The sequence below is a fragment of the Bacillus sp. FSL M7-1345 genome (assembly GCF_038006985.1).
Lineage (GTDB): Bacteria > Bacillota > Bacilli > Bacillales > Bacillaceae_G > Bacillus_A > Bacillus_A cereus_U.
The window spans coordinates 1,689,288-1,746,958 of the sequence record NZ_JBBOWG010000001.1; the positions used below are offsets into that span (position 1 = coordinate 1,689,288).

Consider the following 57,671-nt stretch of genomic DNA (forward strand, 5'->3'; position numbering starts at 1 on the left):
AGAAGGATGGAAGAGAGAATGTAAGGGCTTGGCTAAGAAAAAATGAAGCAGGAGAATCTATTTTTGTAGCTCTTTACTCAAAACATACCCATGAGGATGAGAAATACATGAATATCGGATTACCTTTACCATATTCGAATATGACGGGGATTTTGAAATTATGTAATAAGAATAAAGATTTAATCATTACTAGTAAGTTGAGAAGAAATGGTAAGGGAGATGAGGGGATTTATTTACATACTCGTTTCTTTACAATACGTTTACCATTAGCAGAGACTTTTATTATTAAAGAGAGCACGGATCAAATATTAGAAGCTAATCATAGAATGTGGATATTTGGAGTTAAGTTTTTAGAAATTGATTATGAGATTAAGAAAATAGAGGAGAAGTAAGAAAAGCTTGGAGAGATTCCAAGCTTTTTTACGTATGCGTAATTGTCATCGCAACTTGTTTATCCAAGTCTCGGTCCCAAACACGTTGAATTTCAAACGTACCTTTTTCAAAAAATAATGGGAATCTCTCTTTAAACCAATCTTGCATAGGAAGATTTAGTGCTTCATCAATGGGTACCCATAATAATTCGCCTTCAGGAGGATTCAAAAGGAGTTCACCTTCAAATGAATCTGTCCAATAGTTAAATACCATATATCGAACATTTTCCTTAGGATTTACATATTCGTCTAATCCCTTGAAAATTAAATTAGAAACGTGGAGTCCGGTCTCCTCTTTCGATTCTCGTATAGCAGCTTGTAATATGCTTTCTGGGAAATCTACTTTTCCACCAGGAGCTATGTAGCCAGGAAAACCTCGATGGTCGGGGCGTTTTATAAGTAAAGCGTCATTATTTCGCTGGATCATACACATTGTATAGATGCGGTGCTCGATGTTATGAGAATTTTGAGGCATAATAATGTATTCTCCTTTATCTTTTCTTGATAATTTTACCATAACGTAATAGTTTCTTATATAATTAAAAATAGAATATTATTAATTTTCAGTTATTAATTATAAAGTCTATAATCATTTGAAAAGAGGAGAGAGATATGCAAGGAGAAATACCAACAGAGAAAAATTTAAGTTATGTCGGTAAATTGTTATTGCCAGTTAAAGCGTCACCACATTTTAAATTTTTATGGATTGGGTATGGCTGCTTCTGGTGCTGGAGCTGTAATTGCAGCGCTAATTTTTGGTGGGAGGCAGCAGTGGCATAAGAGAGGATTACTTGCGTATGGCGGTGTGTTAATAAGTGGAATGGCACTATTAATTATGCCTTTCGTTTCTTGGGCACCTGCCTTAATTGGATTAATGGTAATTGAAGGATTCGGTATTATGATATTTGGGCTCATTTGGGAAACAAGTTTACAAGAGCTTGTACCAGAAGAAGCATTTGGAAGAGTGGCAAGCCTTGATATGTTAGGTTCATTTGCTTTATTGCCATTAGGATATGTGGTTGTAGGCTGGTTAGCTACTGTAATAGGTGGAAAGATAACAATTATAACGCTAGCTATTTTAGTACTCATAACAATTGGAATGGCATTGTCTGTACCAAGTATTCGGTGGTTCGATTGATCATGTAGGCTAAAAGGGGATATGGTATATGACTATAGAAAACCTAAACGATTTAGTAGTAGCAGAGTTGGGATGTAAATACGTTTTGGAAGAAAAGGTATTTGAAGCAAAGAATTTTACGGTGTATATTGCGACTTCTATAGAAAATAAAATGACATATAATCGATTCATCTTAATTAAGCATTTATCTAATGAAGTGCCTTCCGTACATGTTTGGGACAAAAAAATTTGTGTAGACGATACAAAAATAGATATTGCAACAGAAGTGACAGAAGCAATTCAATCTGGTTTTGTAAATAAAGAGTAAGCCCTAATCAAATTAGGACTTACTCTTCATTAAACACAAATGTTTGTTTCATTTGTTTACTCTCATGTACTGGATGGCCGTTGTAAGAGAAATTCTTTTCTTCCCAAGTAATGACGATTTTAAAATTATGGCTATTAAAGTCTAATGGGAATACCATGTAGTCAAAGCTTGTATGACTTTTTGAAACGTTGTTATTTGATGTAGTAGGATTAAAGGTAGTTTTAGATGTAGGTGTGTTATCAAGTATTTCTACGGATACATTTGATACATCATTACCAATATTTTTTAAGAGTAAACTATACGTATCATATACACCTTGTTTTGGCTGCACCGCTAGCTTGTTTGAGTTATGAGATTTGTCAATTTCGATATACCACTGTTTAGACTTTGACGCAATTGGTAGTGATTGAAATGTGTATGCGCTAGCTTGTATTGGTAGTGCTAAGCATATAAGGACGAAAAGAGATATTATTTTTCGGTTCATTTTGAAAAACCCCCATTCTTTAACAAAGTTATTTGTTATTATTCGCTCTGTTTGAGAAAACATACCATATAATGTAAGGGGATAGGGGTATGAGTCTCGGCTTAGGAATCATTATAGTATTTGCTACGGTTATACTTGGCACGTCTGCTTAATAGCTGGTATATACGCGATCCATATGTTGATACACATCAAATCTAGTCAGAGTGAATTGTAAGGGAGAACATTATATTGAAAGTACTAGTAAGCACGGGGAGTAGTATTTTTCTACAATTATTATTTTTGTATATATTTATTTCGGGTGTTTTATTGGAAGTTAATCCTTGGTATGCGGTATTTGTATATATATAATTGTAGCAATATTAAGTCTTTTCTTTGGGATATATTCGATTGTTCGTTCTGTAAGAAAAGGTTCGAATGCTATTTTTCTAACAATATCGGTTGGAGTTGTAACGTCGTTATTTGCAATATTAATTATCGGCTTTACAGTGTTTGCTTATTTTTTACCGGAAGCAGGTATTCCGCTGGTAATTAGTTTGTAGTATAAGTGGATGTGTCAAAAGATAAATGCTATTAAAGTGATATATTAAGGGGAATTAGATAAGGAAGCTGTGTAGAGATTTTTCTACACAGCATTTTTTGTGTCTAGCGTTCAATTACATATGTTTGTTGGTACGTATATATCGCCTTTGTATCAATTTATTAAACTGAAGATGGAGAGTCCCACGTATGAATCAAAAGAATAATAATATGAAAAAATTACCAATAAATATGTTAAAATAACATTGTCATATAACAAGGGGGATTCGTTTGATGGAAAAAGAGCATCTTGCTAAAGTAGATTTAACGAAAAGAATTGAATCAAAATCTAAGTACAATAAGAAACTCGAAAAATATCAAATGCGCTTATTAGCACTACAGCAAATTTTAAAAGAAGAGAAAATAGCTGTTATGCTCGTTATGGAGGGTTGGGATGCAGCAGGTAAAGGCGGAGCGATTAAGCGAGTGACTGAACATCTTGATCCACGTGGATTCCAAGTAAATCCAATTGGCGCGCCTGCTCCTCATGAAAAACGGTATCATTATTTGCAACGTTTTTGGCGGAAACTTCCTCAGTACGGGCAAATTACTATATTCGACCGTTCATGGTATGGGCGTGTATTAGTTGAACGTGTTGAAGGCTTTGCTACAAACGAAGAGTGGACGAGAGCGTATGATGAAATTAATGATTTCGAAAAACTATTAACAGATGATCATTACATAATAGGAAAGTTTTTCTATCATATTAGTAAAGATGAACAGTTAAAGAGGTTTACAGAAAGAGAGAACAACCCTCTTAAAAGATGGAAAATTACAGACGAAGACTGGCGAAATCGTGAAAAGTGGGATGAGTATGTTGAAGCAACGGAAGAGATGTTTGAAAAAACAGATAAGCCGAATGCGAAATGGCATATTATTGCGAGTAATGATAAACTATACGCCCGTTTGAAAACATTAAAAGTGATTATTTCATTAATTGAGGAGTATTTCTTAGAACATAATATAGAATTACCTTCTTATTATTATGAAATAAAAGAAGGTAAGAAAAAGGAAATTGAATCCGTGCAAGAAGTAAAGGTTAAAAAGTAAAGTTTGTATAGGGACTACCTGGTAATTTGTGTTAATCAAATTACCAGGTAGTTTTTATTTAGAAACATTTTACAATTTTTGAGAAAAGGTATATAATCAACAATCATATTAACATTGTTAATATGATTGTTGATTATATACTATACGGGGGTCTTAATTTGAAGGGAAGAGATGTTGTTTTAGGCTTATTAATGCAAAAAGAATTATCTGGTTATGATATTAAAATCGTTTTTGAAGACGTATTTACTCATTTTTTTGATGGAAGCTTTGGAATGATTTACCCAACGTTACGTCAGTTGGAAAAAGAGGGGAAAATAAAAAAAGAGGTTATCATGCAAGAAGGGAAACCAAATAAGAAAATGTACTTTATTACAGATGAAGGGCGTGAAGAGTTTTATCAATACATGCAAACGGATGTAGAGAAAGATGTTTTACGTTCAGATTTTTTAATGAGGATGTATTTTGGTAATTATAGTGATGGTGAGACAATAAAAAAATGGATTGAAGACGAAATTGAAAGGAAAGAAGCGTACATTGTGGACCTTCGCTTGAAATATGAAAAATGGAGAGAAGGTATTACGTTTGTTGAAGAAATTTCGCTTGATGTAGGTATTGCAACATATAGTGCACAAGTAGAAACGCTGAAGAGAAAGTTAGAGCAGTTAGAAGCGAAAGAAAATAATAAAACAGAAGAATGAAAAATGTGTTCAAAATAAATAAAGGGGTAGATGAACATGGAGCAACCAAGGGGACTAAAAATCGTCTTTTTAATGTGCTTAGGTATTTTTCTTTGTATGATTGATACGACAATTATGAATATAGCTTTACCGGCAATACAATCAAGTGTAAATACTTCGTTAGAAAAGATGTCTTGGGTATTAAATGTATATACAATGACTATTGCAGTACTCGCAATTCCGCTAGGACGGATAGCTGATATTTTTGGAAAAGCAAAGATGTATATTCTTGGTTTGGTAATTTTCGGTGGTGGGTCAGTACTTTGTGCTTTTGCTAATACAGGTGACTTCCTTATTTTTTCTCGTTTTATACAAAGTGTTGGAGCAGCAATTTTATTTCCGACAAGTATGGTAATTGGTGTATCAGCTATGCCGTTAGCAAAGAGGCATGTTGCACTTGCTATTTTAGGAGTAACGCAAGGATTGTCAGCTGCACTTGGTCCGGTAATAGGCGGAATTATTACGCAAAATGTAGGATGGAGATGGGTGTTCTTCGTCAATGTTCCGATTTGTATTCTGGGAATCATTTTATGCTGTATTATGTTACAAGTAAAAAATGAAGAACGTATTATTTCAAAAATTGATTGGATTGGACTTATATTAAGTAGTTTAGCGATTTTTTCTTTTACTCTCGTATTAGTGAAAGGCAATACGTGGGGATGGCAAAGTAATATCGCTTGGTCTTGTTATGCCATTAGCACTATTTCTCTTATTCTATTTGTTTTAGTGGAACGAAAGATTCATAATCCGATGGTGAATTTAAAATTATTTAAAGATCGAATGTTTGTAGGAGCGTCTATCGTTGTTGTATTAAGTAATTTATTTTTAATCGGAGTAACTGTGTTGCTTCCAACATTCTTGACAAAAATACAATACCGAACGGAAATTGAAGCTGCTTTTTTAGTGACACCTATTTCAGCGATGATATTTTTTGTCTCACCGGTTGCAGCAACTTTAATTAAAAAATTTGGAAAAGTAACTATTATTTTGTCAGGGTTTCTTGTTATGGGTCTATCCTACTATTGGTTGCAAATGATTGGCGTCAATTCAACAAATATAGAAATTATTACTCCGTGTATGATATTAGGTGTTGGATATGGTTTAGTAGTGGGACCAATTACAGTTTTAAGTGCATCTTCGTTTGAAGGGGAATTATTAACTGCTTCTCAAAGTGTTGTATCGATGTTACGGCAAGTTGGAATTGTATTAGCGGTTGCAATATTTGTATCTAATTTAACTCACAATCTAACAGTAAATAAAGAGAGTGTCTATCGTTATGCGGAAGAAAAAGTGCGGAATATTCATGTGAATAATGCCGAGAAAGCTGAGATTTTACAAATGACTAAAGAGAAAATAGAGAATCAAAGTTTAGAGTCGAATATAAATCAGGAACAAAATGAAATTACGATGGGATTAAGTAAAGAGAAAAAGGAAGAATTGATTCATAAAAAGACGGATGAAATATTAAGCGGGATTCCAGTAGAATATAGAGATATAAAAAGAGAAGAAACTACGAATCAAGTAACAAAAGAGGTCGAAAAACAAGAAGAGAAAATAAAGAAAGAAATACTCGTATTTTCAAATGATGTGAGTCAGTATGCTCAAAATAAGATGGCTATGAGTTTTACTGATTTATATAAAGCGAGTGTTCCAATCATTTTAGTTTGTGCTGTAGTAAGTCTGTTATTTTTGGAAAGGAAAACTTTAAGTAAGAAAAGAGAGGAAAGAATAGTAGGGGAATTGTAAGGAAAATAGGCTAAATATGAATTGCATTCTAAGTATGGAACGTTAGCAGTCAAAAAATTTTCTAGAGTTATTTTGGGAACTCCTCGGTAATGGGCGAAACGTAAACCGTGGGGTTCTTTACATGGATAAATAAATTTTAGTGTTTTAAATTTGGGGGTTTTATTGTTCTATAGTACATTAACAAGAGGTATTAGTTTTATAGAGAGGGTGAGGAAATGATAGATACAGCAGATGCTTCAATAAGTAATCATATGTATACACGAGAAGATCAACAAAAATTATATAAACGAACGTTAATAATCGTAAGTATTTCACAAATGTTTGGCGGAGCGGGATTAGCTGCTGGAATTACAGTAGGTGCACTTCTTGCGCAGCAAATGCTTGGAACAGATGCATATGCAGGATTACCGGCTGCTATGTTTACATTGGGATCTGCGGTAGCAGCTTTCATAGTAGGAAAGCTTTCACAACGATATGGACGCCGGGTAGGACTTGCAACAGGTTTTATGGTAGGGGGACTTGGGGCTATTGGTGTTGTAATGGCAGCTTTAACAAATAGTATTATTCTCTTACTTGTTTCTTTACTCATTTATGGTGCGGGTACAGCTACGAATCTACAAGCTCGTTATGCGGGTACAGATTTAGCGAATGAGAAGCAACGAGCAACTGCTGTTAGTATTACGATGGTTATGACGACTTTCGGTGCAGTAGCGGGGCCAAATTTAGTAGGTGTAATGGGGGATTTTGCTCATTCGATTGGAATTCCTGAACTAGCTGGTCCGTTCATATTATCGGCAGCGGCATTTATACTTGCGGGTCTTGTCCTTTTCGTTATGCTTCGTCCGGATCCGTTAATTATTGCTAACATAATAGAAAGATATAAACAGGAACATACATATAAAGGACAATCGGTAACTAATGAAACGTTAGAAAATAAAAGGGGCATTACCGTCGGAGCAATCGTTATGATACTTACTCAAGTAGTGATGGTTGCGATTATGACTATGACTCCAGTACATATGGGACACCATGGTCATGGACTAAGTGAAGTAGGGCTAGTCATTGGATTCCACGTAGGGGCAATGTACCTTCCATCACTTGTTACAGGAATTCTTATTGATAAAGTTGGTAGAACAGCGATGAGTATTGCTGGAGGGGTGATTTTACTCGCAGCTGGTGTCATAGCTGCGATAGCACCGAGTGATTCTTTAATACTATTAATCGTTGCTCTTTCTTTACTCGGATTAGGATGGAATCTCGGATTGATTAGTGGTACAGCACAAATCGTTGACTCCACAACTCCTTCTACACGTGCTAAAACACAAGGGAAAATAGATGTTTTTATTGCGTTAGCCGGAGCTTCAGGTGGAGCGATGTCAGGAATGGTAGTAGCTAATTCCAGTTATGCGGCATTATCATTAGCGGGAGGCTTGTTAGCATTATTGCTAATTCCTGTTGTGATGTGGTCTCGGTTAGGTAAAAAAAATTCATGAAATTAAAAAGAGGTTCTAGTTATTTCCTAGAACCTCTTTTTAATTCGTTTAACTTAAATCCCACTCCACAATAAGCCCTAAATGCGTAAGTCCACCACCAAATCCGTACAGCAAAAGTGTGTCTCCGTTATTTAATCTTCCTTCTTTTCTAGCTAAATCTAAAGCGAGTGGAATAGAGACGGAAGATGTATTCCCCATATCTTCCACACTCGTTAATGTTTTTTGAATAGATATTTTTGATTTTTCGCAAATAGATTCAATCATTCTTAAGTTAGCACTATGTGGTATGAACCAGTCTATATCATTTATTTGCAAATTTGCAGTATGTAATAGTTCTTTTATGCCGTATGGTACTGTTCGTACAGCCCATTTATATACTTCTCTTCCATTTTGAACGATTTTTTCACTTGTTTGTAGTGGTGTGCCATTCATAGTAGTAGATAAGTTTGTTCTGTATAGTTGAATGCCACCGTCACCGTTTGTTCCCATGTGAGCAGCGATAAAGCTTGGTTTGTTTTCATCTCTTTCTAATAAAATAGCTCCAGCGCCATCACCGAACAAAATACAGGTCGTTCTATCGGTGTAATCAGTAACTTTAGATAATGTCTCTGTCGCTATGACGAGTACTTTTTGATGTAATCCAGAAGTGATTAAGCTATTACCGACATGCAGTCCGTATGTGAAACCAGCGCAAGTTGCATTTAAATCAAAAGCTAGTGTATGAGGTATGTTGAAGTATTGTTGTATTTGGCAAGCAACACTAGGAAAAACATAATCAGCAGTAGTTGTAGCGACGATGATACAGTCAATATCTTCTAAGTTTTTCTTATATGTTGTAAATAAATTTTCGATGGCTTTAATGGCTAAGTGTGAGGAGTATTCGTCTTCGTTAGCAATTCTTCTTTCTTTCATGCCTGTTCTTTGTACAATCCATTCATCATTCGTATGGACCATCTTTTCTAAATCGTTATTAGACAATACTTGATCTGGAACATAAGTACCAATTGCGGTAATACGAGATTTAGAATTCATAGGGACATCTCCTAATTTTTATTTTTATAACCTGATACTAATATCAGGTTATAAAAATGTCAATAAAGACTTTTATTGTATGGAAACGATAATGTTTAATTTACTCTGGAGGAATTTGGCGAGTAGCTTAAAAATAATATACGAGAAGCTTTTGAAATTGATAATGAAGGGAGTGGGGCTCCTTGAAAAGAATTTTGCGCATGTTGCCTGTTGTCATTATTTGTAGCTTTATTCTTATTGTTTTTCCAGATAAATCTTATGCTTGTGACTGTATTAAAAAATCTCCAGAGGATGCATTTCAAAAAAATGATGTGGTGTTTGAGGGGATAGTAATTGAGGTTGGAAGGAAAGAAGGGATTGGAACTGAAATTTTATTTGAAGTGAAGAATATTTGGAAAGGGACAAGTTCTTCGCAAATTATTGTATATACAAATGGTGGTGATTGTGTGTTTCACTTTGTAGAGGGAGGAGAGTACTTAGTATATTCTTCTCAAAGAGGATCAGAAAAACAATTACACACACATAGTTGTAGTAGAACGAAGAGATTAGATGAGGCAGGGGCGGACAAAGTGGCTTTAAGTCAATTTGCAAAAGAGTCTCTTCCAACGAAGAAAGTGGATTTAAAAGGGGAGATGGTGAGCGGTTTCAGTTGGTGGCGAGTTGCTATCATTTCCATGGGTCTATTATTGATAATTACTTTTGTTATTTTTATTGTGAGAAGAACTCGCGAAAAATGACGATTAAAGTAAAAATACAAAGATTTTCTTTCTGTGTCTATAGGTGGTTTCATCTTGTGAAAGCGAATTACTTATGCTACACTTTATGTAACTTAAAATGAACGGAGGGGCTTCCTTTGATCTTAATCAGATTACGTCTCAATACTTTGTGCCGATAATTGAATAGCGCTCAAAGGCTCTGTCTGTGTACAGAGTGAACGGGATTGGTCTGCCTATTTTAAAGGAACCCTTTATTAAGCTTATATGTGAAAAAGAGGGAGGGACGAATACGCCCTCTTTTTGTTTTGCCTTTATAAATAGAATGGGATAGTATAGGTGAACACTTGTTGGATACGTATACTATCTTGGGGCTTTTTGACCATGTATAGGACGAAAGCACTGCTTTCTTCTATTTCTTTGGTGAACCCTTATCCGTTTACGAAAACACAGGCAGTGACCTGTGTTTTTTATTTTGCGTAATCGAAATGGAGGAATAAATATATGGAAGAATTATTACAAAGAGCAATATTAGTTGGAGTGAATTTAGGTAAGGAAGCTGATTTTGCATATTCGATGGAAGAGTTAGCAAATCTTACGGAAGCTTGTGATGTGGAAGTAATCGGTCAAGTGACGCAAAATTTACAACGAGTAAATCCGTCGCATTATATTGGAAAAGGGAAGATTGAAGAAGTAGCAGCGTATGTGAAAGAAGCAGATGCAAATATGGTCATCTTTAATGACGAATTATCTCCTTCACAAATTCGGAATTTAGAAGAAGATTTAGATTGTAAAGTAATTGATCGTACCATTTTAATTTTAGATATTTTTGCGCAACGTGCGAAAACGAAAGAAGCACAGTTGCAAGTAGAGGTGGCCCATCTTCAGTACATGATGCCTCGTTTAATCGGTCTTCGTGAATCTTTAGGAAGACAAAGCGGGGGAGTTGGCACGAAAAATAAAGGTGTCGGTGAGAAGAAGTTGGAATTAGATCGTCGTAAAATTGAAGAACAAATTGCGGCTCTAAATAAAGAATTAGAAGCACTTGTTGCGCAGCGCCAAACGCAGCGTAAACAACGTAAGAAAAATGAAATTCCAGTTGTGTCATTAGTAGGATATACGAATGCAGGTAAATCAACGATAATGAATACGATGCTTGAAATTTTTAATGGTACTGTAGAGAAACAAGTATTTGAAAAAGATATGTTATTTGCGACGTTAGAGACATCTGTACGAAATATTGATTTGCCAGATAATAAATCATTTTTATTAACGGATACAGTTGGATTTGTAAGTAAATTACCGCATCATCTTGTGAAAGCATTCCGTTCAACGCTAGAGGAAGTGGCGGAAGCAGATTTACTCATTCACGTCGTAGATTACTCAAATCCCAATTATGAGCAATTAATTGATATTACAAATGAAACGTTAAAGAAAATTGGCGTGAAAAATATCCCGACGATTTATGCATATAACAAATCAGATTTGATAGATGTTGAAATTCCAAAAGTGCAAGAAGATCGCGTTTATCTATCTGCGAAGAAACATGTTGGAATTGAAGAACTTGTAGAAATGGTTCACTCACACATTTATAAAGAGTATACGAAGTGTGAAATGTTAATTCCATATGATCAAGGGCAGGTAGTTTCATATTTCAACAATCATGCACACGTTTTATCTACGAGTTATGAAAACGAAGGTACGAAAATGGCACTAGAATGTAAGACGAGTGATTACGAGAAGTATAAGCGTTTTTCTATTTAATAAAAAAGGCGATCCTAATATGCTTTAGGGTCGTCTATTTTTTCATAGTTGCAAGCCTTCCTTTCGTCCTGCCTTAGTATAAAAGAAAATACAGAGAGTTCATATAAATAAATCCGACAAAGCATATAGAAAAAATATATTTTTTTACAAGTTGAATTTCTGGAAATAGAAACGAAACCAGTATAGAATAGAAATGTTTCAAAACTCAGAATTTATTACACTTACTGTAATAAATATATATTTTGTACAGGAAGGAGAGGTTCGTATATGCAGGCAGTTTCACAAAAAAATACAGTAGAAACACCGACAATATATCGAATATTATTTGCGATTAGTTTCGGGCATTTTTTAAATGATTCGATGCAAGCGGTTGTGCCGGCGTTGTTTCCTATTTTGGAAAAAACGATGAATTTATCCTACATGCAAGTAGGGTGGATAGCGTTCGCGTTAAATATGACGTCATCGATTATGCAGCCGGTTTTTGGTATGTATTCAGATAAGAAGCCGTCACCATTTTTATTACCACTGGGTATGTTTTCGAGCATGCTTGGGATGATTGGGCTCGCGTTTGCCCCGAATTTTATTATTGTTATTATTTCTGTTTTATTTATTGGATTAGGTTCCGCAGTCTTTCATCCAGAAGGTGCCCGGGTTGCTTATATGGCAGCAGGTGCCAAACGTGGTTTAGCACAAGCGATTTATCAAGTGGGAGGAAATACAGGGAATTCGCTAGCACCTATTTTTACAGCGCTTATTTTCGTTCCACTAGGTCAAATTGGTTCTCTAGGTTTTACTGCTTTCGCAGCGGTAGGGATTGTATTGTTACTTTTTGTTTCAAATTGGTATAAAAATGAATTAGCGACTGGTGCTGTAAGAAGGAAAAAGAGGGCTGCACTTGAGGCTGAAAATGCGATTGTAAGTACGCACATTAAATTTGTTATTATACTTCTTGTTTTTCTAACATTCGTACGTTCTTGGTACGGTGCTGGTATCGGGAATTTCTATCAATTTTATTTAATAGAGCATTACGGTTTATCGATAAAAAATGCACAGTATTTCGTCTTTGCTTTTATGATTGCTGGTGTATTAGGTACTTTCTTTGGTGGTCCGCTAGCGGATCGATTCGGTAAGAAAAAGATCATTGTCTTTTCGATGCTCGGTTCAGCACCGCTTGCACTATTGTTACCGCACGTTTCTCTTATGTGGGTTGTACCGTTGTTTTTATGCATCGGATTTATTAGTTCTAGTAGTTTTAGTGTAATCGTTGTATATGCACAAGAACTTGTTCCAGGTAAAGTTGGAATGGTATCTGGATTAATTGTCGGCCTTGCGTTTGGCCTTGGAGCATTAGGTGCTGTAGTTCTTGGGAAATTGGCTGATATGTATAGTCTTCAGTTTATTATGCTATTATGTAGTTGTTTACCATTAATTGGACTAACTTCATGGTTACTGCCAAATGATAAGAAAACGATAGAATAGGAGATGCGCTATGAAAGTATGTGAAAACGTTACAGAATTAATAGGAGATACACCTGTCGTTCGATTATCTAAATTTATTCCAGAAGACGCGGCGGATGTGTATGTAAAACTGGAAATGTTTAATCCGTCACGCAGTGTGAAAGATCGTGCTGCTTATAATTTAATTCATATTGCTGAGGAACACGGTCTCATTAAGCCGGGGGATACAATTATTGAACCGACGAGCGGAAATACAGGAATTGGCTTAGCGATGAATGCGGCTGCTAAAGGGTATAAAGCTATTTTAATTATGCCAGATAATATGTCCAAAGAGCGTATTAATTTATTGAAGGCATACGGAGCAGAGGTAGTTTTAACACCGGCAGAACAAAGAATGCCAGGAGCAATTGCGAAGGCGGTAGAGTTACAAAAAGAAATTCCAAATAGTTTTATTCCGCAGCAATTTGAAAACCCAGCAAATCCGGATGTTCATCGTTATACGACTGCACTTGAAATTTATGAACAAATGGATGGAGAGCTTGATGCATTTGTAGCAACCGCAGGAACAGGTGGAACAATTACAGGGACCGGTGAAACATTAAAAGAGAAACTACCAAACTTATATATTGCAGTAGTAGAACCGAAAGGATCACCAGTGTTATCTGGTGGTGTTCCAGGCCCTCATAAACTAGTCGGAACAAGTCCTGGTTTTATTCCAAAAAACTTAAATACAGAAGTGTATAACGAAATTATTCAAATTGCGGATGAAGAAGCGTTAACTACAATGAGAAACTTAGCAAGACAAGAAGGCTTATTAGTAGGGCCATCTTCAGGAGCTTCTGTTTACGCAGCAATTATGATAGCGAAGCGTCTAGGTGCTGGCAAAAAGGTTTTATGTATTGCACCTGATACAGGGGAACGTTATTTAAGTATGGGGCTATTTGAATAAAAATGATGAAAACACCTTAATAGTAAGGATGAAAATCCTCTATTAAGGTGTTTCTTTTAGAAAAATAGAGAATGGATGAGTGGGGAGAATGACAATGAAACTATTAAAACTGACATACGAATATCGCGAACAAATTATGGAGTATAGGCAGGCATTTTTAAATTCAGGAGAACAACCACACGGTAGTAGTTCTTTACAAAATTTTGCTTCTCTGGATGAATGGTTTGAAAAAGTGAGTATACAAGAAGTAGGAGAAAACTTACCATCTAATCGAGTACCATCTAGTCAATTTTTAAGTTTTGAAAAAGGAGAACTTATAGGTTTTGTGAATATTAGACATCGATTAAATCCAGAATTATTGCTGGAAAGCGGTCATATCGGTTATAGTGTGCATCCTAATAAACGTCGCCAAGGATATGCTACTAAACAACTTCAACTTTCATTGGCTGAAGCGCAAAAATTAGGATTGAAGAAAGTGTTAATAACTTGTGATAAATCTAATATTGGTTCTGCTAAAACGATTCAAAAGGTTGGCGGTGTGTTAGAAAATGAAGTAGTTTCTACTCATACTGGCGAAATTGTTCAGCGTTATTGGATAGAAATATAATTTAGTAGGAATTTGAAAAGGTAATGTAATGCGGAATATTGAAATAGATAAATGAAAAGTAAGGGGAGTACTGCAGTTTTAGGGGGAAATGAAATGGGATTAAAAGAGAAAGCGATAAAAATGTCGGAGATTTATAGGCAAAACCCGAAAGTCGAAGCTATTATTTTAGCAGGATCTGTAGCTAGAAAGTTAGAAGATGAACATTCAGATATTGAATTACATATTTTATGGTCAGCACCGCCAGAGGATGAGGATCGTCAAGGACCTATTAACAATATTGGTGGAACGATTTTGTCATATCATCCTTACGAGGAAGAAGAATGGTCGGAAACATATTTGACGAAAGAAGGAATTAAACTAGAGATTAGTAATTTTTTAACAGTGACAGTAGAAAAGGTTATTTCAGAAGTTATAGAGCAGCATGATATAAATTATGAGAAACAATGTATTGTATCATCGGTTCATGATGGTGTGAGTTTGTATGGAGAAGTGAAAGTACATGCTCTAAAAGATAGAGTTGAAGCATATCCAGAAGAACTGGCGAAAAGGATGATTTCAGAAAACCTTTGGTTAAGCAATCGTTGGCATAATCGAGAGGCTCTTTTGAAACGAAAAGATTGGCTTATGCTTTATGATGTTATTTGTGAAGTACAAAGAAATATATTTGGGGTCTTGTTTGGAATGAACCGAATGTACGTGCATCATCCTGCATTTAAATGGATGCCAGATAATGTGGAACGAATGAGTATTAAACCTGAAAATCTATATGAGCGTATGGCAAATACGCTGATAGGGGAACCGGAGTATAGTGTACAGGAGTTAGAAGTGTTAATCGAAGAGGTATTACATTTAGTAGAACAATATGCTCCAAAATTAAATATTGCTGAACAACAAAAGCATATTCAATATGCGAAGTAAAAAGAAGAGATGTAACAACAAGTTACATCTCTTCTTTTTTATTTAACTAATTTCCCTAGTACAGGTAAACGTTGAATACGATCACCGAGAATATGTGAAGCAAGTCCACTCGTTAGTACGAATAAAAGATAAGCAAATCCTCCTGCTGAGGCGCATATAAACACAATAATCAGTGATTCTACATAAGATTGACCAGGGATAATCCAGCTTATAAATGTTCTTAATGCGATTACAACAGCAGACATTGCCGCGGAGTAAACCGTAATAAGAAATACTGTTTTTGCTGTTTCGCCAATGTTAAATTTCGCAAATTTAACGATGCAGTACAACATAATAATATTTGAAACGAGGTATCCAAGAATTGTTCCAAGCACAGCGCCATGTCCACCGAATAAGTGTAAAAGTGGTGTGTTCAACAGAATTTTAACGAGAATACCGACTGAGAATGCAATCATTGTTTTTCTTTGATAATCAATTCCTTGTAATATAGCTGCTGAAACGGTGAAAATCGCACTTAATATAGCAGACGGTGCAAATGAAATTAAATATTGTGATCCATCAAGTGCAATTTCAGGATTTACATAAACCATGCGGAATGCATCGTAAGCGATACTAGCTAGACCGAATGCTGCTGGGATAGTGAAGAATAATAATACTTGAAATATCTTTGCAATTTGTCCTTGTAATTCATCTAGTTTCCCGCTTGTAAATGATTTCGTAATAGCTGGAATTATCGTTAATGAGAATCCGGTTGCAAGTGAAGCTGGAATCATAATTAACTTTTGGGCATAGTTCGTTATATAAGCGAAAACTGCATTAGCGGTTTCTAAAGGCTCACCCATTGCTCTAAGGACATCAGCAACGGTATATTGATCTACTAACGTATAGAGAGGGATTGCAATGCCTACAAATACAATTGGAATTGCATAACGCAGTAATTCCATATAAATACTTCTTAACGGAATGTTTGATGATCTTGTTTTTAGCTCACCTTCAGGAGGTTTTAATCCATTATATTTTTTCCAGTACATCATTAAAATAGAGACGCTTGCAAGTGCCCCGATAACAGCACCAAACGTAGCAACTGCAACAGAAGAAGCTACTGAACCTCCTAATATTTTGGAGACGATGAAGCTACCAACTAAAATGAAAACAACGCGCGCAATTTGTTCCACAACTTGAGAAACAGCACTTGGTTTCATATGTTGAAAGCCTTGGAAATAACCACGTGTAACACTCATAGCTGGTACGATAATAAGCGCGAAACTTAATGCTCGCATTGTAAGTGTTACGTCGGCGATAAATTGTGGATCTGGTGTTTTCGAGCGAATAATAAATTGTGATATGTACGGTGCTCCAATAAATAAAGTTAAAAATCCTAAAAAGCCCATAAACAACATCAATTTTACGCTCGAGTTATACAATTTTTTACTTGTACTATAATCACCAAGCGCATTATGTTTTGCAACAAATTTTGAGACGGCAATTGGAATACCAGCTGTTGAAAAGCTTAATAAAATACCGTACCAAGAGTATGCATATCCGTATAAAGCGACCCCTTGCGTTCCAACTAATAATTGGAAGGGGAAAAAGTATATAAAACCTAAAATTCGTGAAATCATTGTTGCACCACTTAATAAAGCAGTACCTTTTAAAACTTTTGAAGTAGACAAAATTCTTTCCTCCTACTCGTGCTGCCTTGCATTTATCGTATACTACTATAAACCTGTTAGAGAAGTTAATACAGTATAAACCATAAATGTTCTAATACTATTCATTTAAAAGTCATATTTTGAATTTTAAAATAGAATGTAGTACATAAAATTTCAAAATATAAGTTGACACTATTTTTAATGTATGATAAAAATGATAGTAATCAATTCGGAAAATAATATTTGAGCAATGAAAGGGTATAGTAGTGAAAATCTCCCTATTTCAGAGAGCTGATGGTTGGTGTGAATCAGTATATAGATTATTCATGAAGTTCGTCCTGGAGCATCTTTCATAAATCTCACATTGTGAGGAAATGAAAGACGGTAGTGCATACCGTTATCAAATAAAGTGGTGAAGATTTTTTTCACAACTAGGGTGGTACCGCGATATATATCGTCCCTACGTATTTACGTAGGGACGTTTTTTATTTAGGTCTTAACTTTGTTGTGTCTTCATAACTAGGGTGGTACCGCGATATTTTATCGTCCCTACGTATTTGCGTAGGGGCGTTTTTATTTAGGTCTTACTTTTGTTGTATCTTCATAACTAGGGTGGTACCGCGATATTTTTTGTCGTCCCTACGTATTTACGTAGGGGCGTTTTTTATTAGGGAGGAAGTGAGTGTATTAGAAAAGAGTATTGATAGAACAATATAAATACTGAATTGTAAAATAGAAATAGAAAAAGAGAGGAGATAAAAAGATGAATTCACAGCAATGGACATCGAAATTAGGTTTCGTATTAGCTGCAGCAGGTTCAGCAATTGGTCTTGGGGCGATTTGGAAATTCCCGTATATGGCCGGAATCGGAGGAGGCGGAGCGTTCTTCCTTATTTTCATCGGTTTCACATTATTAATTGGTTTACCGCTATTATTAGCTGAATTCGTTATTGGAAGAAGTACACAAAAAGAGGCTGTTGATGCGTATAGAGAGATTGCTCCTAAAACGTTATGGCCGTGGTTAGGTAAATTAGGGATTGTAACATGTTTCATATTACTTTCTTTCTACAGTGTTGTAGGGGGCTGGATTTTATTATACTTATGGAATGCAATTACAGGTAGACTATGGGAAGGAAATGGAGCATACGAAGCTACGTTTGGTGAAATCATTTCCAATCCGTATTTAGCAGTTGGATCACAGCTATTATTCATCCTTATTACTATTTTTATCGTAAGTAAAGGTGTACAAAATGGTGTTGAAAAAGTAAATAAATATTTCATGCCAGCGCTATTCGTTTTATTCTTTATATTAATTGTTCGTGCACTTACGTTAGACGGTGCTGGAGAAGGAGTTCGATTCTTCTTACAACCTGATTTCTCAAACGTAACATCAGAAATCATTTTATATGCAATGGGGCAATCGTTCTTCTCGCTATCTGTCGGTGTAGCCGTTATGGTAACGTATAGCTCATACTTACCGAAAGAAGAAAGTTTACCGCGTTCAGCATTTTCTATCGTAGCTTTAACACTTGTTATTACATTACTTGCAGGACTTGCAATTTTCCCAGTTGTGTTCGCATTTGGAATGGAACCATCTCAAGGACCAGGACTATTATTTATCGTATTGCCAGCTATTTTCAGTAAAATGGCGTTCGGAAAATTATTCTTCATCGTTTTCTTATTACTATTCTTCTTTGCTACTATTACATCAGCAATTTCGATGTTAGAAATTAGCGTTGCATCTTTAACAACAAAAGGTAAAAGCAAAGGGAAACGTGAAAAAATGGCTTTAATTGTTGGGTTGTTAATCTTTGTTGTTGGGGTACCATCAGCATTATCATTCGGTTTGTTAAGTGATGTGAAACCATTTGGGAAAACAATTTTTGATTTAGCAGACTATGCGGTTAGTAACATACTAATGCCGCTTGGTGTTTTATTAGTTTCCATCTTTGTTCCGTTGAAAATGAAGAAAGATGTATTAATGAAAGAGCTTGGTGTAAGTAAAAATAAAGGCTATAAACTATTCGTATTATGGTTATTCTTACTTCGCTATATTGCACCAATTGCGATTATTATCGTATTCTTAAATGTACTTGGAATTATATAAAAGAAAGGTAGCGTATCGTGGTATGATACGCTACCTTTTTATTTTTCTCTTTTTTGCAATTCATTTACTGTTACGAATTGATACCCCTTTTTAGATAAAGAGTCTAAAATACCTTCAATGGTTTGCAGATTTTCATTAGATTCATCATACATAGAGTGCAATAAAATGATAGAACCAGGTTTTATATTCTTATTGACGTAGTCAACTTTATCAGCCGCAGATTTATAAAAAGTATCAGGCTCAAGATTCCATGTGATAGTTTCAATATTATTTTTGTTTAAATAGTATGGTAGTCCTATTAGTTTCTTACCGTTGGGTGGCCTAAAATCAATTTCATCTGTATATCCTGTTTGACGGATTATCGAGTTCGTTTTTTCAATTTCTTCTTTAATAAAAGAAGGAGTTTTGAAAACCATTCTATTATGAGAATATGTATGGTTTCCAAGTTGGTGCCCTGATTGAACAATTGCTTTTCCTAATGGTAAATTGTTTTCTAATTCGTTTCCGATAACAAAGAAAGTAGCTTTCGCATTGTATTTATCTAGTAGTGGTAATATTTGTTTTACATTGTTAGTAGGACCATCATCAAAAGTTAAAGCAATCACTTTTTCATTTGTTTCTACGTGATTTGTTAGATCTCCAAATAATTGAAAGCTTCTTGCGTTCATCAATTTGTATGTTCCGAATAAAGCTGTAGTAATAATGAATATTGTAACTATTGTAATGATTATTCTCTTCTTCATAACGCAACCTCACTATACTTTTTGATTCGATTAAAAAGTATTATATCAAACTGTGTAACTTGTTGCTTCAAAAATTGTGAAGATGCAAGGAGAGGGAATTTATCATATAATAAAATGCAAAAGGTATATTAGGAGGTGTTTATGTGGCGATTACAATTCAATTGCCAGACACTGCAGCGTCTCATGCAAAGCCAAGTATGGAAATGGCGATACTTTGCGTGAGGTAGACAAGTAATATACAATCAATCGCCAAAATGAGCTCGTATCATTTTTTATATTTGGCTTTGCACCTTATTGAAATGAACCATAAAAAATAAGGGGCGAGCAGAAATGAAATACGTAAAAGCTGCGACTGTTTTACCAGAAAGTTTAATTGCTGAAATCCAAAAGTATATACAAGGTGAAACAATTTACATTCCAAAACAAGAAACAAAACATTATAAATGGGGTACACGATCTGGCGGAAGAAAACAACTGGATGAAAGAAATAAAGCAATTAAAGACGCTTTTAAAAGTGGAATTGCAATTCATCAATTAGCAGAAGAATATTTTCTTTCCGGAGAAACGATTAAAAAGATTGTGTATTCTAAATAAACAAAAGTAAAAGAGTCTGATTCGAATATTATTTTGAATCAGACTCTTTTTACTTTGTATGTATTGAATATGGATGGGCATGATAATATCAAAAATGCAACGTCTATGTATTAAACAGAATACATAGAGTGCGGGTTAAAGCAGAAAGGTGAATAACTATGAATCATCTTGGACAAATAACGATAGAGCTTTTAGTTGGTTTTTTTGTTCTATTAATTGCTACAAAAATATTAGGGAAAACACAAATATCTCAGCTAACGCCTTTTGATTTTATTTCTGCTATCGTTCTTGGTGAGCTTGTTGGAAATTCAATATATGATCCTAAAATTAAAGTGTGGTCTATTTTATATTCAGTATTTGTTTGGGTCATATTAATTTACACAATAGAAGTGATAACACAAAAAATAAGAGGAACAAGAAGGTTTTTTGAAGGATACCCTTCTATTATCATTCGTAATGGGCATATTGACCGAGAGCAATTAAGTGCAAATCATTTGGACATCAACCAATTACAGCAAATGCTAAGACAACAAAAAGATATTTTTTCAATCCGAGAAGTTGAATATATGATATTGGAACCTAACGGAAACATAAGCGTTCTGAAAAAAAGTAAATATGAAACTCCCAATATAAATGATTTAAGTTTAAAACATAAGCCAGTATACTTACCCATTTCATTAATTAGTGACGGAAAAGTAGTTAAGGATAATTTGAGAGAAGCAGGTTTTGATGAGGGATGGCTTTATAAGCAAATTAAGCAAAAAGGGATTACTAAATTTGAGGATGTATTATATGCGGAATGGAAAACAGATGATGGATTTTTTTGTCAGGAGATGAAAAGATTAAAATAGTAATAAAAAAACAATTCCTAGAGGCATGTCTATGCAATGTTCATTTCTAAATTATCTTTTACATATCAAAAAACTGAATCATTGTATACAATAAAACTAGATCAACAATTTGTATGGAGTGATAAAGATGGAAGCTTTTATTAGAAGTGATCAATATAATTTTATAAAGTCACAAGCTTATATTTTAGCAAATGGACATGCGACGGCAAATGATAGAGGAGTAATTCAAGCGTTAAAATCACTTGCAATTGAAAAGATAATACATGTATTTGAGAATTTAACGGATGAACAGAAAGAGTTAATTGATACGGTATTAACAGTTGAAAATAGAGAAGATGCAGAATCGTTTTTACTGAAAATAAATCCGTATGTAATACCGTTTCAGGAAGTTACAGCACAAACGTTAAAAAAATTATTTCCTAAGGCGAAAAAATTAAAACTTCCTGATATGGAAGAAATTAATATGAAAGAAACGTCTTATTTAAGCTGGATTGATAAAGGAACAAGCAGGAAATTTATAATTGCAAAAAACAATAATAAGTTCGTTGGTCTACAAGGAACGTTCCAAAGCATAAATAAAAAAAGTATTTGTTCATTATGTCATGGGCATGAAGAAGTAGGGATGTTTTTAGTTGAAATAAAAGGAAAAATCCCAGGAACGTTTGTTAAAAAGGGCAATTATATTTGCAAAGATGGTGTTGCTTGTAACCATAACATGAAATCGCTTGATAAATTACAGGATTTTATTGAGAGATTGAAGAAATAAATAGAAGACCTCTAGTACTAAAACTGGAGGTTTTTATTTTTTGAAGAAGTAGTAATAGATTTCCTTTGTAGATGTGGATTAAAAATAAAGTTTGATAAAAATATCTATTTCAATACAGTTGCTTATTTTGAAGGAGGTAAAACATGGATTACATTTCACCGAAAGATGAGGTGTTAAAGGTGAAACGGTGGCCTAAAGATACGATAGCGGCCGGTCGTGGTCATACCGTTGGTCTTAAATCGGATGGCACGGCGGTAGCAGTGGGGCGAAATAAAGAAGGTGAATGCAATGTAAGCGGCTGGCGTGATATTGAAGCGGTCGTGGTGGGGAATGTTCATATGGCGACGAACACAGGTAATGCTCATACAATCGGTCTTACAACTGACAGTACTGTGGTAGCTGTGGGTTGGAATAAGCATAACCAATGCGATGTAAACGACTGGAATAATATTGTAACAGTGGCGGCGGGTTGGCGGCGTACCATTGGTCTTAAATCGGATGGTACGGTGGTAGCAGTGGGGCGAAATAAAGAAGGTGAATGCAATGTAAGCGGCTGGCGTGATATTGTGGCGGTCGCAGCAGGCGACTGGCATACTATCGGCCTTAAATTGGACGGTACGGTGACGGCTGTGGGTAATAATCGGTATGACCAATGCAATGTCAGTGGCTGGAGGGATATTGTGGCGATAGCGGCGGGTTATCTTCATACCGTTGGTCTTAAATCTGACGGCATGGTGACGGCTGTGGGTAATAATAAACATGGTCAATGCGATGTAAGCAGCTGGAGGGATATTGTGACAATAGCGGCAGGGAGTAATCATACAATTGGTCTTAAATCTGACGGCATGGTGACGGCTGTGGGTAATAATAAACATGGTCAATGTGATGTAAGTGATTGGCGTGATATTGTAGCGATAGCGGCGGGTTGTACCCATACCGTCGGTCTTAAATCTGACGGCACGGTGGTAGCAGTGGGTGATAACGAATATGGCCAATGCGATGTAGACAACTGGCACGGTATCCGACTGCCCGATCCAAACATTTTGTCAATCTAAATATGTGTTGATGGGAATAAGAATGTTTAATTTCTAATAAATCGCGGGTAATATTATTTTATTTCAGGAGTAATTATGGAATAAGGTATGTAGAAAATAATTAAACTTAAATCTACTGAATAAGAAACCTTTTACAAAAAGGGGTTCTTATTCTTTTCCATAAAATGAGAGTTTACATGGCATTTTTGAACAGATGTTATTAATCGCGATTGGCCTTTTAATTGTATGGTACTTTTCTCAAAGATAAAAACGCATCGTACTTTTAAAAGAAAGCACGATGCATTTTTATTATTTTTTTTGCCAATTTTCTTTTATGAAATCTTCACGACCAGATTCTTTTTGCTCGGTAGCATATTTCTCTGGATTCTTTTTATAGAAATGTTGGTGGTATTCCTCTGCTTCATAAAAAGGTGCAGCTGAGCGAATTTCAGTCACAATAGGATTTTTAAACATACCGCTTTCTGCTAGAGTTTGCTTCGATTTTTCTGCAAGCTCTTTTTGTGTTTCATTATGATAAAAAATTGCTGTGCGGTAAGAGGGACCACGATCGAAAAATTGTCCGCCGTCATCAGTTGGATCAATTTGTGGCCAATATAAATCTAGTAATTTTTGATACGGGAAAATAGAAGGATCAAATGTAATTTGAACGACTTCTAAATGTCCCGATGTCCCTGATTTTACTTGTTCGTATGTTGGGTTTTCTATATGACCACCCGCATAACCAGAAATGATTTTTTGAATGCCAGGAAGCTCGTCAAATGGCTTTACCATGCACCAAAAACAACCGCCTGCGAAGGTTGCGAGTTCGTATGTTTTTTCGGACATTGCTGTAATCCTCCTAAATGTATATGTTTTATACAGTATTATATAAATTGTTTTATTGCGCAATAAAAAAGATTTGAAAATATATGTTTTTTATAAACAAGATCCTCCGCTCACATCGATCAATTGTCCAGTAACCCAGCGGCTATCAGGAGAAGCGAGAAATGCAGCAGTATCGGCAATGTCTTCTACTTCACCTAATCGATTGAAGGCTGAAATGTTAGTAGCGTACTGTTTCATCATTGGATCGCTCAAGAGTTCCGCATTCATATCTGTTTGAATGAAGCCTGGAAGTATTGCATTTACAGTAATACCTCGTGTGCCAAGTTGTTTTGCTAGAGTGAAAGTCATTGTGTTAATTGCACCTTTCGTCATACTATATGCAACGAAATCAGGTAAAGAAATGCGAGTTGCGGCTGATGAGATATTAACAATCCGGCTATTGTCACGTAAACGCGGTAGAGCTTGTTGGATGATGAAGAATGGTGCTTTTGCATTTACTGAAACGATTCTATCAAAAAATTGTTCAGTCGTTTCTTCAATAAAAGCACCAGGTCCAATTCCAGCGTTGTTTATTAAAATATCAAATTCCGTTCCACCAGTTCGCTTTTGCAATTCAGTATCTAAAGAATTATATAGGTTTTCTACACCGTGTAAAGATTCAAGATTTGCACCGATAGAAAAAGCTGATCCGCCATTTGATTGAATTTCATGAACAGTTTCTTCAGCATCTTCTTTTCGGTTACCATAATGAACAGCAACTAATGCACCATCGTTTGCTAAACGTTTTGCGATAGCACGTCCAATTCCTCGGCTTGCGCCAGTAACTAATGCTATTTTACCTTTTAACATAGTTCTCTCATCTCCTCATAAATTTTTTATATGTTTTTAAGTTGTTTTTCTTTATGTAGAAAAGCAAACATACTTAAGTAATATATGAGTACGTGTAAGAAGTTCATTCCAATTTTGTTTTGAGAAAAAATAAATAACTTTTTAGTATATGAATTGAGATTGAAAAATAAATTTTCGAAAAATATATTGACAATGAAAAGAAGAAAGTCCTATAATACGTTTAATAAATAAAAGTTAATTGAGAATTTTCAGACTTTAAATCATGTATATGCAAAGAAGAGGAAAGTAGATGATTATGATCGTTTCAGAGAGCTACTCCAAGGCTGTGAGAGTAGTAACAATCGAATCATTGAATATCACCTCGGAGCATCGCTTGCGAAAGGGAAACTGAGTAGAGGGCGGCGGCATCGTCTCCGGTAAAAGGACGGGGGTCTGGTTGGACCTACAAAGCTTATATTTCGTGAGAAGTGTAAGGAAGCTGAGTGGTAACGCGAAACTCTCGCCTCAGCAATCAAAGCTACTATTAAGTAGTAGTTGATTGCTGAGGTGAGAGTTTTTATTTTAAAAAATAGATTAAGTAAGAGAAAAAATGTGTAAGAAGGGATTTGACAAGATGAGAAGTGACATGATTAAAAAAGGTTTTGATAAAGCTCCGCATCGTAGTTTATTAAAAGCAACTGGTTTAAAAGATGAAGATTTTGATAAACCATTCATAGCAATTTGTAATTCTTTTATTGAAATTATTCCAGGTCATAAGCACTTAAATGAGTTTGGGAAACTTGTTAAAGAAGCAGTGCGTGCAGCAGGCATGGTTCCATTTGAATTTAATACAATTGGAGTAGATGATGGGATTGCGATGGGCCATATCGGTATGCGTTATTCGCTTCCGAGTCGTGAAATTATTGCAGATTCAGTAGAAACGGTTGTAAATGCACACTGGTTTGACGGAATGATTTGTATTCCGAACTGTGACAAAATTACACCAGGTATGATGATGGCTGCACTTCGCATAAACATTCCAACTGTTTTTGTTTCAGGTGGACCGATGGCAGCTGGGAAAACATCTAAAGGGGAAGTTGTCGATTTAAGTTCTGTTTTTGAAGGGGTAGGAGCCTACCAATCTGGGAAAATTTCAGAAGAAGAATTAAAGGATATTGAAGATCATGGCTGTCCATCTTGTGGTTCTTGTTCCGGTATGTTTACAGCGAACTCTATGAACTGTTTATGTGAAGTGTTAGGCTTAGCTCTTCCTGGTAACGGGAGTATTTTAGCAATTGATCCAAGACGTGAGGAGTTAATTAAACAAGCAGCAGAAAAATTGAAAATTTTAATTGAAAGAGATATTAAACCACGCGACATTGTAACAGAAGAAGCAATTGATGATGCGTTTGCACTTGATATGGCGATGGGTGGATCAACGAATACAGTATTACACACGTTAGCACTCGCGCAAGAGGCGGGGTTAGATTACGATATGAACCGCATTGATGCAGTTTCAAGGCGTGTACCGCATTTATGTAAAGTAAGTCCAGCTTCTAATTGGCATATGGAAGATATCGATCGAGCAGGCGGGATTAGTGCAATTTTGAAAGAGATGAGCCGAAAAGAAGGGGTACTTCACCTTGATCGTATAACTGCTACTGGGCAAACGTTACGAGAAAATATCGCTCATGCAGAGATTCAAGATAAGGAAGTGATTCATTCTCTCGAAAATCCTCATAGTGAAGAAGGGGGATTACGTATATTAAAAGGAAACCTTGCGAAAGATGGAGCGGTTATTAAAAGCGGAGCAACCGAAGTAAAACGATTTGAAGGACCTTGCGTTATTTTTAATTCACAAGATGAGGCGCTTGCCGGCATTATGCTTGGGAAAGTTAAGAAAGGAGACGTAGTTGTCATTCGCTATGAGGGGCCAAGAGGCGGACCTGGTATGCCGGAAATGTTAGCACCAACATCAGCAATTGCTGGTATGGGATTAGGAGCTGATGTTGCACTTTTAACTGATGGTCGCTTCTCTGGTGCTTCACGTGGTATTTCAGTAGGGCACATTTCACCAGAAGCAGCTGCGGGAGGAACGATTGCACTTCTTGAAAAAGGAGATATTGTATGTATTGATGTTGAAGAACGCTTGTTAGAAGTAAGAGTTAGTGATGAAGAATTAGATAAACGTAAAAAAGAATGGAAACGACCGGAACCAAAAGTGAAAACTGGCTGGCTTGGACGTTATGCGCAGATGGTAACATCGGCGAATACAGGTGCAGTTCTAAAAATCCCAAATTTTGATTGAGCCAATTTAAAAGAGATAAGGATGATACGGAATGGTGCAAAAGGTAAAGGAGAGAGTGAAAATTGAAGATATCTTAATGGCTCATAATTGCATGAAAGATATCGTTATTAAAACACCGTTACAACGAGATTCAGTTTTATCTGAGAAATATGAATGTGATGTATACGTTAAGCGAGAAGATTTACAAGTTATTCGTTCTTTCAAAATTCGTGGTGCGTATAATTTAATTCAAAGTTTACCGAAAGAAAAGTTACAAAATGGTGTTGTTTGTGCAAGTGCTGGTAATCATGCACAAGGAGTGGCTTATACATGTAATTTATTGAAGATTCCGTCAAAGGTTTTCATGCCGACAACGACACCTAAGCAAAAAGTATCACAAGTTGAATTTTTCGGTGGTGATTTCGCAGAAATTGTATTAGTTGGTGATACATTTGATAGTGCTTTCCAAGAGGCGCAGCGCTATTGTGTGGAAAATAGGATGACATTTGTACATCCGTTCGATGATCCGTATGTCATTGCTGGTCAAGGAACAGTCGCTGTTGAAATTATGCATGATATGGAGAAACCAGTTGATTATATATTTACAGCAATTGGCGGTGGTGGATTAGCATCTGGTATTGGTACATATGTAAAGGGGGTTAGTCCTACTACAAAGGTTATTGGTGTAGAACCGATGGGAGCTGCATCTATGAAAGAAGCTTTTCTTCAAAATGAAAATGTTGCATTAGATAAGATTGATAGTTTTGTTGATGGAGCAGCTGTTAAGAAGGTAGGAAAGTTAACTTTTGAAACATGTAAAGATGTAATTGATGACATTGTTTTAGTACCGGAGGGAAAGGTTTGTACAACGATTTTAGAACTGTATAAGAAAAATGCGATTGTAGCAGAGCCGGCTGGAGCGCTTTCTATTGCGGCACTTGATCTATACAGAGATGAAATAAAGGGGAAAACAGTTGTATGTACGTTAAGTGGTGGGAATAATGATATTGATAGAATGCAAGAAATGAAAGAACGATCCCTTATTCATGAAGGATTAAAGCACTATTTCATCATTGAATTTCCTCAACGTTCAGGAGCACTACGAGAGTTTCTGGATAAAGGATTAGGACCGGAAGATGATATTACTCGCTTTGAGTATATTAAGAAACATAATAAAGAAAATGGTCCAGCTTTAGTGGGGGTAGAATTAAAACATAGGGAAGACTATGAAGCTTTAATTACTCGCTTTCAAGAAAATAACATTCAATTTGTGGAGCTTAATAAAACTCCTGTGCTGTTTGATTTACTTATTTAATAAAAGAAAAGAGTTAACATACAATTCTACTTGAAATAAAAAAGATAGATACAAGCGGCGGGAAATCCTGCTTGTTCTATCTTTTTTATTCTTTGAAAGTTAAACGAAATACGTTCCATATTTAAGAAGGATAAAGCTAGTTAACCAAAAAAGTATTGCAATACGAATGATTACGTACATTGTAAATTCAAAGGGAGAAAGTTTTCTCTCTCGCTTTATTTTTCTTAGAAGTCTAACTGAAAAAACGGAACATAAAAGCAGGATCGCTATAGATAGTTCATACACTTTTTCTAGCAGACTTATATTTTCTAACAAGTTTTTCAGCATATTCATCACCTTTTTGTAATGTATATCACAGAGAAATGGATCTCATGCTGTTTAGTTGCGTTTGTTTATTATTTTCCCAGTATCATCAATTTCTACATCAGTTGAAACCGTTTGTAAATATTGTAGAGCTTTTTTCTTTTCTTCTTCGTTTACAGGGGAAACTTGGTTGTTGCGAATGATGTAAGGATTGAATGACATTTGGACATCCTTTCCTTTAAAGGTTAAAGTTAATACGCCAGTTTCGGCGCTTTTTCCATTCACATAACTTGGGAATAAAAAGTTTCCTAATGAGTAAGCGATAGGCACTTTATTATAATACTCAAACCCTTGTAACCAATGCGGGTGACTTCCAACAATCGCATCAGCACCCGCCTCTACCATTTTCGGAACATATTGTTTCTGGTATTCTATCGGGCGATTTGATTTTTCGACGCCCCAATGCATATAGACGATTACATAATCAGCATCTTTCTTTTGCTCTTGAATTGTTTTTGTTACAAGATCTAGATCATATCCGTTTGCAACGCCGGGTTTATTGTCACCAGCTACCCAATTAAAGTTAGGCATAAAGCGTACAAAGGAAAGAAATTTAAACTTTTTTCCTTTTACAGTTAGTTCACGAGCGGTATAAGCATCTTCAACATTTTTTCCGGCTCCAGTGTAAGGTAGTTTTAACTTTTCGACGTGAGAAATGGTGTCTAGTAGTCCATCTTGTCCATAATCAAGCGTATGGTTATTGCCAATGTTTACGATGTCATATCCGGTGTTTTTAATGGCTTGTAGTGTGGATGGATCACTTTTAATCCAAAATTGTTGCCCAGGTACTTTTTTTTCTCTCGTTGTAAATGCTGACTCTAAATTAACAAAAGAAATATCAGCTTTCGTTATTTCTTCTTTTACGTGTTGAAATGGGTAATCCGCCCCATTTTTTTCGATTACAGGACGTAATTGCCAATCGAACATTGTATCACCAGAGAAGGTGAGCGTGATTTCTGGGTCTTCTATTTTATTTTCACTTTTTGAGGCCGTTTTACTAGAATTGTTTTGCATATCGGGTTTGTCTTTCGCTTTTGAAATAAAAGTGTAATTGATTAATAAAACAATTGGTGTAATGAAAAAGGCTATTAAAATAAGTCGTTTTAATAAAGTTTTCATAGCTACCGTCCCTTTTGGTTTTGTCCCGCTTTGTTCAACTGAAAAAAATCTATCACTGACTAAAGGTTCCCTGTATACCGTAATCGTGAACTTCCATAATGAGTGTAGTGGAAATAACGTATAGATAGATTCATAGATGCTAAAAAAAGCGGGTTGTTAGTAATGGAAATCACTTGTTAATATTCTCAATATTAAGTTAACATATAGGTAACCTTTAAAGCAATGTGTAATCCAGAATATAGTAATAAAGAATGCAGAGGATGGAGAATGTAATATGGTTATATTAGGAGCAGTTGTAAATGGGGTCTGCATTATAATTGGAACTTTGTTTGGTAAATTATTTAGTAATATTCCAGAAAGTATGAAAGGGACGATTATGCATGCAATTGGTTTAACGGTTGCTGCACTTGGACTTCAAATGGCATTGAAGAGTGAAAGTTTTCTCGTTGTGATTTTAAGTTTAGTTATTGGTGCGGTAATTGGAGAATGGCTACAATTAGAAGAAAGATTAACACATTTAGGAGAATGGCTAGAAAATAAAGTTGGATCGAAAGGTAAAGGAAGTATATCAGAAGGTTTTGTAACAGCTACGCTTATTTTTGCAATCGGCGCAATGGGGATACTTGGAGCATTAGACAGTGGGATTCGCGGAAATCATGATATTTTATTCACAAAGGCGATTATAGATGGATTCATTTCTATTATATTAACGACAACTCTAGGAATTGGCGTAGTATTTTCAGCGATTCCAGTGATTTTATATGAGGGAGGTATTGCAGTTTTTGCAACGCAAATTAATAGTTTTGTTCCAAAAGAATTAATGAATCAATTTATAGTGGAAATGACGGCTACGGGCGGTATTATGATATTCGCAATCGGATTAAATTTACTTGGATTTATTAAAATTAAAGTGGCAAATTTACTTCCAGGCATATTAATGGTTGGAGTAATTGTTTCTATTATATATGGTTATGGTTTGATAATAAGTCATTAGGGGAAGGGATATAGATGGTGGAATTCCAATTTACAAAACGTGCATATAAAATATTGGAGATTGCAACGCGAGAGGCTGAGTGTAATAAAGGAATTATTCATCCAGTTCATCTATTTATAGGAGCTTGTAAGGAAGGTACTGGAGTTTGTGCGGAGTTACATATGTATTTATTTCACACGGTGGGTATGGATTTTTTAGCAAAAATATCGTTGCTCCAACAATATTATACAAATGAAATAGAATACATAAATGTTGGGGAGTTTAAAGTTTCAAATAAGACGATAGAAGTTTTAAAAGTAGCAAAGAAACGGATGGACCGTTTTCAGCAAGTATTAATAAATGAAGGGCATGTTTTATATGCACTGTTTCAAGTTGATACAGTTATTGACAAGGTTATAAGTAAAAACGTGCAAAAAGAGGTATTGCAAATTACATCTGAGCCAAGAGACTTAACGGTCGCATTAAAAAGATTTAATCCTATTTATAATAATTTAAACTGTAATATTAGAAGAGCTGTCTCTTCTGATTTTAAAAAATTGGCACGTTTTGTTAAGGGTGAATTTGGTGAGCGTTGGTTAAAATCTTTAGATTATGGATTTCGGACACATAAAGAAGAGTTACCTATTTTTATTGCGGAGGAAGGAGGAGAAATTATTGGTTTCGCTTGTTACGATGTTGTGAGAGGAAAGAAAGGATTGTTTGGCCCGATGGGTACAGCGAAACATAATCGTGTGAACGGTGTTGGGAAGGAATTGTTACATCATTGTTTATATAGTATGAAGCAAGATAGATATGAATATGCAATTATTGGACAAGCAGGTCCGATTGAGTTTTACGAGAGAAGTTGTAATGCGAGTTTAATACAGATAGAGAATAATTAACCAACTTCATATAGGGGAGTTGGTTTTATTATGAAAACGTTGTAGGAATGTAGTGATTCTTACTAGAAAATAACGGATTTTGTAGTAAATCTTACATGTAAAGCAAATTACTAAACTTTTTCTAGAAAACGGTGTAGAATGGGTATCGAATGAAAGAAGGTGTGAAAATGGCCAGCTGGAAACGAAATTTAATGATTTGTTGGCTAGGTTGTTTTACCACTGCAGCCGGTATGAGTTTAGTAATTCCTTTTTTATCTTTTTATATTGAGGAATTAGGAGTGACTGGCACTTCTAGTATTGCACAGTGGTCGGGACTTGCATTTGGTGTAACATTTTTAATGGGTGCGATCGTATCACCAATATGGGGAAAGCTAGGTGATATACATGGACGGAAATTGATGCTTATTCGTGCTAGCCTTGGTATGGCGGTAATTATGACGCTTATGGGGTTTGTGACGGACGTGTATCAACTAGTCGCACTTCGGTTTTTAATGGGAGCGGTATCTGGTTTCCTTTCTACAGCGATGACATTTATTGCTGCAGAAACTCCGCAAGAACATTCAGGTTGGGCAATTTCTACAATCTCAACTGGAGGCGTGAGCGGTTCATTACTTGGGCCGATACTCGGAGGTTATTTGTCAGAGTTAATCGGAATGCGCCATGTTTTTCTAGTTACAGGAGCTTTCTTATTCCTTTCCTTTCTTATCGTCTTTTTCTTCTTACACGAGGAGAAACATTCTGCTAAAGCAAAAAAGGCACAGCCGAAAAAAGTATGGACGATGGTCCCTGCAAAACATTTAATAATAAGTTTATTTGTAGCAACGTTTATTATTCAGCTTGCAAATATGTCGATTCAACCTATTATTACGTTGTACGTAAAGCATTTGGCAGGACCAGGAACAGATCATATTGAAATGCTTGCAGGTGCAGTCATGTCTGCGACAGGATTAGCAGTTATTTTAGCAGCTCCTAAGCTAGGAAGATTATCAGATCATATTGGACCTCAAAAAACGTTAGTTGTAGCGTTGTTTGCTGCAGGAATTATTTTTATTCCGCAAGCATTTGTAACCTCAGCTTGGCAACTATTAATTCTTCGCTTTTTATTAGGTATCGCACAAGCAGGACTATTACCTTCCGTACAAACTCTACTAAAACAACATACGCCAACCCATGTAACGGGACGAATATTTGGATATAATCAATCGTTTCAGTTTTTAGGAAATATGATTGGGCCAGTACTTGGTGGACAAATTGCAGCTCATGCGGGATTCCAATATGTTTTCTTCTCTACATCATCATTATTATTTATTGCATGTATTTGGGTTTATTTTCATAGTAAGAATGCAGAGGTATCAGAAAAACAACATTTGGAAGTTAGTTAACTATGTGAATGAAAAACAGAAAAAGGATGGAGCTATATTGCTTCATCCTTTTTCATTAAAATTGAAGGCAAAGATAACTTAATGTACCAAGCTCGTAGCTACGGTGAATGACTTTACCGTCGTTCTCACCACTACCCATCGCGATAAATAAAGGAACAAAATGCTCTGCTCTTGGTACTGCTAATTGTGCATGAGGCGCATTATTCTCCCAATTAAACAATGCATCTTTATCGCTAGTATGCATATGATTTATAATCCAATCATCAAATTCAATTGCCCATTTTTCAGGTGTAGTTTGATTCCATTTTAAAGCTCGTAAATTATGAACAGTAACACCGCTACCGATTACTAAAATATCTTCTTGTCCAAGTCCTTTTAGTGCTTCTCCAATTTCAAATTGTTCTTTTGCAGGAAGGAATGGATTTACTGATATTTGTACGACAGGAATATTCGCTTCTGGATACATGCGATGCAGGAGTGTCCATGAACCATGATCTAAACCTCTCGTCATATTATGATGGACTGGAATGTCTTTGTTTTTAAATTTTGTTTCTAGCATAGACGCAATGCTAGAAGAGCCTTTCGCACGATATTTAATTTCGTATAACTCAGGAGGAAAACCTCCAAAGTCATAAATTGTTTCATATTCTTCATCTGAAGAGGAAATCGTTAATACTTCACTTTCCCAGTGAGCGGTAAAAATAACAATAGCTTTCGGTTTATATGTTTCCCCAAGTGTCTTTAAAAAGCATGTATAGTCTGTATCTTGAATAGCGAGCATTGGTGAACCATGTGCTAAAAATAATGATGGCATCATAATTGAAACCTCCTAAAAATGTAATAATTACTTTATGTAAGTAACTATATAATTTTTATTATAGTTCGTCAAGAAAGTATTTTTAAAGCGAGTCTGAAAAATAGATTATTTGTTATAATGAAAGCAATTACATATAATATGTAATAAGAATAATGAATGTATATTCATTTTTAAAATAGATACATAATAGATTTGGGGGCTGACGAAATGAACGTACAGGAAAGTTTCGTTACGGCATTGGATGAATCGGAAATTTATTTGCGTAAATGGTTACCAGAAGGCAATCCGCGGGGGATTGTTCAAATTGCACATGGTATGACAGAACATGCAGGTGTGTATACAGAATGTATTGAAGCTTTATTAGAAGCAGGATACGGTGTTTATGCTCATGATCATAAAGGGCATGGAAAAACAGTGAAAAGAGAAGAAGACTATGGTCATTTTGAACCAAATGTAGGGTGGAATCAGGTTGTGTCTGATGTTATTTTTGTATCAGAAACGATAAGAAAAGAACAGACATGTCCATTGTTTTTACTTGGACATAGTATGGGATCTTTCTTATCAAGACGAGCTGTGCAACTTCGAGGTGAATTATATGATGGATTTCTTATTTCAGGAACTGGGGGAAATCCAGGGGTTTTAGGCAGCATTGGTCATAAAGTAGCAACAATCGAAATGAAACTACGCGGAGCGAAAACGAAAAGTCCGATGTTAAACTTTTTATCTTTTGGTAATTTTAACTCAAACTTTAAGCCGAATCGTACAAAATTTGATTGGTTATCTTCAGATAACAGCCAAGTAGAAAAATATATTAAAGACCCGTTATGTGGCTTTATTTGCACAACAAGTTTTTATCGAGAATTATTTCATGGTGTATTAGAAGTAAATAAATTAGAAGAATACAAGAAAACGCCAAAAAGTCTTCCTATACATATATTCTCTGGAAATCGTGATCCTGTTGGGGATATGGGGAAAGGTGTAAAAGAAGTATACGAAAACTATAAAAAATGTGGTGTGAAAGATGTAACACTTCGTTTATATGAAAATGGTAGACATGAAATGTTCCATGAAGTGAATAGAGATGAAGTGTTTAAAGATTTGATTTCTTGGTTAGATAGACATATTGTATGAGAAGAAACCTCACTTTTTCTGAAGTGAGGTTTCTTTGAGGAAATGGAGGAATGGTTATGAGTGGATTTGTAAATAAAGAATATATAGAAATAGATTTTAAATATGATTTGATTAAAGAAGAGGAATTGAAAAATTGTACCTTCATAAAATGCCGTTTTAGAGGGATAGATGCATCAGAAGTTTTTACTAAAAACTGTAATTTCATAGAATGTGATTTTACTGGTGCTCTTTTTAATGCTTCTATCCATCAAGGAACTACATTTGCTAATTGTAAGTTTTTTGGTGCGAATTTATTTGTATCCAAATTTGAAGAATGTAAAATGACTGGTTCTGATTTTGAAGAGGCGAATTTAGACGGAATAACAATTATTTCCGGCGATTGGTCATATACGAATCTAAGGTTTGCGAATTTAAGTAAACAAATGTTAAAGGGGATTCGTTTAATTGAAGCTGACTTATATGAATGTAATTTAGAAAAAGCAGATTTACGTGAAGCGGATTTAACAGGTGCACAATTAGGTAAGGCAAAACTTAGCGGTGCAGATTTAAAAGGAGCTGTAGTTGATAGAATCGACTTTAAAAGTTTTGATTTGAAAAATGTGAAATTGGATATAGCGCAGGCGGTTGCAGTTGCGAGATGTTATGGTGCGAAGGTGAATTAAATCAGTTGTAACACGGTTCAATATATTGAACCGTGTTACAACTATTAATAATTTTAATAGTTATTCTCTATATAAGAAGCTATGTCATTAGCAAGAGTCGATGTTAATAGTGTAGATACATTACTTAAAATGATGATTGTAGCCTCTTTGTCAATTAACCGTAAATAAGAGGATGTAAAACCGTTAATGCCGCCGTGATGGAATACAAGTTTACTATTTTCGCCTGCCATAGCGATGTTCCAGCCGTAACCATATCCATAAGATCCTGCAGTAAACATGCGAGACGTCATACTATTTGAAAGCAAACGATTTTCTTTTATCGCTTGATCAAATATATATAAATCTTCGGCTGTAGAAAATAATCCACCAGCTGAATACGAGTTTGACATATGAATAAATGATGTGTTCTGTAAATCATGAATTGGATGTAACTCATACCCAGTTGCTTTATGTTTTTGAATGGTGTGATTCAGATCAACATCTGTGTTCATCATAGAGAGTGGATATAAAATCTTCTTTTTAAGAAATTCTTCATAAGAAATCCCACTTATAACTTCAATGATGTGTCCTAATATAATATAACCTGAATTCGAATAATTGAATTTTTCACCAGGGCTAGATTCAAAGGGACATGTAATAATCCATTGTATTAATTCATCCGGTGTTCGAGGCTGGTAAGACTGTATTAAAAAATTGTGTTGAGCAGTAATATTCCCAACACCAGCAGTATGACTTAATAGATGCTCAATCATAATTTGATTTCCTTTTGGGAAAGTTGGAATGAATTGATCCAATGTATCATGTAGCTGTAATTTTTTCTCTTCCACAAGCATTAAAATAGCAACTGCAGTGAAGATTTTAGTTATTGATCCGATACGAAACTTCGTTGTAGCTGTATTAGGTATGTCCCAATCGTAATTAGCTTTTCCAAATGATTGTTTATAAAGAGTTTGTTCTTTATGGGCTACTAAAATTGTACCATTGAATTTTTCGGTATTTTTATATAAGAATGAATTGATATATGAGTTTAGCAAATTTCAGGCACTCCTTCAAATTTTGGAATATTAGTTACCTGAAATGTAATCCAACGGCATAAGCAATTCCCCCTAAATGAAATATTTTTTGGAATACTTTTCTATATTATAATGCAAGTTATAAAAGAAGCAAGTGGATTTCTAATCTATGAAAATTAAAGGTTTTTTGAATTACTTTCCGAATCGCTTTAGTAGTTTACATATCGAAGGTGAGGAGAAAAAATCATGAAGGTAAGAGAAGCAGTAGTAAGTGAAGCGAATGAACTAAGTCAACTGGCACTACATTCAAAAGCTACTTGGGGTTATAGTGAAGAATTTATTTTAGCTTGTAAGGAAGAATTAACGATCTCAGAGGATTACATAAAAAATAATTTTGTATATGTTTTAGAAAATGATGATGCGAAGATTGGATTTTTCTCATTTTTACATAATGAAAATGCTCTCGATTTCCTATACATTTATCCTAGTTATAAAGGAAAAGGATACGGGAAAATACTTTGGAGGTTTGTAGTAGAGCAAGCAAATGAACTAGGATTGAAAAGTTTTACGATTGATAGTGATCCAAATGCGAAAGGATTTTACGTGAAAATGGGGGCAAAACTAATCGGTGAGACACCATCAACGGTTTTTAAAAATCGCCTTTTACCTCTTTTACAATATGATGTGTAAAACTACCAATGTCAGGGGAAGCTGAGAATGGATAATAAAAAGACAAAACCAATATATGAAGCGTTAATAAAATCTTGGTCAATAGAAACGAGTTCTAAGTGGACGAGCGAAAACCCGGCAAAGGGACAATGTGGTGTAACGGCCCTTATTGTTCAAGAATTATGCGGGGGAGAGATAAAAAAGACGAAAGTAGGAGAAGTGTGGCATTTTTACAATACAGTAGATGGGAAAAGGCATGATTTTACTTGGACTCAATTTCATGAAAAATTAAACTATATGGACGTGAAGTCGAGCCGTGAAGAAGCATTTGCAGATACAAATGACAAACAATATGACATTTTGAAGGAAAAGATAATGAAAGAATTAAAATTATCTTTTGACTCTTAATCTTTAATAAGTTACTATAATGGTGGTAACTTATTAAAGGGAACTTCATAGAGTTGAAAGGGGAAATACTTTTGAAAACAACTTATGTAAACGCTACAATTGTAACGATGAATGAACAAAATGAAGTGATAGAAAATGGATATATCATTGTAGAAAATGATCAAATTATAGATGTAAATAGCGGAGAATTCGCTAACGATTTTGAAGTGGATGAAGTAATTGACATGAAAGGAAAGTGGCTTTTACCTGGGCTTGTAAATACACATACACATGTTGTAATGAGTCTTTTGAGAGGTATTGGCGATGATATGTTATTACAGCCGTGGCTTGAGACGAGAATTTGGCCACTTGAAAGCCAGTTTACTCCAGAGCTTGCGGTTGCAAGTACGGAATTAGGGTTACTTGAAATGGTGAAAAGTGGTACAACATCATTCTCTGATATGTTTAATCCAATTGGAGTAGATCAAGACGCAATTATGGAAGCGGTGTCAAAAAGTGGAATGCGAGCTGCTGTTTCAAGAACTTTATTTAGCTTCGGAACGAAAGAAGATGAAAAGAAAGCAATTGAAGAAGCGGAGAAATATGTAAAGCGATATTATAAGGAAAGTGGTATGTTAACTACGATGGTTGCACCGCATAGTCCATATACATGTTCCACAGAACTGTTAGAAGAGTGTGCACGTATTGCAGTAGAAAATCAAACTATGGTTCATATTCATCTTTCTGAAACAGAGCGTGAAGTACGTGATATTGAAGCGCAGTACGGAAAGCGTCCAGTAGAATATGCAGCAAGTTGCGGATTGTTTAAACGTCCAACAGTTATTGCGCATGGAGTAGTATTAAATGAAAATGAGCGTGCATTTTTAGCAGAACATGATGTTCGAGTAGCTCATAATCCGAATAGTAATTTAAAATTAGGTTCGGGTATAGCGAATGTAAAAGCGATGCTAGAAGCAGGGGTTAAAGTAGGGATTGCTACAGATAGTGTTGCGTCTAACAATAATTTAGATATGTTTGAAGAAATGCGTATTGCGACTTTATTACAAAAAGGTATTCATCAAGATGCAACAGCATTACCAGTTGAAACAGCTCTTTCACTTGCGACAAAAGGAGCTGCGGAAGTAATTGGCATGAAACAAACGGGATCACTTGAGGTTGGAAAGTGTGCTGATTTTATTACGATTGATCCATCTAATAAGCCGCATCTACAACCAGCAGATGAAGTATTATCGCATCTTGTGTATGCTGCTAGTGGAAAAGATATAAGCGATGTAATTATTAATGGTAAACGTGTTGTTTGGAATGGTGAATGTAAAACATTAGATGAAGAGCGTATTATATTTGAAGCTAGTCGTTATAAACGAGGTTTACAAAGATAGGTATGTACATGTTGGTTGAAAAGCTGTCCTTTTATAAAAAGGACAGCTTTTTTCTTGAACGAATAAATATTCAATATAATGTCGCATCTTTCTATTCATATTTCTGTTATAATATATAACGTTTATAATATTTTATTTTTAAGGAGAACAATTCATGAAACGAAAAAAGAGCCATTTAATGGTAATGGCAATTGTTACATCTTTATTTTTAACAGCTTGTAATAATAAAGCGAATAAAAGTGATACAGAGGCTAAAAAACAAGTGTTAAATGTAACAGTGTCAGAAGAAATTCCATCTCTTGATACTGCAAAAACGATGGATGGAACATCAGCACACGTTATGCAAAATATATTTGAAGGGTTATATGTGCTAGATGGTCAAGATAATCCTATTCCTGCTGTAGCAAAATCGTTTGAAAGAAGTGAAGATGGTAAAAAATATACATTTCATTTGCGTAAAGATGCAAAGTGGTCAAATGGAGAATCAGTAACAGCAAACGATTTTATGTTTGCGTGGAGACGAGTGGTAAGCCATGAAACAGCGTCTCAATATGCATACATGCTGTTTTATATAAAAAATGCGAAAGAAATAAACAAGGGAGCAATTCCTCTTAATGAACTTGGAGTAAAAGTAGTAGATGATTATACGCTAGAAGTTGAACTAGAACAGCCGACTCCGTATTTTTTACAGTTGCTAGCGCTACCGATATACTTACCACAGCATGAATCATTTTTGAAAGAACAAGGTAACAAATATGGATTGGAACCTAGTAATCTCATATATAACGGCCCATTTGTATTAGAAGAATGGAAACATGAACAAGAGTTCCAATTAAAGAAGAGTGCTACATATTGGGATCAAAAGAAAGTGAAATTAGACGAAATAAACTTTCATATCGTAAAGGACACAATGACAGCTGTAAATTTATATGAAGCCGGCGATTTGGATCGAGTCCCTATTAATTCACAAGTTGTAGACAAGTATAAAGGGAATAAGGAATTACACATGGCGAGTGATCCTGGAATTGCTATGCTACGTTTTAACGGAAAAAATCATGCGTTAGCAAATAAGAAAGTACGTCAATCTATCTCATTGGCATTAAATAAAGATGATTTCGTCGCTCACTTTATAAATAACGGGGCAAAACCTGCAAGTGGACTTGTACCAGCTGGTCATATAACTGAAGAGACTGGCAAAGATTTTAGAAAAGAAAACGGAGATCTTTCTCCATATGATTTACAAAATGCGAAAAAGGTTTGGGAAGAAGCGAAAAAAGAACTTGGGGTAGAACAGGTAACACTGGAGTTCTTAACGTTTGAACAAGATAACGCAAAACGTATGGCGGAATATATAAAAGGTGACTTAGAGAAGAATTTGCATGGATTAACGATACAAATTAAACAACAGCCATTTAAGCAAAAATTACAATTAGAACAAACAGGTGATTACGATATATCTATGGCAAATTGGGGACCGGATTATAAAGATCCAATTAGTTATTTAGAGTTATTTACGACGGGTAATCCGAATAATAAAATGAATTATTCTAACCTTCACTACGATGAACTAATAAAAAAAGCTAAAAGTGATCTAGTACTAGATCAGAAGAAAAGGTGGGAAACTCTGCAAGAGGCTGAGCGTATTCTATTAGAGGACGCTGCGGTAGCACCGCTTTATCATATTGGTTCAGCTTATGTACAAAAGGATTATGTAAAAGGAATTGAAAAGCATCAATTTGGTGGCGTTTATACTTATAAGAATGCTTATATTGATAATAAGTAAAATTATTTATATAAAAAAAGAAACCTTACTTTTAAGAGTGAGGTTTCTTTTTTATATAATTTCTATTAAACCGATTTTAATAAAGAATAAAAATTCGTATCATATGGAATATCATCTTGATACATATAATTTTTCAGAACACCTTCTTTTTCAAATCCTAATTTTAATAGCACTTTATTTGAAGCTTCGTTTTCAAGAAAGACAATTGCACCGATTCGTTTTAAATGTAGCGTGTGGAAACCATATGATATAACTTCAGAAACCGCTTCAGTGGCATATCCATTTCCCCAGTGTTCAGGGAGAAAGGCATAACTTATATTTGCTCGTTTATGTTCAGAAGACCAATCATGAAAACCAATTGTTCCAATGAGCCCTTTCTTGTCTTTTAATTCGATTCCCCATTTAATGCCGCTTCTTGCGTTGTAACCCAACTTAAAATTATTAAGGATTTGTTTTACTTGATCCAAATTTTGCAATGGCTTTTGGCCATAATGGCGCAGGACATCGGTATTCGAAAAGCAATGTAATATACCCGGTGCATCTTCTTCAGTAAGTTCTCGTAAAATAAGTCGCTCAGTTTTTAATATAGGAAACATGCCTTCACTCCTGTTCATATGAAACTAGAATGTATTTGTTATTATATAATTTAATCTGAAAATAAAGATTTTTCAAGGTGTAAGGATGATTTTCAGTCAATGGCGGGGAATCATATTTATTTACGGTTAGATGAAACAGGAACATTTTTATTTCTCGCCCACTTAAAGAAAGGGTCAATTAAAGTTAAAGAAGGACAACACGTAAATGAAGGGGAGGTTCTTGCTCAAGTCGGTAACTCAGGAAGTTCAAGTGAACCACATTTACATATTCATCATCAGAGGCAGGATCCATCTAATACGAGTATGTTTCTTACGGAAGGATTACCGCTATACTTTCGAACTGAAAAAGGAGCGATGATGCCGGAAAGAGGTAGATACATAAGTGGTAATTAGAAGAAATTTATTTCGCTGAAAAAGGGTATTCCAAATTAAAATTGGAATACCCTTTTTCATTAACCAACAAATGTTTGATACAGTAAGAAAATATTTAAAACGATAACGAGTGCAGCGATTAACCATGCGATGAATGTTGTTATACGGTGGTTAACGAGTGCGCCCATAATCTTTTTATTACTTGTAAACATAATAAGTGGTACTAATGCAAACGCAATACCGAATGATAATACAACTTGGCTCATTACAAGAGCGTAAGTTGGGTTTACGCCTAAAGCGATAATAACGAGAGGCGGAATCATCGTTATAAATCGGCGTAAATATAACGGAATATGCATGCGAATGAATCCTTGCATAATAATATCACCGGACATTGTACCGACAGAAGAGCTAGATAATCCGGCTGATAAGAGTCCAATTCCAAATAAAGCAGCGGATACAGGACCGACTAAATTACTAAATTGATTGAAAGCAACATCAAGATCTTCAACATGTAGACCATTTTTAAAGAATAGTGCAGCAGCAACAATTAGCATACTTGCGTTAATAGCTCCAGCGATAACCATCGCAATAATAATGTCAATGAATTCGAAGCGGAAAATCTTTTTCTTTTGTTCATCATTTGTTCCGACTACGCGGCGCTGCGTTAAGGCCGAATGTAAATAAATTGCGTGCGGCATTACTGTCGCGCCTAAAATTCCAGCTGCTAAAAGAATACTATCCACACCTTGGAATTTTGGAGTAAATAGTCCTGAAAGAAGAGGGCTTAATTCCGGTTTTGCGTAAAAGACTTGGATACCAAAAGCGATAACAACGATAAAAATCATCCCTGTAATAATAGCTTCTAATGGACGAAAGCCTCTGCGTTGAAATTCAAGAATAATAAATGATCCAACCGCTGTAATTAAAGCAGCTGGTAACATCGGAATTCCAAATAGTAAGTATAAGCCGAGTGCTGCCCCGATAAATTCAGCTAAATCTGTAGCCATAATAACGAGTTCCCCTTGTATCCATAAACCGATGGAAACTGGTTTGGGGAAGTTTTCGCGAGCTACTTCAGGAAGGTTTCTTCCAGTAGCGATTCCTAATTTAGCTGATAAAGTTTGGATTAATACAGCCATTAAATTAGAAGCGAGTATTACCCAAAGTAATAAATACCCATATTGGGATCCAGCAGCAATATTCGTTGCAAAATTCCCAGGATCAATATAAGCAACTGATGCGATAAAAGCAGGGCCTAAGAATGGTAACAGTCTTTTAAATCCTTTTGTTTGTCCACTTAACGCTAAATGAGCGGATTGAACTGTTGTACTTTGAGAAGGGACTTGTTCATCTTTTGATATATTTTTATTCATAGTAGTGTTCACCTTATTCTTACTCATTATTTCAATACATTTAGATATGTTATGTGATGATTTCATTTGAACACAAAAGTTTCCTTAATGCAAATTATATGACTGTGTGCAATGAATGGTGTGACGATGCAAAAACATTTTGGGAGTTTATGGTTGTTGAATAAGGGAGAAGATAATAAATTATAGGGTTGTTTTTGAAATTTATGTGAACATACAGCCTATATTACAGCATATTAATTGATGGAAATGGAATTGTATGATATATAATATATTGGGATTACAACCTAACCGTAGTGTTTTGTTCTGTAATCTTGTTTTTATTTCTGTTAACTTATAGAAAAAATTGTAAATAGAAGAAAATAGGCTAAGTACAATTTTGTATATATTTTCTTATTATATATGTTTTGATATGAACGTTAACTTATACATGATTTTAAAATTTAGATAGGTGGTAGAACTACATTGGCAACTACAAAACCATATAGAGTATTACTATATTACATGTACACAACAATTGAAAATCCAGAAGAATTTGCTGAACAGCATTTAGAATTTTGTAAATCACTTGAGTTAAAAGGAAGAATTCTTGTAGCGACAGAAGGAATTAATGGAACTTGTTCTGGAACTGTTGAGCAAACAGAGAAATACATGGAAGTAATGAACAATGATCCACGTTTTGCTGGAATCGTTTTTAAAATTGATGAGGCGGATGAGCATGCATTTAAGAAAATGCACGTACGTCCTCGCCCAGAGTTAGTTACACTTCGCTTGGAAGACGACATTAACCCAAAAGAAATGACTGGGAAATATTTAGAACCAACAGAATTCTATGAGGCAATGAAACAAGAAAATACAGTTATCATTGATGCACGAAATGATTATGAGTTTGATTTAGGACACTTTAAAGGTGCGATCAAACCAGATATTGAATCATTCCGTGAATTACCAGATTGGATTAGAGAAAACAAAGAAACACTTGAAGGTAAAAAGATTTTAACGTACTGTACAGGTGGAATTCGCTGTGAGAAATTCTCTGGTTGGTTAGTTCGAGAAGGCCATGAAGATGTAAGTCAGCTTCACGGCGGAATTGTAACGTACGGAAAAGACCCAGAGGTACAGGGTGAACTTTGGGATGGTCAATGTTACGTATTTGATGAGCGTATCGCTGTACCAGTAAACCAAAAAGAACATGTTATCGTTGGTAAAGATCATTTTACAGGTGAACCTTGTGAGCGCTATGTAAACTGTGCAAATCCAGAATGTAATAAGAAAATTTTATGTTCTGAAGAAAGTGAAGCAAAACATTTACGTGCATGTTCTCATGAATGTCGTGTACACCCACGTAATCGTTATATCGTGCAACACGAATTAACAGAAGAGCAAGTAGCTGCTACATTAGAAAAAATCGAAGCAGGGAAGTAAGCAGAATTAGCTAAATAAAAAAACAGATGGTAGCATCGTGCTGCCATCTGTTTTTTTATTTACTTTGTATCTTCTTTCTCTTTAACAGCAGATAATACAGTTTGTTTTACCCATGCTTTTCTGCTTCTATGCTGTATAGCCCATTGGTATAAACCTTGTGCACCTAAAATGAGGGAAATGACTATACCGCTAATCGCTATTAAAAGAGCAAAATATTCAAGGGGTGAAGATATATGATTTGAATCAGTGGTTTTTAAAAGGTCAATCATCGTAAACCCTAACATTTGGCCCACCACAGAGTAGAGGGTTAAAATTAATAATAAAAGACTATCTTTTTTAGAGGCGACATTCTCTTGATATTTAAACAAACTATCAAGATTTTGCTTGGCATTCGTATATAGTATTTCAATGTTAAAAAGTTTTCTTAAGCGGAAGAAAATATCTTCACTTTGTGATTGAGATACTAATTCTAAAGAAAAATAGTTAGCTGTAAACGAATTGATAGAGTAAATTAACTTCTCTATCTCATTTGTATCTTGTTCAATATTTAGTTCAGCATAAGCGTTTGCCATTTTTAATAAAACAATTTTATGAAATAGGTTTAATAATAAAGCGTAATAAAACTCCCCATACATTTGACTAGCAAGTTTAGTTATTTTACTCTCATCTTCGTTTGTTACACATGTGAAAATATGTTCTTCCATTATGAAATAACGATTAGGAGCCCACCTTTGATAAGAATGTTTTGTTAAATAATCGTGAATATAAGGAACATTATTTGCGCTAATATACGGCTTACCATCGTCTGTTAATCCGGAAAGACTGGAAGCTCGATATACATCAACTACATGAAGGTCTGACTCTTTGTTTATGGATAATAAAGTTTGTACATACATTCGTTGATCTTCAAAGAATGGAAATGTTTGAAAGTAAGAACTCCGCAATCTCTTTTTCTCAAAGAAGTCTGTTAAGCCATGAAATAAATCGCCGAATATAAGTTTTTCTACTTGTGAATATTTTTTTTCATCACATTCAATACAAATAGTCTCAGTTGTATCATTTCTAGTTTCAAGTACACGGAATCGAGAAGCGAATTCGATTGCTTCTGATAATGTCATGTTTGGAGCGGTTTTGACTTCTGTTCGAATTGTTAAGAAGCCAAGCTCATAAGGACAAAGTGTTACATCAATAGAATGTATCTTGAATGGAACGGAAATAAGATTTGTTGTTAAATGTCCATTTAAATTAAGGTCTTTAGAATAGCGCTGTAATCCTTTTTGATGCTCTGAAGGAGGAAAGAGAATCTTATTCGTAAATGAAAGATAGTATGCTTCCATGTTTTGATGTGAAACTTTAAACTCCCCGTAATATGTATTTTCATCTTCGAGATGATCGAGTCGAAAAGGCCGGAAATCATTTTTTTGTAAGAAAGGGAACATATTTTGTTCATATCCAGTTTTAAACGAAAACGGGAATATAAATTGAAATATAGCTGTTGTTACATCTTTTTCTTCGATTGTTTGTATTGCCTCCATCTACATTGTTTCCTTTCCATATAAGCTATAGAAACAACATGCCCAATTTTCCTATTAAATAACCTCTCGTTTTCACTAGTTTAAGAATGAAAATTCAGCTTATTTAATAGGAGACATGTATAATATTATGTATACTAAAACTAGTGTGATTGTTTTATGAAAAGGGGGATGTAGTATGCGCATTTTAGTATTAGGAGCTGGTGGCGTCGGCGGATTTTTTGGTGGCCGATTAGTAGAAAAGGGAGAAGATGTTACATTTCTCGTTCGCAGCAAAAGAAAACAGCAATTAGAGGAAAAAGGACTTGTTATTCGTAGTGTTAATGGAGATTTTTCCTTTCAACCGAAACTGATAACGAAAGAAGATAGAACTTCTCCATTTGATGTGATTTTATTTTCAACAAAGGCGTATCATTTAAACGACGCGACCATAGATTTAAAGCCGTTTGTAGGTGAAAATACAGTCATAATTCCATTGTTAAATGGTATCGCTCATTTATCACTATTACAAAAGGAATTCGGTGAAGAAAAAGTGATTGGTGGTTTATGCTTTATCGAGACGACGTTAAACGATCAAGGAGAAATTGTACAAACTAGTGCTGCAAACAGACTTGTATTTGGGGAAATTAAGCCTCAAGATTCAGAGAGAATAAAGCCTATTTCTAAAGCATTTGCAGGTACAAAAGCTAGTTTTGTTTTAAGTGAAAATATTACGCAAGATATGTGGCATAAATATTTATTTATCACTGTAATGTCAGGTGTGACAACATTAATGCGTGCACCAATAGGACCGATTCGTGAGAGTGAAGGTGGACGTGATTTTATCCGAAACTTATTTGAGGAATCTGTGCAAATTATGAGGGCATTGGGGGCTCCGGTTAAAGATAATATTATTGAGGACCATATGAAAACGATTGATAAAATTTCTTATGATATGAAGTCATCTATGCAGCGTGATATGGAAAAAGGCTCGCTCATCGAAGGGGAACATTTACAAGGATACTTACTGGATGTAGCAGAACAATTTTCTATAGAAGCACCTTCATTAGGTGCTGTATATCAAAATTTGAAAGTGTATGAGGAAACGACCTTTAATAAATCCATAATATAATTAGATGTATGAAATAATAAAAAAGATAGCAATATATAAGTGTATTGCTATCTTTTTTATTTGAGTATGACAAATTATTTGTTTCTTTTAATTCTTTCTGTCAAATTTATTTCCTGTTCGCGTTTACCATATAACTGATTAATTTCATTTGCTACTGCATCTAAATATGAGTCAGAAAAAAGCGGTTTCTTCTTTTTAGACATACGGGTCTCCTTTAAGGGTTTTTTAGTATTCATTATGTATATTTATCGGCGGATTATGCGCAATCATTTAAAATTTTTTATTTTTAAAAATTTTTGTTTACATTTTAAAAATAAAGGAGTATTATAATCCACAGTTTCAATTTTCTAAATCGCTTAAACCGCATGGTGCGGGGGACCCGTTTTAATGAATTAGTGCATAATTCAATGGGGTGAATCCTTGAAAAAGGTAGGGCTACTCAAAGGCCCGAATCCGACAGCTAACCTCGTAAGCGTTATATTGAGAAGGAAGGTGGAGCTTGTGCGACAAAAAATATAATGTCTACAAGTCTATTTCTTGACGGCTTGTAGACATTTTTTGTTTTCTAAAAAAGTTTATGGGCTGAAACAAGCAGAAAAGTTCGTACAAAATTATTGGAGAGTGGACAGCAGTGGTTTCATCTATTAAAAGATTTTTAATTGGAAGACCGTTAAAATCAACTGAGTTAGGGGAGCAAAAGCTCAATAAAACGAAGGCGCTAGCAATTTTGTCTTCTGACGCATTGTCATCGGTTGCATATGGTCCAGAACAAATATTAATTGCTTTAGCAGGACTTGGAGCAATAGCTTATTGGTATTCCATTCCGATAGCTGTTGGGGTATTAGTATTATTGACAGCTCTTATTTTATCTTATCGTCAAATTATTTTTGCTTATCCTCATGGCGGGGGAGCTTATGTTGTATCAAAAGAAAATTTAGGGATGAATCCAGGATTAATAGCTGGAGGCTCTTTATTAGTAGACTATATTTTAACTGTTGCAGTAAGTGTATCTGCGGGTACAGATGCGCTCACATCTGCTTTTCCTAGCTTACATGCACATAATGTAATCATTGCGATTATATTTGTCATATTGATTACCATCTTAAATTTAAGAGGCGTAACGGAATCAGCTTCCGTTTTAGCATATCCGGTTTATCTATTTGTTCTAGCTTTATTTATATTAATTGGTGTAGGGGTATACAATATTTTAACTGGTCAAGTTTCACCCACGCTGCATTCGCCAATTGGAACACCAGTCGCGGGAATTAGTTTATTTCTACTGTTAAGAGCATTCGCATCAGGTAGTTCTGCATTAACAGGTGTTGAAGCAATTTCTAATGCAATTCCAAACTTTAAGGATCCTGCACCTAATAATGCAGCAAAAACATTGCTTGCAATGGGTGCATTACTTGCGGTTTTATTCACAGGAATTGTCTTTTTAGCTTATTATTACGGAGTTACACCGAGTAAGGAAGTAACAGTCGTATCTCAAATAGCTGAACAAACATTTGGGCGTAATTTCATGTACTATTTCATACAAGGTACAACAGCTTTAATATTAATTCTTGCTGCTAACACAGGTTATTCTGCATTTCCGTTATTAGCAGTTAATCTTGCAAAAGATAAGTTTATACCGAGAATGTTTACAATTAGAGGAGACCGCCTAGGTTATTCAAACGGTATTATTATACTTGGGATTTCTTCGATTATTTTAATTGTAGCTTTTCAGGGGAAAACAGAACACTTGATTCCGCTATATGCAGTAGGGGTATTTATTCCGTTTACACTTTCTCAAACTGGAATGGTACTAAAATGGCTTCGTGAAAAGCCTGAAGGATGGATTTTACGTTTAACGATTAATTTAATTGGTGCAGTTATTAGTTTTATCGTAATGAGTATGTTCTTTTTAACTAAGTTCGCACAAGTTTGGTCAATCCTTATTTTCTTACCTTTCATTATCTTCTTGTTCCATCGAATTAAGAAGCATTATGATGCAGTGGGCGATCAATTAAGTTTAAAAACTTGTGAACGGATTGTTCCGATTGAGGGGAATGTAATTGTCGTTCCTGTAGCTGGTATGACTCATGTAGTAGAAAATTCACTGAACTATGCTAAAGCTCTTTCTGCAGATCAAGTTATCGCTGTGTATGTTGCTTTTGACAGAGAAGAGGAAAAGAAATTTGAAGAGAAATGGGAGAAGTGGCAACCTGAAGTAAGGCTTGTTACATTACATTCTCATTATAGAAGTATTATTCAGCCGCTAACAAAATTTATTGATACAGTACAATATAAGGCGAGTGAATCAAATTACCGAGTTACGGTCGTTATACCACAGTTTATTCCGAAAAAAGGTTGGCATAACATTCTTCATAATCAGTCTAGTTTACTCATTCGTGCGTATTTACTCTATAAAAGAAATGTTGTTATTACGACAGTACCGTATCATTTGAAAAAGTAAGGAAATTTTTTAAGGATAACTTCACGAAAGTGAAGTTATCCTTTTTTGTGCATATACTATGCATAATTGCATACGGGTTCAAAAGATATATCAATATAATATTATCAGTTATGAGTAATCAGTGTTTTTTGTTGTGATATATGGATATTTTAATTGAGAAAGTTAATCGGATTTTATTTTGGAATAAAGACATGAGTTCTTGAAAATAAAGGGAATGAAAATACTTCTTTACGATGGATTAATAGCTGTGTTTAAATGACCTTACAGTACAAAACTTACATGAAAACAAAACGAAATTTCATACTTTCGTACGTTAATTAGTTTAAAATGAATAATATTTTTATGTAATATATTCACTGTATGAATGTGGAAATTGCGATAAAATAGAACACTTATACAATATTATTCATACTAAGCACATATGAAAAGTTATGGAATGTTTTATAACAATAAGTAAGTACTGTAGCAATAAAATTTGAGAGAGGTGGTTAGTACATGAATCACGGTGAGAACGTTCTCGGTTTTTAACCATCTCAAATAATGTGCAAGAAAATAGAATAATAAAATGCGATAGTAATAGTTGCTAATACATAGGAGGAGTTAAAGTGAAAAAGACTTTAATTACAGGGTTATTGGTTACAGCAGTATCTACGAGTTGTTTTGTTCCTGTAAGCGCTTACGCTAAGGAGGGGCAAACAGAAGTGAAAACAGTATATGCGCAAAATGTAATTGCTCCAAATACATTATCAAATTCAATTAGAATGTTAGGGTCACAGTCACCACTTATACAAGCATACGGATTAGTTATTTTGCAACAACCAGACATTAAGGTAAACGCTATGAGTAGTTTGACGAATCATCAAAAGTTTGCAAAGGCGAATGTACGAGAGTGGATTGATGAATATAATCCGAAGTTAATCGACCTAAATCAAGAGATGATGAGATATAGCACTAGATTTAATAGCTATTATAGTAAGCTATATGAACTAGCAGGAAAAGTAAATGAAGATGAACAAGCAAAAGCAGATTTCACAAGCGCATATGGAAAATTGCAAGTGCAAGTACAAAGCATCCAAGAGAGTATGGAGCAAGATTTATTAGAGTTAAATCGATTTAAATCGGTATTAGACAAAGATAGTAACAACTTATCAATTAAAGCTGATGAGGCAATAAAAACACTTCAAGGATCAAGTGGAGATATTGTGAAATTAAGAGAAGATATTAAAAGAATTCAAGGGGAAATTCAAGCTGAACTAACTATTATTTTGAATAGACCTCAAGAAATTATTAAAGGTTCTATTAATATCGGTAAACAAGTATTTACAATCACAAATCAAACTGCACAAACGAAAACAATCGATTTTGTTTCTATTGGTACTTTAAGTAATGAAATTGTAAATGCTGCAGATAGTCAAACGAGGGAAGCAGCTCTTCGTATTCAGCAAAAGCAAAAAGAGCTATTACCACTTATTCAAAAGTTATCACAAACTGAATCAGAGGCGACTCAAATTACATTCGTTGAAGATCAAGTAAGTAGCTTTACAGAACTAATTGATCGCCAAATCGCAACTTTAGAAACGTTATTAACAGATTGGAAAGTTTTAAATAATAATATGATCCAAATTCAAATAAATATTGAATCTGGCACGTATACAGACAGTAGTTTACTTCAAAAACATTTCAATCAACTAAAAAAAATTAGTGATGAAATGAATAAGCAAACGAATCAATTTGAAGATTACGTTACAAACGTTGAAGTACATTAAAAAGAAAATCATTAATAATTCATGATATAGGGAGAGAAGAAAAATGACAAAAAAACCTTATAAAGTAATGGCTCTATCAGCACTTATGGCAGTATTTGCAGCAGGGAATATTATGCCGGCCCATACTTATGCAGCTGAAAGTACAGTAAAACAAGCTCCAGTTCATGCGGTAGCAAAAGCTTATAATGACTATGAAGAATATTCATTAGGACCAGAAGGCCTGAAAGATGCAATGGAAAGAACAGGTTCAAACGCTTTAGTAATGGATCTGTACGCTTTAACAATTATTAAACAAGGTAATGTTAACTTTGGTAATGTATCGTCTGTTGATGCAGCTTTAAAAGGAAAAGTGATTCAGCATCAGGATACAGCTAGAGGAAATGCGAAGCAATGGTTAGATGTATTAAAACCACAGCTTATTTCAACGAATCAAAATATTATTAATTACAATACGAAATTCCAAAACTATTATGATACTTTAGTTGCTGCGGTAGATGCAAAGGATAAAGCAACTCTTACGAAAGGTCTAACTAGATTATCAAGTAGTATTACTGAAAATAAAGCGCAAGTAGATCAGTTAGTAGAAGATTTGAAGAAGTTCCGAAATAAAATGACGTCGGATACTCAAAACTTCAAGGGAGATGCAAATCAAATTACATCCATCTTAGCTAGTCAAGATGCTGGAATTCCGCTTCTGCAAAATCAAATCACGACGTATAATGAAGCAATTAGTAAATATAATGCAATTATTATCGGTTCATCTGTTGCGACAGCATTAGGACCAATTGCAATTATAGGTGGTGCGGTTGTTATTGCTACGGGAGCAGGAACTCCTCTAGGAATCGCATTAATTGCAGGCGGTGCAGCAGCTGTAGGTGGTGGTACTGCAGGAATCGTATTAGCGAAGAAAGAGCTTGATAATGCACAGGCAGAAATTCAAAAGATAACAGGACAAGTTACAACTGCCCAATTAGAAGTGGCAGGATTAACAAACATTAAAACACAAACAGAATATTTAACAAATACGATTGACACTGCAATTACAGCGTTGCAAAACATTTCAAATCAATGGTATACAATGGGATCAAAATATAATTCTTTACTTCAAAATGTAGATTCAATTAGTCCAAACGACCTTGTTTTCATTAAAGAAGATTTAAACATTGCGAAAGATAGCTGGAAGAACATTAAAGACTATGCAGAAAAAATTTATGCTGAAGATATTAAAGTAGTAGATACGAAAAAAGCATAATAACAATTAAACTGTTATAGCATTACGTATAGATAAAATATTTATTAAATAATAGAGAGCTCCTGTTCAGTAGTGAGCAGGAGCTTTTTTTACCTCTAACGTTTCATATCCTCATAAAAAGAATAGGTGATAAGTATGCGTAATAATTTCTATAAAAAATGTCTTTTAACGATAATGATTGCTGGAGTCGCAACGAGTAATGCGTTTCCTTTACATCCTCTTGCAGCAGAACAAAACGTAAAAACATTACAAGAAAATGCAAAAAATTATTCTCTCGGACCAGCAGGGTTCCAAGATGTAATGGCGCAAACGACATCGAGCATATTCGCAATGGATTCATATGCAAAATTAATTCAAAATCAGCAAGAGACTGATTTGAGTAAAATAAGTTCAATTAATGGTGAGTTTAAAGGGAATATGGTTCAGCATCAAAGAGATGCAAAAATTAACGCGGCTTATTGGTTAAATAATATGAAACCTCAAATTATGAAAACGGATCAAAATATTATTGATTATAATAATACTTTTCAAACGTACTATAATGACATGCTAGTAGCGATTGATCAAAAAGATAGTGGTAAATTAAAAGCGGATTTAGAAAAGTTGTATGCGGACATTTTAAAGAATCAAAATGAGGTAGATGTATTATTAGGAGATTTAAAAGCTTTTCGCGATAGAATGGCGAAAGATACAAATAGTTTTAAAGAGGATACAAATCAATTAACCTCGATTTTGGCGAGTACGAATGCTGGTATTCCAGCTCTAGAGCAACAAATAAATACATATAATGATTCGATCAAAAAGAGTAATGATATGGTCATTGCTGGTGGTGTACTTTGCGTAGCGCTAATAACTTGTCTTGCTGGCGGACCAATGATTGCGATTGCGAAAAAAGACATTGCAAATGCAGAAAGAGAAATAGCTAATTTAAAGGATAGAATTTCAGGAGCGCAAGCAGAAGTGGCAATTTTGACAGATGTGAAAAATAAAACAACAAATATGACAGAAACAATTGATGCAGCAATTACGGCACTGCAAAATATATCAAATCAATGGTATACGGTAGGTGCAAAATATAATAATTTACTACAAAACGTAAAAGGAATTAGCACTGAAGAGTTTACCTTTATAAAAGAAGATTTAAATACGGCGAAAGATAGCTGGAAGGATGTAAAGGATTATACAGAAAAATTACATGAAGGCGTGACGAAATAAACAGCGGACTAGTGCCGCTGTTTATTTTTTATCCCGTTTTTTGTGAGAGCCGAGCTTGTAATTTTACCCATAAGTTTGCCGTGTGTTTTATCAATGTAGCTTTGGGATAATGTTTGGTCAAATTGATACTAATAACCTCGATAAACTCCTGATCACGCTTTTTATATTTAATGTTTTAAGGGAAAAAGCTATACTATAAGCAAAACTAAAAATTGGAAAGGAAATACTAAAACATGGAAAATTATTTATTATTTATCCTTACAGCAATCCTAATCATAATAATGCCTGGTCCCGGTTTTGCCTTAGTTACAAAAAACACTATCTCGCATGGTAGAAATGGTGGGATAAGGACCGTCTTAGGAACGGTATCTGGAATGATGATTCATACAATAATGGCTACACTAGGACTCTCTGCTATCCTAATGAAATTTGCTATGCTATTTACATTAATAAAATATGCTGGGGCTTTTTATTTAATTTACTTAGCTGTAAAGTCAATTAAAAGTGCCTTTTCTAAAAAAGAAGATATGTCAGGTTCAGTGGAAATGAACTCTAAGGATATTGGTACGATTAAAAGTTTTAGACAAGGATTTACCACGGCAATCTTAAATCCGAAAACGGCTGTATTTTTCCTAAGTTTTCTACCCCAATTTATTGTGAGCAATCAAAGTCATCTCTTCCAATTTCTGTTGTTAGGACTCACATTTACGACTTTGACAGCAATATGGTATTTACTTTATATCTCACTAATACGTCAATTAAGAACTTTTTTACGAAAAGAAAAAGTGAACCGTACAATAGAGGGTATTACTGGTACAGTATTATTAGCATTTGGAGTTAGGTTATTTTTCCAAAAATAAATATGTATATGAAAAGAGAAATAATCAATGGCGGTTATTTCTCTTATTCACTTATTCTAAAACTACCATTATAGATTTCTAGAGGTGAGATGATTTTTTGTTGGGTATTTATGTTACTATCACTGTAAAAATTGTGAAGAAATGTACTTAAACTAACGGGGCAGGATAGTTGAATAAGAATAAAAATATTTTTATAAGTTAAATTTATTGAATATCATAAAATATTTATAATTAAACTTTTTTCTAAATCAACACTCGATGGCGATGTGGTGTTACCTCAAATATAATTATTTTATTTGAAGGTCTCATTTTAATTTTTTCAAATCTTTTCATAGGTTGATATACAAAGACGTGTAGTGATAAGCCTATAACTGCAGTAATGTTTAAAATAATACTTATAATCATTAAAGACCATTCTATAACTGGAGAAAAGTATCCGTCCGTACTTAATGTAGAAGAACTCAAATCTAGTATTAAAATAACTATTAGTATAAAGGTAAGTTTTTAACCAATTTGAATCCCCCCCTTTTAAGGATAACATCTTTATATTATTATATTTAAAAAATAAATTATATAATTAATTATAAGATAGTTATCTATGAGAATTTAACTTGTTTTTTCGTTTTGGAGTGTTAAAAAATTCTTAAGTTGATGGGCATGGGATAGCACACCATGCCTATGAACTTAAGAACAGAAACTTACGCTTGAACATAATATCAAATTTAGATGAGCAAAGCTATTTCAAGTGAATAGAATCCACTCTTTAAGAATACATAAAATATATACATACAAGCTTAGTCTGATCACTACATCATTAGTGAAAGTAGGATTCTATAGATTTTGGAGGAAGAGATATGAAAAAAAAGGTTCTCCTGTTTACAGATTTGGGGATTGATGATGCGTTTGCTATACTGTACACCTTTTTTCGTAAAGACATTCAACTTGTAGGAATTGTAGCCGATTATGGAAATGTATCCAGAGAAAATGCAATAAGAAATATTAACTATTTGAAGTACATTGCGGGAAGAGAAGAGATACCCGTATTCCTTGGTGCTTCTGTACCGTTGACAGGTATATTGATTCAGTATTTCCCTGAGGTACATGGAAAAGTCGGATTAGGACCTATCATTCCCCCTGAAATTTCATATCCAGTTTATCCTTTAAATGATATTTATCAAATTATAGAATCAAATTTAGAAGATCTTACAATTATCAATTTAGGAAGACTTTCTTCGCTAGCTACGACTTTTGTGTTGAATTTAGAAACAATGCGAAACGTAAGAGAATGCATTTGCATGGGGGGAGCTTTTTTCTATCCAGGTAACGTAACTGCTGTGGCTGAAGCTAACTTTTACTCAGACCCTTATGCAGCAAACTTAATTCTGCAGCATGCAAAGAACTTGACAATTATTCCTTTAAATGTGACTCAACATGCGATTGTTACACCCGAAATGGTCCAGCAAATTGATGCATTTCATCGGAATACACAGGACCTTGCAGGACTCATCATCAAACCTATGTTAGACTATTATTATAAATTCTACTCCAAGTCTAATCCTGGTATAAGTGGAAGCCCTATGCATGATTTTGTAACAGTGTGGTATTTGCTGAATCAAGAGGCTGTTGGCCTTTCAAGAGTACCCATTAAAGTAATTCCTGATCAAGGAGAAGGATTTGGTCAAAGTATTGCAGACTTTCGTTTTGCTACTAATCCAGGCTATAAAGCGCATAATGTAGCTTTTCAGCTTGATTATGAAAGATTCAAGAAGGATATTATGGAAACGTTTTTAAAGAAGAGAGTGTAACAGACTTTATTAACTTCAGATAATAGGGATTATTTGAATGAAATGCCACTTCACTTAACGTACAGGAATTCGACTTTTTTAGGTTGAAATTCGCTTAGCATATAAAACTTCCAAAATGTTGGCTGTATCCCATCACTATCAAGCTAACAAAACAAAATCCCCCTAAAATGAAAAAATCCGCTGACTTCTCAAAGTAATTAACTGTAGTGAAAGAAAATTTTTATTTTGGGGTACATTAAAACTTTAGCTTGATGGCCATGGGGTCTCGCCATCAAAACGTGAATTTCGTACGCTAAGGAATTTCTATGTTAAAAAACTTGGTTTTACCGTACGTTAAGGAAGTTCCATAAATAATATTCAATGTTTGTTATTGAAGGGTTTTGTTATCGTTACTACAGAAAGAACAAAAAGAATGAATTGAATATGAATCGATTTATCCCGCTATTTGCGTGCAGTAAGACTCCCACCTCAAAATTCGGGGAATGCGGGGGATTTAGGTGGGAGATCAACTGCCCGTAAAAGCCCGATTGGTGAGGGCTAATAATCAGTGGGGATGGACAAACCCCCCACTGATTAAAGTTTCACTTTATCTGCTTCAAGATCATCTGTATTGAGTTTATGAAGCTACACAATAAAGTTTCATTGTATATACTAAGTGGAATAGAAGTTTAGGTGGATAAAATTCGGTAGTCGAAATTTCTTGCATAAAGCTGTATAATGCTTGTAACGAAAGGGAAATACAGGAAAGGGTTTGTAATAAGTTACTATGGAAAAAGATAAACAACAGTTAAGCGTTGAAGTTGCAAGATTATATTATCAATCAGATTATAGTCAGCAAGAAATTGCTAACAAATTAAATATTTCAAGACCGACGATCTC

52 protein-coding genes, 4 pseudogenes, 1 riboswitch and 1 other annotated feature (2 of these 58 cut by a window edge) are annotated in these 57,671 nt (G+C 34.8%); of the genes and pseudogenes, 40 read left to right on the top strand and 16 right to left on the bottom strand.

The features are described 5' to 3' along the window. Positions 1–392 carry the final stretch of a YndJ family protein gene (locus MHB76_RS08810; protein ID WP_078173121.1) on the top strand. It extends 1,234 nt beyond the left edge of the window, so 392 of the gene's 1,626 nt are visible here — the last part of the coding sequence; its start codon lies off the left edge, out of view; the stop codon is at positions 390–392. A 28-nt stretch (positions 393–420) separates the two neighbouring features. On the opposite strand, the gene MHB76_RS08815 is transcribed toward MHB76_RS08810, so the two are convergent. After that, positions 421–906: an 8-oxo-dGTP diphosphatase gene (locus tag MHB76_RS08815; protein ID WP_002148930.1), complete on the bottom strand. Its 486-nt coding sequence runs from the start codon at positions 904–906 to the stop codon at positions 421–423. 225 nt (positions 907–1,131) lie between these two features. On the opposite strand from MHB76_RS08815, the pseudogene MHB76_RS08820 reads away from it, so the two are divergent. Both MHB76_RS08820 and MHB76_RS08825 read left to right on the top strand, forming a co-directional pair. Beyond that, a pseudogene (locus MHB76_RS08820) lies at positions 1,132–1,569 on the top strand (MFS transporter); the annotation flags it as partial. 28 nt (positions 1,570–1,597) lie between these two features. Beyond that, on the top strand, positions 1,598–1,876 hold the full coding sequence (locus tag MHB76_RS08825; protein WP_002158391.1) for a hypothetical protein: 279 nt from the start codon (positions 1,598–1,600) through the stop codon (positions 1,874–1,876). Between the two features lie 19 nt (positions 1,877–1,895). On the opposite strand, the gene MHB76_RS08830 is transcribed toward MHB76_RS08825, so the two are convergent. Next, positions 1,896–2,360: a hypothetical protein gene (locus MHB76_RS08830; protein WP_340986239.1), complete on the bottom strand. Its 465-nt coding sequence runs from the start codon at positions 2,358–2,360 to the stop codon at positions 1,896–1,898. A gap of 228 nt (positions 2,361–2,588) precedes the next feature. Here MHB76_RS08830 and MHB76_RS08835 point away from each other — a divergent pair. The 5 genes and pseudogenes from MHB76_RS08835 (at position 2,589) to MHB76_RS08855 (ending at position 7,962) form a co-directional block, all read left to right on the top strand. Further along, positions 2,589–2,899 (top strand): annotated as a pseudogene (locus tag MHB76_RS08835) (alpha/beta hydrolase). Between the two features lie 271 nt (positions 2,900–3,170). Then, positions 3,171–3,986: a polyphosphate kinase 2 family protein gene (locus tag MHB76_RS08840; protein WP_078173124.1), complete on the top strand. Its 816-nt coding sequence runs from the start codon at positions 3,171–3,173 to the stop codon at positions 3,984–3,986. Positions 3,987–4,144: 158 nt separating this feature from the next. Further along, the gene (locus MHB76_RS08845; protein ID WP_078173125.1) at positions 4,145–4,684 is read left to right on the top strand and encodes a PadR family transcriptional regulator; all 540 of its coding nucleotides are present in this window, start codon (positions 4,145–4,147) and stop codon (positions 4,682–4,684) included. Positions 4,685–4,720: 36 nt separating this feature from the next. Next, a complete protein-coding gene (locus MHB76_RS08850; RefSeq protein WP_078173126.1) occupies positions 4,721–6,469 on the top strand; it encodes an MFS transporter in 1,749 nt (582 codons plus the stop codon). Between the two features lie 215 nt (positions 6,470–6,684). Further along, the gene (locus MHB76_RS08855) at positions 6,685–7,962 is read left to right on the top strand and encodes an MFS transporter (protein ID WP_078173127.1); all 1,278 of its coding nucleotides are present in this window, start codon (positions 6,685–6,687) and stop codon (positions 7,960–7,962) included. Between the two features lie 48 nt (positions 7,963–8,010). Here MHB76_RS08855 and MHB76_RS08860 read toward each other — a convergent pair whose 3' ends face one another. After that, on the bottom strand, positions 8,011–8,994 hold the full coding sequence (locus tag MHB76_RS08860) for a ketoacyl-ACP synthase III (protein WP_078173128.1): 984 nt from the start codon (positions 8,992–8,994) through the stop codon (positions 8,011–8,013). A 182-nt stretch (positions 8,995–9,176) separates the two neighbouring features. On the opposite strand from MHB76_RS08860, the gene MHB76_RS08865 reads away from it, so the two are divergent. The 6 genes from MHB76_RS08865 (at position 9,177) to MHB76_RS08890 (ending at position 15,403) form a co-directional block, all read left to right on the top strand. Further along, the gene (locus MHB76_RS08865; protein WP_340986242.1) at positions 9,177–9,731 is read left to right on the top strand and encodes a cobalamin biosynthesis protein CbiN; all 555 of its coding nucleotides are present in this window, start codon (positions 9,177–9,179) and stop codon (positions 9,729–9,731) included. A 480-nt stretch (positions 9,732–10,211) separates the two neighbouring features. After that, positions 10,212–11,471 carry a GTPase HflX gene (gene hflX / locus MHB76_RS08870; RefSeq protein ID WP_078173130.1) on the top strand — a complete coding sequence of 420 codons (1,260 nt, stop codon included), beginning with the start codon at positions 10,212–10,214 and terminating at the stop codon, positions 11,469–11,471. A gap of 267 nt (positions 11,472–11,738) precedes the next feature. Then, complete coding sequence (locus MHB76_RS08875; protein ID WP_002118205.1) at positions 11,739–12,950, top strand: MFS transporter; 1,212 nt, start codon at positions 11,739–11,741, stop codon at positions 12,948–12,950. Positions 12,951–12,960: 10 nt separating this feature from the next. Beyond that, entirely contained in the window at positions 12,961–13,878 is a 918-nt protein-coding gene (gene cysK, locus MHB76_RS08880) for a cysteine synthase A (RefSeq protein ID WP_078173131.1), read from the top strand. A 94-nt stretch (positions 13,879–13,972) separates the two neighbouring features. Further along, the gene (locus MHB76_RS08885) at positions 13,973–14,485 is read left to right on the top strand and encodes a GNAT family N-acetyltransferase (RefSeq protein WP_303047228.1); all 513 of its coding nucleotides are present in this window, start codon (positions 13,973–13,975) and stop codon (positions 14,483–14,485) included. Between the two features lie 93 nt (positions 14,486–14,578). Then, entirely contained in the window at positions 14,579–15,403 is an 825-nt protein-coding gene (locus tag MHB76_RS08890; RefSeq protein ID WP_016104497.1) for a DUF4037 domain-containing protein, read from the top strand. 38 nt (positions 15,404–15,441) lie between these two features. On the opposite strand, the gene MHB76_RS08895 is transcribed toward MHB76_RS08890, so the two are convergent. After that, positions 15,442–17,076, bottom strand: a complete 1,635-nt coding sequence (locus tag MHB76_RS08895; protein ID WP_078173133.1) for a putative polysaccharide biosynthesis protein — start codon at positions 17,074–17,076, stop codon at positions 15,442–15,444. 220 nt (positions 17,077–17,296) lie between these two features. Further along, positions 17,297–17,520: a binding site (T-box leader), on the top strand. 298 nt (positions 17,521–17,818) lie between these two features. On the opposite strand from MHB76_RS08895, the gene MHB76_RS08900 reads away from it, so the two are divergent. Beyond that, positions 17,819–19,162 carry a sodium-dependent transporter gene (locus MHB76_RS08900; protein WP_002158375.1) on the top strand — a complete coding sequence of 448 codons (1,344 nt, stop codon included), beginning with the start codon at positions 17,819–17,821 and terminating at the stop codon, positions 19,160–19,162. A gap of 38 nt (positions 19,163–19,200) precedes the next feature. Here the strand turns inward: MHB76_RS08900 and MHB76_RS08905 are convergent, their stop codons facing one another. After that, the gene (locus MHB76_RS08905; RefSeq protein ID WP_078173134.1) at positions 19,201–19,905 is read right to left on the bottom strand and encodes a polysaccharide deacetylase family protein; all 705 of its coding nucleotides are present in this window, start codon (positions 19,903–19,905) and stop codon (positions 19,201–19,203) included. A gap of 330 nt (positions 19,906–20,235) precedes the next feature. On the opposite strand from MHB76_RS08905, the gene MHB76_RS08910 reads away from it, so the two are divergent. From MHB76_RS08910 to MHB76_RS08925, 4 genes are all read left to right on the top strand, one after another. Further along, positions 20,236–20,499, top strand: coding sequence for a CD3324 family protein (locus tag MHB76_RS08910; protein WP_002202437.1), 264 nt, complete (start codon positions 20,236–20,238; stop codon positions 20,497–20,499). 158 nt (positions 20,500–20,657) lie between these two features. Further along, entirely contained in the window at positions 20,658–21,350 is a 693-nt protein-coding gene (locus tag MHB76_RS08915; protein ID WP_002158372.1) for a DUF421 domain-containing protein, read from the top strand. Positions 21,351–21,477: 127 nt separating this feature from the next. Beyond that, positions 21,478–22,116 (top strand): FusB/FusC family EF-G-binding protein, encoded by a 639-nt coding sequence (locus tag MHB76_RS08920; RefSeq protein WP_002200929.1) that lies wholly within the window; start codon positions 21,478–21,480, stop codon positions 22,114–22,116. 143 nt (positions 22,117–22,259) lie between these two features. After that, positions 22,260–23,171: an RCC1 domain-containing protein gene (locus MHB76_RS08925; RefSeq protein WP_078173135.1), complete on the top strand. Its 912-nt coding sequence runs from the start codon at positions 22,260–22,262 to the stop codon at positions 23,169–23,171. A gap of 288 nt (positions 23,172–23,459) precedes the next feature. Here the strand turns inward: MHB76_RS08925 and msrA are convergent, their stop codons facing one another. Further along, entirely contained in the window at positions 23,460–23,996 is a 537-nt protein-coding gene (gene msrA, locus MHB76_RS08930; protein ID WP_070139111.1) for a peptide-methionine (S)-S-oxide reductase MsrA, read from the bottom strand. A 90-nt stretch (positions 23,997–24,086) separates the two neighbouring features. Then, complete coding sequence (locus MHB76_RS08935) at positions 24,087–24,845, bottom strand: SDR family oxidoreductase (protein WP_070170008.1); 759 nt, start codon at positions 24,843–24,845, stop codon at positions 24,087–24,089. A gap of 613 nt (positions 24,846–25,458) precedes the next feature. Between MHB76_RS08935 and ilvD the strand changes: the two genes are divergently transcribed. Together ilvD and ilvA are read left to right on the top strand one after the other, a co-directional pair. Next, positions 25,459–27,132 carry a dihydroxy-acid dehydratase gene (gene ilvD, locus MHB76_RS08940; RefSeq protein WP_002200923.1) on the top strand — a complete coding sequence of 558 codons (1,674 nt, stop codon included), beginning with the start codon at positions 25,459–25,461 and terminating at the stop codon, positions 27,130–27,132. A 31-nt stretch (positions 27,133–27,163) separates the two neighbouring features. Then, positions 27,164–28,426: a threonine ammonia-lyase IlvA gene (gene ilvA, locus MHB76_RS08945; protein ID WP_070170009.1), complete on the top strand. Its 1,263-nt coding sequence runs from the start codon at positions 27,164–27,166 to the stop codon at positions 28,424–28,426. Between the two features lie 99 nt (positions 28,427–28,525). On the opposite strand, the gene MHB76_RS08950 is transcribed toward ilvA, so the two are convergent. Both MHB76_RS08950 and MHB76_RS08955 read right to left on the bottom strand, forming a co-directional pair. Further along, on the bottom strand, positions 28,526–28,753 hold the full coding sequence (locus MHB76_RS08950; RefSeq protein WP_070178809.1) for a hypothetical protein: 228 nt from the start codon (positions 28,751–28,753) through the stop codon (positions 28,526–28,528). 51 nt (positions 28,754–28,804) lie between these two features. Then, on the bottom strand, positions 28,805–29,908 hold the full coding sequence (locus MHB76_RS08955) for a CapA family protein (RefSeq protein ID WP_078173136.1): 1,104 nt from the start codon (positions 29,906–29,908) through the stop codon (positions 28,805–28,807). 274 nt (positions 29,909–30,182) lie between these two features. Here MHB76_RS08955 and MHB76_RS08960 point away from each other — a divergent pair, with 274 nt between their 5' ends. The 3 genes from MHB76_RS08960 to MHB76_RS08970 all read left to right on the top strand — a co-directional run bounded on the left by MHB76_RS08960 (position 30,183) and on the right by MHB76_RS08970 (position 33,165). Then, positions 30,183–30,902, top strand: coding sequence for a DUF554 domain-containing protein (locus MHB76_RS08960; RefSeq protein ID WP_078173137.1), 720 nt, complete (start codon positions 30,183–30,185; stop codon positions 30,900–30,902). Positions 30,903–30,916: 14 nt separating this feature from the next. Beyond that, the gene (locus MHB76_RS08965; RefSeq protein WP_078173138.1) at positions 30,917–31,783 is read left to right on the top strand and encodes a GNAT family N-acetyltransferase; all 867 of its coding nucleotides are present in this window, start codon (positions 30,917–30,919) and stop codon (positions 31,781–31,783) included. Positions 31,784–31,950: 167 nt separating this feature from the next. Further along, positions 31,951–33,165, top strand: a complete 1,215-nt coding sequence (locus MHB76_RS08970; RefSeq protein ID WP_078173139.1) for a multidrug efflux MFS transporter — start codon at positions 31,951–31,953, stop codon at positions 33,163–33,165. Between the two features lie 55 nt (positions 33,166–33,220). Here MHB76_RS08970 and MHB76_RS08975 read toward each other — a convergent pair whose 3' ends face one another. Continuing rightward, positions 33,221–33,982, bottom strand: coding sequence for a DODA-type extradiol aromatic ring-opening family dioxygenase (locus tag MHB76_RS08975; RefSeq protein WP_078173140.1), 762 nt, complete (start codon positions 33,980–33,982; stop codon positions 33,221–33,223). A 207-nt stretch (positions 33,983–34,189) separates the two neighbouring features. On the opposite strand from MHB76_RS08975, the gene MHB76_RS08980 reads away from it, so the two are divergent. Next, on the top strand, positions 34,190–35,113 hold the full coding sequence (locus MHB76_RS08980; protein WP_078173141.1) for an alpha/beta fold hydrolase: 924 nt from the start codon (positions 34,190–34,192) through the stop codon (positions 35,111–35,113). A gap of 56 nt (positions 35,114–35,169) precedes the next feature. Then, complete coding sequence (locus tag MHB76_RS08985; RefSeq protein WP_002148857.1) at positions 35,170–35,775, top strand: pentapeptide repeat-containing protein; 606 nt, start codon at positions 35,170–35,172, stop codon at positions 35,773–35,775. A gap of 53 nt (positions 35,776–35,828) precedes the next feature. On the opposite strand, the gene MHB76_RS08990 is transcribed toward MHB76_RS08985, so the two are convergent. Continuing rightward, positions 35,829–36,809 (bottom strand): serine hydrolase domain-containing protein, encoded by a 981-nt coding sequence (locus tag MHB76_RS08990; protein WP_078173142.1) that lies wholly within the window; start codon positions 36,807–36,809, stop codon positions 35,829–35,831. Between the two features lie 225 nt (positions 36,810–37,034). Here MHB76_RS08990 and MHB76_RS08995 point away from each other — a divergent pair, with 225 nt between their 5' ends. The 4 genes from MHB76_RS08995 to MHB76_RS09010 all read left to right on the top strand — a co-directional run bounded on the left by MHB76_RS08995 (position 37,035) and on the right by MHB76_RS09010 (position 41,027). Beyond that, entirely contained in the window at positions 37,035–37,478 is a 444-nt protein-coding gene (locus MHB76_RS08995) for a GNAT family N-acetyltransferase (protein WP_078173143.1), read from the top strand. Positions 37,479–37,505: 27 nt separating this feature from the next. Continuing rightward, positions 37,506–37,865, top strand: a complete 360-nt coding sequence (locus MHB76_RS09000) for a YunG family protein (RefSeq protein ID WP_078173144.1) — start codon at positions 37,506–37,508, stop codon at positions 37,863–37,865. A 53-nt stretch (positions 37,866–37,918) separates the two neighbouring features. Continuing rightward, complete coding sequence (locus MHB76_RS09005; RefSeq protein ID WP_199709090.1) at positions 37,919–39,244, top strand: bifunctional S-methyl-5'-thioadenosine deaminase/S-adenosylhomocysteine deaminase; 1,326 nt, start codon at positions 37,919–37,921, stop codon at positions 39,242–39,244. 154 nt (positions 39,245–39,398) lie between these two features. Next, the gene (locus MHB76_RS09010; RefSeq protein WP_078173146.1) at positions 39,399–41,027 is read left to right on the top strand and encodes a peptide ABC transporter substrate-binding protein; all 1,629 of its coding nucleotides are present in this window, start codon (positions 39,399–39,401) and stop codon (positions 41,025–41,027) included. 65 nt (positions 41,028–41,092) lie between these two features. Here the strand turns inward: MHB76_RS09010 and MHB76_RS09015 are convergent, their stop codons facing one another. After that, on the bottom strand, positions 41,093–41,623 hold the full coding sequence (locus MHB76_RS09015) for a GNAT family N-acetyltransferase (RefSeq protein WP_078173147.1): 531 nt from the start codon (positions 41,621–41,623) through the stop codon (positions 41,093–41,095). 81 nt (positions 41,624–41,704) lie between these two features. Between MHB76_RS09015 and MHB76_RS09020 the strand changes: the two are divergent. Beyond that, positions 41,705–42,016, top strand: a pseudogene (locus tag MHB76_RS09020) (M23 family metallopeptidase); the annotation flags it as partial. 59 nt (positions 42,017–42,075) lie between these two features. Here MHB76_RS09020 and MHB76_RS09025 read toward each other — a convergent pair. After that, complete coding sequence (locus tag MHB76_RS09025) at positions 42,076–43,371, bottom strand: Nramp family divalent metal transporter (protein ID WP_002158339.1); 1,296 nt, start codon at positions 43,369–43,371, stop codon at positions 42,076–42,078. A gap of 462 nt (positions 43,372–43,833) precedes the next feature. Here MHB76_RS09025 and trhO point away from each other — a divergent pair, with 462 nt between their 5' ends. Next, a complete protein-coding gene (trhO, locus tag MHB76_RS09030) occupies positions 43,834–44,793 on the top strand; it encodes an oxygen-dependent tRNA uridine(34) hydroxylase TrhO (protein ID WP_002158338.1) in 960 nt (319 codons plus the stop codon). Between the two features lie 59 nt (positions 44,794–44,852). On the opposite strand, the gene MHB76_RS09035 is transcribed toward trhO, so the two are convergent. Then, positions 44,853–46,328 carry a hypothetical protein gene (locus MHB76_RS09035; RefSeq protein ID WP_078173149.1) on the bottom strand — a complete coding sequence of 492 codons (1,476 nt, stop codon included), beginning with the start codon at positions 46,326–46,328 and terminating at the stop codon, positions 44,853–44,855. A gap of 175 nt (positions 46,329–46,503) precedes the next feature. Between MHB76_RS09035 and panE the strand changes: the two genes are divergently transcribed. Beyond that, entirely contained in the window at positions 46,504–47,436 is a 933-nt protein-coding gene (gene panE / locus MHB76_RS09040; RefSeq protein ID WP_002158335.1) for a 2-dehydropantoate 2-reductase, read from the top strand. 74 nt (positions 47,437–47,510) lie between these two features. Here panE and MHB76_RS09045 read toward each other — a convergent pair whose 3' ends face one another. Further along, positions 47,511–47,639 carry a hypothetical protein gene (locus tag MHB76_RS09045; protein WP_000038255.1) on the bottom strand — a complete coding sequence of 43 codons (129 nt, stop codon included), beginning with the start codon at positions 47,637–47,639 and terminating at the stop codon, positions 47,511–47,513. Positions 47,640–47,779: 140 nt separating this feature from the next. Then, a riboswitch (cyclic di-AMP (ydaO/yuaA leader) is annotated at positions 47,780–47,926 on the top strand. A gap of 141 nt (positions 47,927–48,067) precedes the next feature. On the opposite strand from MHB76_RS09045, the gene MHB76_RS09050 reads away from it, so the two are divergent. The 5 genes from MHB76_RS09050 (at position 48,068) to MHB76_RS09070 (ending at position 54,987) form a co-directional block, all read left to right on the top strand. After that, complete coding sequence (locus MHB76_RS09050) at positions 48,068–49,894, top strand: APC family permease (RefSeq protein WP_002158334.1); 1,827 nt, start codon at positions 48,068–48,070, stop codon at positions 49,892–49,894. Between the two features lie 605 nt (positions 49,895–50,499). After that, on the top strand, positions 50,500–51,660 hold the full coding sequence (gene nheA / locus MHB76_RS09055) for a non-hemolytic enterotoxin NHE subunit A (RefSeq protein ID WP_078173150.1): 1,161 nt from the start codon (positions 50,500–50,502) through the stop codon (positions 51,658–51,660). Positions 51,661–51,703: 43 nt separating this feature from the next. Further along, positions 51,704–52,912 (top strand): non-hemolytic enterotoxin NHE subunit B, encoded by a 1,209-nt coding sequence (nheB, locus tag MHB76_RS09060; protein WP_078173151.1) that lies wholly within the window; start codon positions 51,704–51,706, stop codon positions 52,910–52,912. Positions 52,913–53,047: 135 nt separating this feature from the next. Next, positions 53,048–54,127, top strand: a complete 1,080-nt coding sequence (gene nheC, locus MHB76_RS09065; RefSeq protein WP_078173152.1) for a non-hemolytic enterotoxin subunit C — start codon at positions 53,048–53,050, stop codon at positions 54,125–54,127. 233 nt (positions 54,128–54,360) lie between these two features. Beyond that, positions 54,361–54,987 (top strand): LysE family translocator, encoded by a 627-nt coding sequence (locus MHB76_RS09070; protein ID WP_002202409.1) that lies wholly within the window; start codon positions 54,361–54,363, stop codon positions 54,985–54,987. Between the two features lie 243 nt (positions 54,988–55,230). Here MHB76_RS09070 and MHB76_RS09075 read toward each other — a convergent pair. Beyond that, positions 55,231–55,499: pseudogene (locus MHB76_RS09075) on the bottom strand (hypothetical protein). A 342-nt stretch (positions 55,500–55,841) separates the two neighbouring features. Between MHB76_RS09075 and MHB76_RS09080 the strand changes: the two are divergent. Continuing rightward, positions 55,842–56,792, top strand: a complete 951-nt coding sequence (locus MHB76_RS09080) for a nucleoside hydrolase (protein WP_002158329.1) — start codon at positions 55,842–55,844, stop codon at positions 56,790–56,792. 766 nt (positions 56,793–57,558) lie between these two features. Then, positions 57,559–57,671: the start of a sugar-binding transcriptional regulator gene (locus tag MHB76_RS09085; RefSeq protein ID WP_002202408.1), read on the top strand. 835 nt of this gene lie beyond the right edge of the window; the window shows 113 of its 948 coding nt (coding positions 1–113); the start codon lies at positions 57,559–57,561; the stop codon falls past the right edge of the window.

Coding starts and splice junctions, on each gene's coding strand:
- MHB76_RS08815 (WP_002148930.1), bottom strand. CDS start 906: ATGCCTCAAAATTCTCATAACATCGAGCACCGCATCTATACAATGTGT.
- MHB76_RS08825 (WP_002158391.1), top strand. CDS start 1,598: ATGACTATAGAAAACCTAAACGATTTAGTAGTAGCAGAGTTGGGATGT.
- MHB76_RS08830 (WP_340986239.1), bottom strand. CDS start 2,360: ATGAACCGAAAAATAATATCTCTTTTCGTCCTTATATGCTTAGCACTA.
- MHB76_RS08840 (WP_078173124.1), top strand. CDS start 3,171: ATGGAAAAAGAGCATCTTGCTAAAGTAGATTTAACGAAAAGAATTGAA.
- MHB76_RS08850 (WP_078173126.1), top strand. CDS start 4,721: ATGGAGCAACCAAGGGGACTAAAAATCGTCTTTTTAATGTGCTTAGGT.
- MHB76_RS08855 (WP_078173127.1), top strand. CDS start 6,685: ATGATAGATACAGCAGATGCTTCAATAAGTAATCATATGTATACACGA.
- MHB76_RS08860 (WP_078173128.1), bottom strand. CDS start 8,994: ATGAATTCTAAATCTCGTATTACCGCAATTGGTACTTATGTTCCAGAT.
- hflX (WP_078173130.1), top strand. CDS start 10,212: ATGGAAGAATTATTACAAAGAGCAATATTAGTTGGAGTGAATTTAGGT.
- MHB76_RS08875 (WP_002118205.1), top strand. CDS start 11,739: ATGCAGGCAGTTTCACAAAAAAATACAGTAGAAACACCGACAATATAT.
- cysK (WP_078173131.1), top strand. CDS start 12,961: ATGAAAGTATGTGAAAACGTTACAGAATTAATAGGAGATACACCTGTC.
- MHB76_RS08885 (WP_303047228.1), top strand. CDS start 13,973: ATGAAACTATTAAAACTGACATACGAATATCGCGAACAAATTATGGAG.
- MHB76_RS08890 (WP_016104497.1), top strand. CDS start 14,579: ATGGGATTAAAAGAGAAAGCGATAAAAATGTCGGAGATTTATAGGCAA.
- MHB76_RS08900 (WP_002158375.1), top strand. CDS start 17,819: ATGAATTCACAGCAATGGACATCGAAATTAGGTTTCGTATTAGCTGCA.
- MHB76_RS08905 (WP_078173134.1), bottom strand. CDS start 19,905: ATGAAGAAGAGAATAATCATTACAATAGTTACAATATTCATTATTACT.
- MHB76_RS08910 (WP_002202437.1), top strand. CDS start 20,236: ATGAAATACGTAAAAGCTGCGACTGTTTTACCAGAAAGTTTAATTGCT.
- MHB76_RS08915 (WP_002158372.1), top strand. CDS start 20,658: ATGAATCATCTTGGACAAATAACGATAGAGCTTTTAGTTGGTTTTTTT.
- MHB76_RS08920 (WP_002200929.1), top strand. CDS start 21,478: ATGGAAGCTTTTATTAGAAGTGATCAATATAATTTTATAAAGTCACAA.
- MHB76_RS08925 (WP_078173135.1), top strand. CDS start 22,260: ATGGATTACATTTCACCGAAAGATGAGGTGTTAAAGGTGAAACGGTGG.
- msrA (WP_070139111.1), bottom strand. CDS start 23,996: ATGTCCGAAAAAACATACGAACTCGCAACCTTCGCAGGCGGTTGTTTT.
- MHB76_RS08935 (WP_070170008.1), bottom strand. CDS start 24,845: ATGTTAAAAGGTAAAATAGCATTAGTTACTGGCGCAAGCCGAGGAATT.
- ilvD (WP_002200923.1), top strand. CDS start 25,459: ATGAGAAGTGACATGATTAAAAAAGGTTTTGATAAAGCTCCGCATCGT.
- ilvA (WP_070170009.1), top strand. CDS start 27,164: ATGGTGCAAAAGGTAAAGGAGAGAGTGAAAATTGAAGATATCTTAATG.
- MHB76_RS08950 (WP_070178809.1), bottom strand. CDS start 28,753: ATGCTGAAAAACTTGTTAGAAAATATAAGTCTGCTAGAAAAAGTGTAT.
- MHB76_RS08955 (WP_078173136.1), bottom strand. CDS start 29,908: ATGAAAACTTTATTAAAACGACTTATTTTAATAGCCTTTTTCATTACA.
- MHB76_RS08960 (WP_078173137.1), top strand. CDS start 30,183: ATGGTTATATTAGGAGCAGTTGTAAATGGGGTCTGCATTATAATTGGA.
- MHB76_RS08965 (WP_078173138.1), top strand. CDS start 30,917: ATGGTGGAATTCCAATTTACAAAACGTGCATATAAAATATTGGAGATT.
- MHB76_RS08970 (WP_078173139.1), top strand. CDS start 31,951: ATGGCCAGCTGGAAACGAAATTTAATGATTTGTTGGCTAGGTTGTTTT.
- MHB76_RS08975 (WP_078173140.1), bottom strand. CDS start 33,982: ATGATGCCATCATTATTTTTAGCACATGGTTCACCAATGCTCGCTATT.
- MHB76_RS08980 (WP_078173141.1), top strand. CDS start 34,190: ATGAACGTACAGGAAAGTTTCGTTACGGCATTGGATGAATCGGAAATT.
- MHB76_RS08985 (WP_002148857.1), top strand. CDS start 35,170: ATGAGTGGATTTGTAAATAAAGAATATATAGAAATAGATTTTAAATAT.
- MHB76_RS08995 (WP_078173143.1), top strand. CDS start 37,035: ATGAAGGTAAGAGAAGCAGTAGTAAGTGAAGCGAATGAACTAAGTCAA.
- MHB76_RS09000 (WP_078173144.1), top strand. CDS start 37,506: ATGGATAATAAAAAGACAAAACCAATATATGAAGCGTTAATAAAATCT.
- MHB76_RS09010 (WP_078173146.1), top strand. CDS start 39,399: ATGAAACGAAAAAAGAGCCATTTAATGGTAATGGCAATTGTTACATCT.
- MHB76_RS09015 (WP_078173147.1), bottom strand. CDS start 41,623: ATGTTTCCTATATTAAAAACTGAGCGACTTATTTTACGAGAACTTACT.
- MHB76_RS09025 (WP_002158339.1), bottom strand. CDS start 43,371: ATGAATAAAAATATATCAAAAGATGAACAAGTCCCTTCTCAAAGTACA.
- MHB76_RS09035 (WP_078173149.1), bottom strand. CDS start 46,328: ATGGAGGCAATACAAACAATCGAAGAAAAAGATGTAACAACAGCTATA.
- panE (WP_002158335.1), top strand. CDS start 46,504: ATGCGCATTTTAGTATTAGGAGCTGGTGGCGTCGGCGGATTTTTTGGT.
- MHB76_RS09045 (WP_000038255.1), bottom strand. CDS start 47,639: ATGTCTAAAAAGAAGAAACCGCTTTTTTCTGACTCATATTTAGATGCA.
- nheB (WP_078173151.1), top strand. CDS start 51,704: ATGACAAAAAAACCTTATAAAGTAATGGCTCTATCAGCACTTATGGCA.
- nheC (WP_078173152.1), top strand. CDS start 53,048: ATGCGTAATAATTTCTATAAAAAATGTCTTTTAACGATAATGATTGCT.
- MHB76_RS09070 (WP_002202409.1), top strand. CDS start 54,361: ATGGAAAATTATTTATTATTTATCCTTACAGCAATCCTAATCATAATA.
- MHB76_RS09080 (WP_002158329.1), top strand. CDS start 55,842: ATGAAAAAAAAGGTTCTCCTGTTTACAGATTTGGGGATTGATGATGCG.